This window comes from Bradyrhizobium sp. DOA9, assembly GCF_000617845.2.
Classification (GTDB): domain Bacteria; phylum Pseudomonadota; class Alphaproteobacteria; order Rhizobiales; family Xanthobacteraceae; genus Bradyrhizobium.
In genome coordinates this window covers 5,879,505-5,934,002 of the sequence record NZ_DF820425.1, presented here as the reverse complement: position 1 = coordinate 5,934,002, position 54,498 = coordinate 5,879,505, and the positions used below count along the sequence as shown (strand labels likewise).

Annotated in this window: 58 protein-coding genes and 2 tRNA genes (2 of these 60 running past the window's edge); 35 read left to right on the top strand and 25 right to left on the bottom strand. The window is 65.3% G+C overall.

What is annotated here, in order from left to right:
• On the bottom strand, positions 1–220 hold the beginning of the coding sequence (locus BDOA9_RS28005) for a PAS domain S-box protein (protein WP_152033504.1). It extends 2,606 nt beyond the left edge of the window; the window shows 220 of its 2,826 coding nt (coding positions 1–220); its start codon is at positions 218–220; the stop codon falls past the left edge of the window.
• Between the two features lie 234 nt (positions 221–454).
• On the opposite strand from BDOA9_RS28005, the gene BDOA9_RS28000 reads away from it, so the two are divergent.
• On the top strand, positions 455–841 hold the full coding sequence (locus BDOA9_RS28000) for a response regulator (RefSeq protein WP_025037255.1): 387 nt from the start codon (positions 455–457) through the stop codon (positions 839–841).
• A gap of 111 nt (positions 842–952) precedes the next feature.
• On the opposite strand, the gene BDOA9_RS27995 is transcribed toward BDOA9_RS28000, so the two are convergent.
• The 5 genes from BDOA9_RS27995 to BDOA9_RS27975 form a co-directional block, all read right to left on the bottom strand.
• Positions 953–2,071 carry a branched-chain amino acid ABC transporter substrate-binding protein gene (locus tag BDOA9_RS27995; protein WP_025037254.1) on the bottom strand — a complete coding sequence of 373 codons (1,119 nt, stop codon included), beginning with the start codon at positions 2,069–2,071 and terminating at the stop codon, positions 953–955.
• Positions 2,072–2,222: 151 nt separating this feature from the next.
• Complete coding sequence (locus BDOA9_RS27990) at positions 2,223–2,960, bottom strand: ABC transporter ATP-binding protein (RefSeq protein ID WP_025037253.1); 738 nt, start codon at positions 2,958–2,960, stop codon at positions 2,223–2,225.
• The gene (locus tag BDOA9_RS27985) at positions 2,957–3,790 is read right to left on the bottom strand and encodes an ABC transporter ATP-binding protein (protein WP_025037252.1); all 834 of its coding nucleotides are present in this window, start codon (positions 3,788–3,790) and stop codon (positions 2,957–2,959) included. Before BDOA9_RS27985 ends, BDOA9_RS27990 begins: the two co-directional genes overlap by 4 nt.
• Entirely contained in the window at positions 3,787–5,106 is a 1,320-nt protein-coding gene (gene livM, locus BDOA9_RS27980; RefSeq protein ID WP_025037251.1) for a high-affinity branched-chain amino acid ABC transporter permease LivM, read from the bottom strand. The genes BDOA9_RS27985 and livM overlap by 4 nt, the downstream gene beginning before the upstream one ends.
• Before the next feature lie 12 nt (positions 5,107–5,118).
• Positions 5,119–6,036: an ABC transporter permease subunit gene (locus tag BDOA9_RS27975; protein ID WP_025037250.1), complete on the bottom strand. Its 918-nt coding sequence runs from the start codon at positions 6,034–6,036 to the stop codon at positions 5,119–5,121.
• Positions 6,037–6,297: 261 nt separating this feature from the next.
• Between BDOA9_RS27975 and BDOA9_RS39075 the strand changes: the two genes are divergently transcribed.
• Both BDOA9_RS39075 and BDOA9_RS27965 read left to right on the top strand, forming a co-directional pair.
• Complete coding sequence (locus tag BDOA9_RS39075) at positions 6,298–6,459, top strand: hypothetical protein (RefSeq protein ID WP_167361691.1); 162 nt, start codon at positions 6,298–6,300, stop codon at positions 6,457–6,459.
• A 228-nt stretch (positions 6,460–6,687) separates the two neighbouring features.
• Entirely contained in the window at positions 6,688–7,227 is a 540-nt protein-coding gene (locus tag BDOA9_RS27965) for a hypothetical protein (protein ID WP_025037248.1), read from the top strand.
• Here BDOA9_RS27965 and BDOA9_RS27960 read toward each other — a convergent pair.
• From BDOA9_RS27960 to BDOA9_RS27950, 3 genes are all read right to left on the bottom strand, one after another.
• Complete coding sequence (locus BDOA9_RS27960; protein WP_025037247.1) at positions 7,189–7,581, bottom strand: carboxymuconolactone decarboxylase family protein; 393 nt, start codon at positions 7,579–7,581, stop codon at positions 7,189–7,191. The genes BDOA9_RS27965 and BDOA9_RS27960 overlap by 39 nt on opposite strands.
• Before the next feature lie 105 nt (positions 7,582–7,686).
• Positions 7,687–8,469 (bottom strand): 3-oxoadipate enol-lactonase, encoded by a 783-nt coding sequence (pcaD, locus tag BDOA9_RS27955; protein WP_025037246.1) that lies wholly within the window; start codon positions 8,467–8,469, stop codon positions 7,687–7,689.
• A 28-nt stretch (positions 8,470–8,497) separates the two neighbouring features.
• Complete coding sequence (locus tag BDOA9_RS27950; protein ID WP_025037245.1) at positions 8,498–9,853, bottom strand: 3-carboxy-cis,cis-muconate cycloisomerase; 1,356 nt, start codon at positions 9,851–9,853, stop codon at positions 8,498–8,500.
• Positions 9,854–10,025: 172 nt separating this feature from the next.
• Between BDOA9_RS27950 and BDOA9_RS27945 the strand changes: the two genes are divergently transcribed.
• From BDOA9_RS27945 to adhP, 12 genes are all read left to right on the top strand, one after another.
• Positions 10,026–10,472 carry an SRPBCC family protein gene (locus BDOA9_RS27945; protein WP_025037244.1) on the top strand — a complete coding sequence of 149 codons (447 nt, stop codon included), beginning with the start codon at positions 10,026–10,028 and terminating at the stop codon, positions 10,470–10,472.
• 150 nt (positions 10,473–10,622) lie between these two features.
• A complete protein-coding gene (locus BDOA9_RS27940; RefSeq protein WP_014494194.1) occupies positions 10,623–11,108 on the top strand; it encodes a (2Fe-2S)-binding protein in 486 nt (161 codons plus the stop codon).
• 27 nt (positions 11,109–11,135) lie between these two features.
• A complete protein-coding gene (locus BDOA9_RS27935) occupies positions 11,136–11,942 on the top strand; it encodes an FAD binding domain-containing protein (protein WP_025037243.1) in 807 nt (268 codons plus the stop codon).
• Positions 11,943–12,003: 61 nt separating this feature from the next.
• Positions 12,004–12,942 (top strand): AAA family ATPase, encoded by a 939-nt coding sequence (locus BDOA9_RS27930; RefSeq protein WP_025037242.1) that lies wholly within the window; start codon positions 12,004–12,006, stop codon positions 12,940–12,942.
• A gap of 128 nt (positions 12,943–13,070) precedes the next feature.
• Positions 13,071–14,273 carry a vWA domain-containing protein gene (locus tag BDOA9_RS27925; protein WP_025037241.1) on the top strand — a complete coding sequence of 401 codons (1,203 nt, stop codon included), beginning with the start codon at positions 13,071–13,073 and terminating at the stop codon, positions 14,271–14,273.
• A 10-nt stretch (positions 14,274–14,283) separates the two neighbouring features.
• Positions 14,284–14,607, top strand: coding sequence for an XdhC family protein (locus BDOA9_RS27920; RefSeq protein ID WP_025037240.1), 324 nt, complete (start codon positions 14,284–14,286; stop codon positions 14,605–14,607).
• Between the two features lie 2 nt (positions 14,608–14,609).
• Entirely contained in the window at positions 14,610–15,311 is a 702-nt protein-coding gene (locus BDOA9_RS27915; RefSeq protein ID WP_025037239.1) for an XdhC family protein, read from the top strand.
• A complete protein-coding gene (locus BDOA9_RS27910; protein WP_025037238.1) occupies positions 15,308–16,912 on the top strand; it encodes an NTP transferase domain-containing protein in 1,605 nt (534 codons plus the stop codon). The genes BDOA9_RS27915 and BDOA9_RS27910 overlap by 4 nt, the downstream gene beginning before the upstream one ends.
• Before the next feature lie 112 nt (positions 16,913–17,024).
• Complete coding sequence (locus BDOA9_RS27905) at positions 17,025–18,308, top strand: IS701 family transposase (RefSeq protein ID WP_025037237.1); 1,284 nt, start codon at positions 17,025–17,027, stop codon at positions 18,306–18,308.
• Between the two features lie 305 nt (positions 18,309–18,613).
• A complete protein-coding gene (locus tag BDOA9_RS27900; protein WP_025037236.1) occupies positions 18,614–19,003 on the top strand; it encodes a DUF4189 domain-containing protein in 390 nt (129 codons plus the stop codon).
• 66 nt (positions 19,004–19,069) lie between these two features.
• Entirely contained in the window at positions 19,070–19,480 is a 411-nt protein-coding gene (locus BDOA9_RS27895) for a DUF2000 family protein (RefSeq protein ID WP_025037235.1), read from the top strand.
• Positions 19,481–19,624: 144 nt separating this feature from the next.
• Positions 19,625–20,650, top strand: a complete 1,026-nt coding sequence (gene adhP / locus BDOA9_RS27890) for an alcohol dehydrogenase AdhP (RefSeq protein WP_025037234.1) — start codon at positions 19,625–19,627, stop codon at positions 20,648–20,650.
• A gap of 10 nt (positions 20,651–20,660) precedes the next feature.
• Here the strand turns inward: adhP and BDOA9_RS27885 are convergent, their stop codons facing one another.
• Genes BDOA9_RS27885 through BDOA9_RS27875 form a run of 3 tightly spaced genes read right to left on the bottom strand, consistent with a single transcriptional unit; the run spans position 20,661 to position 21,880 of the window.
• Positions 20,661–21,074 (bottom strand): GFA family protein, encoded by a 414-nt coding sequence (locus BDOA9_RS27885; protein ID WP_025037233.1) that lies wholly within the window; start codon positions 21,072–21,074, stop codon positions 20,661–20,663.
• A gap of 12 nt (positions 21,075–21,086) precedes the next feature.
• Positions 21,087–21,548 (bottom strand): SRPBCC family protein, encoded by a 462-nt coding sequence (locus tag BDOA9_RS27880; RefSeq protein WP_025037232.1) that lies wholly within the window; start codon positions 21,546–21,548, stop codon positions 21,087–21,089.
• A complete protein-coding gene (locus tag BDOA9_RS27875; protein WP_025037231.1) occupies positions 21,545–21,880 on the bottom strand; it encodes an ArsR/SmtB family transcription factor in 336 nt (111 codons plus the stop codon). Before BDOA9_RS27875 ends, BDOA9_RS27880 begins: the two co-directional genes overlap by 4 nt.
• Before the next feature lie 108 nt (positions 21,881–21,988).
• Between BDOA9_RS27875 and BDOA9_RS27870 the strand changes: the two genes are divergently transcribed.
• From BDOA9_RS27870 to BDOA9_RS27845, 6 genes are all read left to right on the top strand, one after another.
• The gene (locus tag BDOA9_RS27870; RefSeq protein WP_025037230.1) at positions 21,989–22,684 is read left to right on the top strand and encodes a TetR/AcrR family transcriptional regulator; all 696 of its coding nucleotides are present in this window, start codon (positions 21,989–21,991) and stop codon (positions 22,682–22,684) included.
• Positions 22,681–23,469 (top strand): HlyD family secretion protein, encoded by a 789-nt coding sequence (locus BDOA9_RS27865; protein ID WP_025037229.1) that lies wholly within the window; start codon positions 22,681–22,683, stop codon positions 23,467–23,469. The genes BDOA9_RS27870 and BDOA9_RS27865 overlap by 4 nt, the downstream gene beginning before the upstream one ends.
• Positions 23,466–24,398, top strand: a complete 933-nt coding sequence (locus BDOA9_RS27860) for an ABC transporter ATP-binding protein (protein ID WP_025037228.1) — start codon at positions 23,466–23,468, stop codon at positions 24,396–24,398. Before BDOA9_RS27865 ends, BDOA9_RS27860 begins: the two co-directional genes overlap by 4 nt.
• Positions 24,395–25,558: an ABC transporter permease gene (locus BDOA9_RS27855; RefSeq protein ID WP_025037227.1), complete on the top strand. Its 1,164-nt coding sequence runs from the start codon at positions 24,395–24,397 to the stop codon at positions 25,556–25,558. The genes BDOA9_RS27860 and BDOA9_RS27855 overlap by 4 nt, the downstream gene beginning before the upstream one ends.
• Before the next feature lie 29 nt (positions 25,559–25,587).
• The gene (locus tag BDOA9_RS27850) at positions 25,588–26,895 is read left to right on the top strand and encodes an adenylate/guanylate cyclase domain-containing protein (RefSeq protein ID WP_025037226.1); all 1,308 of its coding nucleotides are present in this window, start codon (positions 25,588–25,590) and stop codon (positions 26,893–26,895) included.
• A gap of 120 nt (positions 26,896–27,015) precedes the next feature.
• Positions 27,016–27,930, top strand: a complete 915-nt coding sequence (locus tag BDOA9_RS27845; protein WP_025037225.1) for a PhzF family phenazine biosynthesis protein — start codon at positions 27,016–27,018, stop codon at positions 27,928–27,930.
• Between the two features lie 109 nt (positions 27,931–28,039).
• Here the strand turns inward: BDOA9_RS27845 and BDOA9_RS27840 are convergent, their stop codons facing one another.
• Both BDOA9_RS27840 and BDOA9_RS27835 read right to left on the bottom strand, forming a co-directional pair.
• Complete coding sequence (locus BDOA9_RS27840; protein ID WP_025037224.1) at positions 28,040–28,501, bottom strand: DUF488 domain-containing protein; 462 nt, start codon at positions 28,499–28,501, stop codon at positions 28,040–28,042.
• 7 nt (positions 28,502–28,508) lie between these two features.
• Positions 28,509–29,345, bottom strand: a complete 837-nt coding sequence (locus BDOA9_RS27835; RefSeq protein ID WP_152033502.1) for a DUF72 domain-containing protein — start codon at positions 29,343–29,345, stop codon at positions 28,509–28,511.
• Positions 29,346–29,443: 98 nt separating this feature from the next.
• On the opposite strand from BDOA9_RS27835, the gene BDOA9_RS27830 reads away from it, so the two are divergent.
• The 4 genes from BDOA9_RS27830 to BDOA9_RS27815 all read left to right on the top strand — a co-directional run bounded on the left by BDOA9_RS27830 (position 29,444) and on the right by BDOA9_RS27815 (position 33,034).
• Complete coding sequence (locus BDOA9_RS27830; protein WP_025037222.1) at positions 29,444–29,824, top strand: hypothetical protein; 381 nt, start codon at positions 29,444–29,446, stop codon at positions 29,822–29,824.
• Positions 29,825–29,950: 126 nt separating this feature from the next.
• Positions 29,951–30,154 carry a hypothetical protein gene (locus tag BDOA9_RS27825; RefSeq protein WP_025037221.1) on the top strand — a complete coding sequence of 68 codons (204 nt, stop codon included), beginning with the start codon at positions 29,951–29,953 and terminating at the stop codon, positions 30,152–30,154.
• A gap of 243 nt (positions 30,155–30,397) precedes the next feature.
• Positions 30,398–31,525: a glycosyltransferase family 2 protein gene (locus tag BDOA9_RS27820; RefSeq protein ID WP_025037220.1), complete on the top strand. Its 1,128-nt coding sequence runs from the start codon at positions 30,398–30,400 to the stop codon at positions 31,523–31,525.
• Between the two features lie 6 nt (positions 31,526–31,531).
• Positions 31,532–33,034, top strand: coding sequence for a glycosyltransferase family 39 protein (locus BDOA9_RS27815; RefSeq protein ID WP_025037219.1), 1,503 nt, complete (start codon positions 31,532–31,534; stop codon positions 33,032–33,034).
• A gap of 72 nt (positions 33,035–33,106) precedes the next feature.
• Here BDOA9_RS27815 and BDOA9_RS27810 read toward each other — a convergent pair whose 3' ends face one another.
• Positions 33,107–34,999, bottom strand: coding sequence for a CHASE2 domain-containing protein (locus BDOA9_RS27810; protein WP_025037218.1), 1,893 nt, complete (start codon positions 34,997–34,999; stop codon positions 33,107–33,109).
• 72 nt (positions 35,000–35,071) lie between these two features.
• On the bottom strand, positions 35,072–35,596 hold the full coding sequence (locus BDOA9_RS27805; RefSeq protein WP_025037217.1) for a FecR domain-containing protein: 525 nt from the start codon (positions 35,594–35,596) through the stop codon (positions 35,072–35,074).
• A gap of 679 nt (positions 35,597–36,275) precedes the next feature.
• On the opposite strand from BDOA9_RS27805, the gene BDOA9_RS27800 reads away from it, so the two are divergent.
• A complete protein-coding gene (locus BDOA9_RS27800; protein WP_025037216.1) occupies positions 36,276–37,352 on the top strand; it encodes a DUF2778 domain-containing protein in 1,077 nt (358 codons plus the stop codon).
• A gap of 119 nt (positions 37,353–37,471) precedes the next feature.
• On the opposite strand, the gene BDOA9_RS27795 is transcribed toward BDOA9_RS27800, so the two are convergent.
• Entirely contained in the window at positions 37,472–38,338 is an 867-nt protein-coding gene (locus tag BDOA9_RS27795; RefSeq protein ID WP_244521534.1) for a dienelactone hydrolase family protein, read from the bottom strand.
• Between the two features lie 5 nt (positions 38,339–38,343).
• On the opposite strand from BDOA9_RS27795, the gene BDOA9_RS27790 reads away from it, so the two are divergent.
• Positions 38,344–39,453 carry a GlxA family transcriptional regulator gene (locus BDOA9_RS27790; RefSeq protein ID WP_082847879.1) on the top strand — a complete coding sequence of 370 codons (1,110 nt, stop codon included), beginning with the start codon at positions 38,344–38,346 and terminating at the stop codon, positions 39,451–39,453.
• A gap of 105 nt (positions 39,454–39,558) precedes the next feature.
• Here the strand turns inward: BDOA9_RS27790 and BDOA9_RS27785 are convergent, their stop codons facing one another.
• Entirely contained in the window at positions 39,559–40,152 is a 594-nt protein-coding gene (locus BDOA9_RS27785) for a cysteine hydrolase family protein (protein ID WP_025037213.1), read from the bottom strand.
• 127 nt (positions 40,153–40,279) lie between these two features.
• Between BDOA9_RS27785 and BDOA9_RS27780 the strand changes: the two genes are divergently transcribed.
• From BDOA9_RS27780 to lepB, 5 genes are all read left to right on the top strand, one after another.
• Positions 40,280–41,119, top strand: coding sequence for a LysR family transcriptional regulator (locus BDOA9_RS27780; RefSeq protein WP_025037212.1), 840 nt, complete (start codon positions 40,280–40,282; stop codon positions 41,117–41,119).
• Positions 41,120–41,314: 195 nt separating this feature from the next.
• Positions 41,315–41,384: transfer RNA gene (locus BDOA9_RS27775), tRNA-Phe, on the top strand.
• Positions 41,385–41,388: 4 nt separating this feature from the next.
• Positions 41,389–41,454, top strand: a tRNA-His gene (locus tag BDOA9_RS27770).
• Positions 41,455–41,790: 336 nt separating this feature from the next.
• Entirely contained in the window at positions 41,791–42,954 is a 1,164-nt protein-coding gene (locus BDOA9_RS27765) for a slipin family protein (RefSeq protein ID WP_042336796.1), read from the top strand.
• A 159-nt stretch (positions 42,955–43,113) separates the two neighbouring features.
• Positions 43,114–43,857, top strand: coding sequence for a signal peptidase I (lepB, locus tag BDOA9_RS27760; protein WP_025037210.1), 744 nt, complete (start codon positions 43,114–43,116; stop codon positions 43,855–43,857).
• A gap of 114 nt (positions 43,858–43,971) precedes the next feature.
• Here lepB and groL (BDOA9_RS39520) read toward each other — a convergent pair whose 3' ends face one another.
• From groL (BDOA9_RS39520) to BDOA9_RS27735, 5 genes are all read right to left on the bottom strand, one after another.
• Complete coding sequence (gene groL, locus BDOA9_RS39520) at positions 43,972–45,924, bottom strand: chaperonin GroEL (RefSeq protein WP_025037209.1); 1,953 nt, start codon at positions 45,922–45,924, stop codon at positions 43,972–43,974.
• A gap of 16 nt (positions 45,925–45,940) precedes the next feature.
• Positions 45,941–46,384 carry a hypothetical protein gene (locus BDOA9_RS27750; RefSeq protein WP_042336795.1) on the bottom strand — a complete coding sequence of 148 codons (444 nt, stop codon included), beginning with the start codon at positions 46,382–46,384 and terminating at the stop codon, positions 45,941–45,943.
• Positions 46,385–46,466: 82 nt separating this feature from the next.
• Entirely contained in the window at positions 46,467–47,213 is a 747-nt protein-coding gene (locus BDOA9_RS27745) for a hypothetical protein (protein WP_025037207.1), read from the bottom strand.
• Between the two features lie 123 nt (positions 47,214–47,336).
• Positions 47,337–48,977, bottom strand: a complete 1,641-nt coding sequence (gene groL, locus BDOA9_RS27740; RefSeq protein WP_025037206.1) for a chaperonin GroEL — start codon at positions 48,975–48,977, stop codon at positions 47,337–47,339.
• A gap of 47 nt (positions 48,978–49,024) precedes the next feature.
• Positions 49,025–49,339, bottom strand: a complete 315-nt coding sequence (locus tag BDOA9_RS27735) for a co-chaperone GroES (protein ID WP_025037205.1) — start codon at positions 49,337–49,339, stop codon at positions 49,025–49,027.
• 375 nt (positions 49,340–49,714) lie between these two features.
• Between BDOA9_RS27735 and BDOA9_RS27730 the strand changes: the two genes are divergently transcribed.
• Positions 49,715–50,002, top strand: a complete 288-nt coding sequence (locus BDOA9_RS27730) for an usg protein (protein ID WP_025037204.1) — start codon at positions 49,715–49,717, stop codon at positions 50,000–50,002.
• A 7-nt stretch (positions 50,003–50,009) separates the two neighbouring features.
• Here the strand turns inward: BDOA9_RS27730 and BDOA9_RS27725 are convergent, their stop codons facing one another.
• Positions 50,010–52,139 carry an O-linked N-acetylglucosamine transferase, SPINDLY family protein gene (locus tag BDOA9_RS27725; protein ID WP_025037203.1) on the bottom strand — a complete coding sequence of 710 codons (2,130 nt, stop codon included), beginning with the start codon at positions 52,137–52,139 and terminating at the stop codon, positions 50,010–50,012.
• 219 nt (positions 52,140–52,358) lie between these two features.
• Between BDOA9_RS27725 and BDOA9_RS27720 the strand changes: the two genes are divergently transcribed.
• The gene (locus BDOA9_RS27720) at positions 52,359–52,886 is read left to right on the top strand and encodes a cupin domain-containing protein (RefSeq protein ID WP_025037202.1); all 528 of its coding nucleotides are present in this window, start codon (positions 52,359–52,361) and stop codon (positions 52,884–52,886) included.
• A gap of 110 nt (positions 52,887–52,996) precedes the next feature.
• On the opposite strand, the gene BDOA9_RS27715 is transcribed toward BDOA9_RS27720, so the two are convergent.
• Positions 52,997–54,265 carry a NupC/NupG family nucleoside CNT transporter gene (locus tag BDOA9_RS27715; RefSeq protein WP_025037201.1) on the bottom strand — a complete coding sequence of 423 codons (1,269 nt, stop codon included), beginning with the start codon at positions 54,263–54,265 and terminating at the stop codon, positions 52,997–52,999.
• A 161-nt stretch (positions 54,266–54,426) separates the two neighbouring features.
• On the opposite strand from BDOA9_RS27715, the gene BDOA9_RS27710 reads away from it, so the two are divergent.
• Positions 54,427–54,498 carry the beginning of an MFS transporter gene (locus BDOA9_RS27710; RefSeq protein ID WP_042336794.1) on the top strand. 1,167 nt of this gene lie beyond the right edge of the window, so only the first 72 of its 1,239 coding nucleotides appear in the window; it begins with the start codon at positions 54,427–54,429; the stop codon falls past the right edge of the window.

The window sequence follows — 54,498 nt, the reverse complement described above, 5'->3', positions numbered from 1 at the left end:
CGGATTGATAGCTGGCGACGAAGGCGGGGACCGGCAGGAGCGGGGTACCGGCAAATGGCACGGCCGCGGCGAACAGGAGGGCGGACACACCGACAATCGTCAATGCTGCAGTGCGGTCGGCCGAGGTGGCCGGCAGGGTCGACAGAAAGGTGGCCCGGTCGATCGTCGCAGGCACGTCCAGTCCGCGCGAGTCGGTGTTGAGCAGGTCGGGTTTGAGCATCTCCGCTAGTCTCATTCGCCGGCAATCCGTTCATCGTAGCGGTTTTTGGGCGCGGGTCGTGACGGAACCGGTTTACGACTCAACCGAAGGTTACAGCTTACCTAATTTCGGTGAGAGCACGGAACAGAGATTGGTAAGGTGCGCTTTACGGGGCGGTGTCATAATGCCCATCCGCTGCGCCGGGTTCCAGGTTTGAAACAGGCGATTTTGGTTTCGAGATCGAGAGTTGCACCCATGCCGCGCGTTCTCATCATCGACGACCAGAAGGACGTCCGTGCGATGGTCGCGATCGTGCTCCGGGTCAATCGTTTCGAGGTCGTGGAGGCCGAAAGCGGAGCGGCGGGGCTGAAGGCGTTTTTGGAAAGCCACTTTGACGCGGCGATCGTCGACATCTTCCTCGGCGATACCAGCGGCGTCGATGTCATCACCGCCTTGCGCGAACGCGCGCCGGCGCTGCCCGTGGTCGCGGTATCCGGGATGACGGCGCTCGATTTCATCGACCAATCGCCCCATCTCGCCAACGTCGCCTGCCTGCAAAAGCCGTTTCGGCCGAACGATCTGCTGCAGGCCCTGCGCAAGGCCCAGGCGGTGGCCGGCGGCGAGATCTCGGCCGCGGTCTGACCGGGTAAAAGAACGCCCCGGCAAGCCGGGGCGTGGTCGCGATGGCGGGAGCCTTTTCGGGGGATCGCTGATCGGGATACTCGAAGAGCATCCGGGATCAGGAACGCTCGATCAGGAACCCTTGGCGCCGAGCTCGGCGTAATTGCCCTTGGCGTCCCACTTGTAGACGACATAGTCGATCTGCTTGAGGTCGCCCTTGGCGTCGATTTCGATCGGGCCGAGCACCGTGTCCCACTTGCCGGCCTTGATGGTCTCCATGACCTTCTTGGCATCGGTGGTGCCGGCCTTCTTGACCGCCTGCGTCCAGACCTGCAACGCAGCGTAGGTATAGAGCGTATAGCCTTCCGGATCGATGCCCTTGGCCTTGAACGCCTCGACGATCTTCTTCGCGGTCGGCTTGTTGCGCGGGTCGGGACCGAAGGTGAACAGCGTGCCTTCGCCGGCAGGACCGGTGATGGAGGCGTACTCCTTGTCGGCGAGCGCATCGCCCGACATCAGCACCGTCTTCATGCCCTGATCGCGCATCTGGCGCAGGATGAGGCCGGCTTCCTGATGGTAACCGCCGACATAGACGAGCTCGACGTTCTCCTTCTTCAGGCGCGAGACGATCGCGTTGAAGTCCTTGTCGCCCTTGTTGTAGGATTCGTACATCTTCTCGGTGATGCCGGCCTTGTTGAGCGCCTTCTTGGTCTCGTCGGCAAGACCCTTGCCGTAGGTGGTCTTGTCGTTGAGGATCGCGATGTTCTTGCCCTTGTAGTTCTTGGCGATGTACTGCGCGGCGATCAGGCCCTGCTGGTCGTCGCGGCCGCACACCCGCGCCACGTTCCACAGCTTGCGCTCGGTGAAGAGCGGGTTGGTCGAAGCCGGGGTGATTTGCAGGACGTTACCGTCCGCATAGGCTTCAGAGGCCGGGATCGAAGACGACGAGCAGAAATGGCCGGCGACGAACGGGATCTTGGCGCCGGCGATCTTTTCCGCCACCGAGCGGGCCTGTTTCGGATCGCACGCGTCGTCCTCGGCGTTGAGCGCGAGCTTCTTGCCGTTGACGCCACCGGCGGCGTTGATGTCGGCGACGGCCATCTCGGCGCCGTTCTTCATCTGGCGGCCGAAGGCGGACTCGCCGCCGGTCATCGGGCCTGCGACTGCGACGGTGACATCCTGCGCGAATGCCGCGCTCGACAGCGCGAGCGATGCGCCGAATGCCAGACCGATGAGCTTCAGTGATTTCATGAGATACCTCGCGGGTGGTCGCCTGTGGAAGTTGCCGGGCAGGCCCGGTTCAAACCGGCGCCATTCTTGAATGAATTCGAGGAGAAGTCACCGGCAAAATACGGGCATAGGCCAAGATATCTAGCCGCATTCTCGCGCAGGGCGGGGGCGGTCAGTGCCGGCCGCCCTCCAGATAAGCGGCGCGGATTTCGGGGCGCTGCAGCAATTCGGCGCCGCTGCCGGCCAGCGTGATCAGGCCGTTGACCATGACATAGCCGCGATGGGCGAGCTTGAGGGCATGATTGGCGTTCTGCTCGACGATCAGCACGGTCAGGCCATCCTGCCGGTTCAGTGTGCGGATGGCGTCGAAAATCTGCCGCGCGATGAGCGGGGCGAGCCCCAGCGAGGGTTCATCGAGCAGGAGCAGGCGAGGGCGGCTCATCAAGGCGCGGCCGATGGCCAGCATCTGCTGCTCGCCGCCGGACAGTGTTCCGCCGCGCTGGGCGAAACGTTCCTTCAGGCGGGGAAACAGGGCGAACACGCGCTCGAGCGTGCTCTCCCGTTCCGCCGGCGTGCTCTCGGTGACGTCGGCCCCCATCTGGAGGTTCTCGGCGACGCTCATGCGCGGGAAGATGCGGCGACCTTCGGGCGACTGCGCGATGCGCAAATGGGCGATCTCGTGGGTCGGGACGGCCGTGATGTCCTTGCCCTCGTACAGGATCTGCCCGGCGCGGGCGCGCGGCTTGCCGAAGATCGTCATCATGAGCGTCGACTTGCCGGCGCCGTTGGCGCCGATCAGCGCCACGATCTCGCCGGAATTGATGTCGACGTCGACGCCCTTCAAGGCCTCGATCTTGCCGTAGGCCGCGCGCAGGCCTCGGATCGCGAGCAGGGGGGATGCCGCCGTCACGATCCGCTCTCCATCACGGCCACGGCCTCTTCCTCGTCGGTGCCGAGATAGGCGGCGATCACCTTGGGATCGTCGCGCACCTCGCGCGGCGTGCCTTCTGCGATCTTCACGCCGTGATCCATCACCACGATGTGGTCGGAGATCTCCATCACGACCGACATGTCATGCTCGATCAGGAGGATCGACGTTCCCAGGTCGTTGCGGATCGAAAGCAGGAGCTCGTTCAGGGCAGCGCTCTCTCGCGCGTTGAGGCCGGCAGCCGGCTCGTCAAGGCACAGCAGTGCGGGCTCGGTGCACATCGCGCGCGCGATCTCGAGGCGGCGCTGATCGCCATAGGCGAGATTGCCGGCCGCATCGTCTGCCCGGTCGAGCAGATTGACCCGCTTCAGCCAGTCGGAGGCGAGATCTATCGCGCGCTTTTCGGCTTCGCGATAGGCAGGCGCGCCGACAAGGCCGAGCAAGGTGAAGCCCGAGGCGCGCATCAGCATGTTGTGCTGCGCCACCATCAGGTTTTCGAGCACGGTCATCCCGGGAAACAGGCGGATATTCTGGAAAGTGCGCGCGACCTTGGCCTGCTTGGCGATACGGAAGTCATTGAGCCGCTCGAGCGCGATTTCCCTGCCGCCGTCATGGCTCAGGCGAATGGACCCGCCGGTCGGCTTGTAGAAGCCGGTGATGCAGTTGAAGACCGTGGTCTTGCCGGCGCCGTTCGGCCCGATCAGCGCCGTGATCTTCTTCCGCTCGGCGGCGAACGAGAGATCTTGCACGGCGACGATGCCGCCGAAGCGCATGGTCAGCCGGTCGACGCCGAGGATCTTGTCGCCGCTCATCCGTGACCTTCCTTGACGAGGTCGGAGGAGATGGCCTGCGCCTTCTTCAGATAGACTGTCGGCGCGCGATGGCCGACCAGGCCGCGTGGCCGCCAGATCATGATCAGCACCATGGCCCAGCCGAACACCAGCATGCGATAGGTCTCGAGGCCGCGGAACAGCTCGAACCCGCCGATCATCGCCAGCGCGGCAAGCGCGACGCCCAGCTGCGAGCCCATGCCGCCGAGCACGACGATGGCGAGCACCAGCGCAGATTCCTGGAAGGTGAAGGATTCCGGGCTGATGAAGCCCTGGCGGGTGGCGAAGAACGCGCCGGCGAAGCCGCCGAACATGGCGCCGGTCGCAAATGCCGTGAGCTTGGTCGTCGTGGTGTTGATGCCGAGGGCGCGGCAGGCGACCTCGTCCTCGCGCAAGGCTTCCCAGGCGCGCCCGATCGGCAGCCGGCGCAGGCGGATCGTCGCCCAATTGGTGAGCAGCGCCAGCGCCAGGATCAGATAGAACAGGAAGACGATGCGGTGGGTCGGCGAATACTCGATGTGGAGCATGGCGGCCAGCCCATCGTCGGTGTTGCTCAGCGGAATGCCGAACAGGGTCGGACGCGGAATACCGGATACGCCGTTCGGTCCGCCGGTCAGACTCTGCCAGTTGATCAGGACGAGGCGGATGATCTCGCCGAAGGCGAGCGTCACGATGGCGAGATAGTCGCCGCGCAGGCGCAGCACGGGGAAGCCGAGCAGCACGCCCCAGAATGCGGCGAGGATGCCGGCGAGCGGCAGGCAGATCCAGAACGACCAGCCGAAATTGGTGGCGAGCAGCGCGTAGGAATAGGCGCCGACCGCATAGAACGCGACGTAGCCGAGATCGAGCAGGCCGGCGAGCCCGACCACGACGTTGAGGCCCCAGCCCAGCATGACGTAGGTGAGCACGAGGATGGCGAGGTCGAGGATATAGCGCTGGTTATAGAAGATGACGGGCACAAGCAGCGTGAAGATCAGCAGCGCGGGCGCCAGATAGCGGCCGACCAGCGACATGCCCGTCTGCAACGCTGGCGGCACCAGCTTCGCGGTGCCGGCCGGGCCGATCCATTGCCTGAGCAGCTCGATCACGATCGAGCCGCCGAACACGGCGGCGACGAGGGAGGCGAGCTCGCCGAATCGCGTCCAGTAGGTGAGCTGGCCGTCGGAGCCCGCCTCGGTGCGGACGCCGACCATCAGCGAGAACAGCACCAGCGCGATGAAGGCGTTGATGAAGGCGGTCTTGAGGAGGGCGGCGGTGCCCGTCGAAGGTTTGGTCGTGTGGGTGGAGGGAGCTGTCACGCGGCCGGTCCGTCAGACTTTTTCGACTTCGGGACGGCCGAGCAGGCCGGTCGGCATGAAGATCAGCACGACGATCAGGATCGAGAATGCCGCAACGTCCTTGTACTCGACCGAGAAATAGGCCGACCAGAACGTCTCGATCAGGCCGATCGCGAGCCCGCCGAGCATGGCGCCGGGCAGCGAGCCGATGCCGCCGAGCACCGCGGCGGTGAAGGCCTTGATGCCCGCGACGAAGCCCATGAAGAAGTCGACCAGGCCGTAATAGAGCAGGTACATCAGGCCCGCGACGGCGGCGAGCGCGGCGCCGATCACGAAGGTCATGGAGATGGTGCGGTCGACGTTGACGCCGAGCAGCGCCGCCATGGTCTGGTCCTGCTCGCAGGCGCGCATGTCGCGCCCGAGCCGGGTGCTCGACACCAGCCAGGTGAAGATCGCCAGCAGCACGATGGTGGTGACGACCACCATGATCTGGATGTTGGAGAGCTGGATCACGAAGCCGTCCGCGCTCTCGTGCAGCGTGTAGCCGCCGGTGATGAAGGGCGGGATCGGCTTGACGCGGGCGCCTTGCGCCACTTGCGAATAATTCGTCAGCACGAACGACATGCCGATCGCCGACAGCATCGGGGCGAGGCGGAAGGAATGGCGCAGCGGCCGGTAGGCGATGCGCTCGATGGTCCAGCCGTAGAGCGCGGTGATCGCCATCGAGACGAGGAGCACGATCAGCAGGATGACGGGGATCGCGGTCAGGCCGAACGAGATCAGGATCAGGAAGGTGATGAGGGCGATGAAGCCGCCGATCATGAAGACGTCGCCATGGGCGAAGTTGATCATGCCGACGATGCCGTAGACCATCGTGTAGCCGATCGCGATCAGGCCGTAGATGGAGCCGAGCACGAGGCCGTTGATGAGCTGCTGGGCGAAATAATCCATAAGCTGCCGTACCCAAACTTGACGCGGCTCAAAGGGAGCTCTTGCAGAGAGTTCTTGGGCCCCGGCAGCCCTTGAGCGTTTGGGTTTTGTAACAGGAGGGAACTGGCGGCTGCAACTGGCCCGGTCTCCGCCTAAAGGCTTGTACAGAGATCATTTCGCCGCCGGGTTCCCGGGAGCTGCGAGGAACCCGGTTCCCGAGGCAACCAAAGTGGATGCCGGCCGTTATCTTGGTTCTGACGTCCAACAAGGGAGTTTCCCCGAATGACGAAGCAGCAGAACCAGAATCCGGGTCAGCAAAGTCAGAATCCCGGCCAGCGCAACCCGCAGCAGGGTGGTGGCCAGAAACCCGGACAGCAGCAGCAGGACCCGCGCCAGGGCGATCGCCCAGGCCAGCAGCAGGGCGGCCAGCGCGATCAGGAATAGCGAGTTTGGGAGCCCAGGAGTGAGGAGAGGCCCCGCCGGAAGGTGGGGCCTTTTCTTTGCGGAAGAGTCATTCCGGGTCTGGTGCTGCGCACCATCCGGAATGACGCCGCGCGAGGGGGCAGTTAAGGTAAACAAAGGGTTTAAATTGCCGCCACAGTCTGATGCGAGTTAGCTCCGGCATGGCTGCCGCCTTCCATCGAAGGCTCGGCAAACCAGGCGGGAAGCGGCATGTTCAGGAATTGGCGGATCGGCTCGGTCAACGGCGCGCTGCTGGCGGCCTATTTCATTCCCGTCTGGAGCGTCGTCGCTTTCAACATCATTGTTGCGCCCGTGCACGGGCTTTACGAGCGGCCGAGCGTCGCGGTGGCGCTGTACCTGAGCGACCATCTGCAGATGGCGGGCATGGACACGGTGCGTGCCGCCTGGCTGCTGGCGCTCGGGCGGCTGACCGTGGTGGCGTTCTTCTCGATCTACCTGGTGCTGCTCTGCATTCCCCGCACCCGCAAGGGCGGCGGCAGTGACGAGGCGCTCGGTATTGCGCTCGCGATCGGCAGCCTGATCTCCTTCGCCAGCATGGTGATGGCTTCGAAGGTCGGCGAGCTGGCCGCGCTTCGGCTGCACGCCACCGAGCTTTTGCTCCTGCTCGGTGCGGCCATCGTGGTCGTGATCGAGAAGCCGGCGGCTGCGCCGAAGGCGGCCGAGGTCGCCGCGCCGCCGAATATTGAGGCTTTAGGTCTTGAGCAGGCCGAGCTCCTGCACAATCGCTGAGGCCTCCTTGACGGCGTGATTCGCCGCCGGCACGCCGCAATAGATCGCCTGCTGCAGCAGGATCTCCTTGATGTCATCGGGCGTGAAGCCGCCCTCGGCCAGCGCCGCACGCACGTGCAGGCGGAATTCGTCCCATTGCCCGAGCGCGACCATGGTGCCGATTACGAGCACGCGCCGCGTGCGCTCGTCGAAATGCGGGCGCGTCCAGATCTCGCCCCAGGCGTAGCGGGTGATCAGGTCCTGGAAGTCGGTGTTGAAGGCATTGCGGTTCGCGATCGACTTGTCGACCCAGGCATTGCCCAGCACCTTGCGGCGTACGTTCGTGCCGGCATCGCGGCGCTTCTGGTCGTCCATGGTGTGTCCTCCTTCGTCATTGCGAGCGCAGCGAAACAATCCAGTCTGTCATCGCGGAGGGAATTCTGGATTGCTTAGCTGCGCTCGCAATGACGCGTTGTGAGATCAGCGCTGCGTCAGGAATCCCACCACCGCATCCGTGAACGCATGCGGCTGCTCGACGTTGGAAATGTGCGCGGCGTCGATGATGGTCATGCTGGCGCCGGGAATGCTGGAGCGGATCAATTCGGCCGCCGAGATCGGCGTCGCCACGTCGTGGCGGCCGGCGATCACCAGCGTCGGGCTCTTGATCTTCGGCAGCAGCGCGCGCTGGTCGAGCGTCGACAGCGCCTCGCAGCAGGCGAGGTAGCCCTCGACGGGCGAGGCGAGCAGCATCGACTTCATTTTTGCGGTGATCGCAGGCTCACGCTCGCGAAAATCCTGGGTGAGCCAGCCCGCGATGACGGCATCGGCGACGGCGGCGATGCCGCCCTCCTTTACCGCCTTGATGCGGTTGTGCCAGTTTGTTGGATCGGGATAGTAGCAGGACGTGTTGGCAAGGATGAGCTTGCCGAACCTTTCGGGCGCATTGGCGCCGAGCCATTGCCCGACCATGCCGCCCATCGACAGGCCGCACCAATGCACCTTCTCGATGTTGAGATCGTCGAGGATCGCGAGCACGTCGCGGCCGAAGCGCTCCATCGAGTAGGGGCCGGGCGGCACCTGGGACTTGCCGTGGCCGCGCCGGTCGTAGCGGATGACGCGGAACACCTGCGTCAGCGCCTTCATCTGCGGCTCCCACATCTGCAGCGTGCAGCCGAGCGAGTTCGACAGCATCAAGGTCGGCCCGCCGTCGCGACCCTCGACGGAGACGTTGAGCAGGCATCCGTCGGCATCGATCATGGGCATGCGGCGTCTCCGTCGTATCTTGCGATTCTTATTCGCGGTCGAGGCTGTCGAGCAACCGGTCGATCAGCGCCTGTGACGCCCCTTGATAGGCCATCGGCTCGAACAATGCCGCAATTTTTTCCGGCGAAAGGTGCGCGGTGACGTGCGAATCGCCCGACAGCACCTCGCGCAGATGCTTCTTCTCGGCGAGGGCGCGCTTGCTCGCGGCTTCGACGAGATGGTGTGCATCGCTCTTGCCGATGGCTTCGGCGAGCGCGAAGGTGACGGCCTCGGCCATGATCAGCCCGTGCGTCGCATCGAGATTGCGGCGCATGCGCGCCGCATCGACCTCGAGACCCTCGGCGATGTCGACGACGGCAGCCAGCGCGCCGGAGGCGACCAGCATCAATTGCGGCAGCGTCGGCCATTCTGCGTGCCAGGGGCCGGCGCTGCGCTCGTGGTCCTGCACTTGGGCGGCGAAGATCGTCGCGGCGAGCTGCGGGGCCATGGTCGCAGCGCCGAGCGCGCTCGCGGCGGCGACCGGGTTGCGCTTGTGCGGCATGGTCGAGGAGCCGCCGCGGCCTTGGCCGGCCGGCTCGAACGCTTCGGCGACGTCGGTCTGCATCAGCAGCGAGATGTCGCGCGCGATCTTGCCGCAGCTGCCGGCGAGAATGGCGAAGCAGGATGCGGCCTCGGCAATGCGGTCGCGATGGGTGTGCCAGGGCGCTTCCGGCAGCGGCAGATCGAGCTCCTGCGCCAGCCGTTCCGATACCGCGAGCCCCTTGTCGCCGAGCGCAGCGAGCGTGCCGGCGGCGCCGCCGAATTGCAGCGCGAGGCCCTCGCGGGAGAGCCGCCGCAGCCGGCAGCGGGCGCGGGCAAGGTTTGATGCGTATTCGGCTGCTTTCAGCCCGAACGGCATCGGCAGCGCGTGCTGAAGCCAGGTCCGCGCCACCATCGCGGTGTTGCGGTGGCTGCGCGCCAGCGCGGCAAAGCCCTTGATGGCGCGGCTGAGGTCGGCGTCCAGTGCGGCGATGCCGGCGCGCAGCATCAGCATGGTCGCGGTGTCGATGACGTCCTGGCTGGTCGCGCCCCAATGCACGTAGCGTGCGGCCTCCGCGTCAATCTTGCCGACACGGGCCGTCAGCATCTTGACCAGGGGAATCGCGAGATTGCCCGATCGCGTCGCGGCCTCCGCCAGTGCGGCCAGGTCGAAGCCATCGGCCTTGCACGCAGCCTCGATCGGTCCGAAGGCAGATGCGGGAATCACGGCGGTCGCCGCCTCCGCGCGTGCCAAGGCTGCCTCGAAATCGAGCATGTTCTGCAAGGTCGACCGGTCCTCGCAGACCGCGCGCATGGCGGCGCTCGACAGCATCGGTGCGAGCAGGGGGGAGATGGATGTGCTCATGTTGCGCGCGACCTAATCATCATGGCCCGGCCCTGCCAATCCCCCACCGTCCACACACGTCATTTTGCAGTTGCGAATATGCATTGCACGTGACCGAGCGTCGGCCTTTTCTTTGCCGCGTCGCTGCGTTACTTGATCAGCACTATAGTTGCGCGATCCGGGAGGCACCCTTATGGCCATGACGATGAACGGCGAAGTCCAGCTTGCGGCGCCGCGCGAGGCCGTATGGGCCAAGCTCAACGATCCCGAGGTGCTGAAGGCCTGCATCCCCGGCTGCGAGGAGCTGGAGAAGACCGACGACGGCGGCTTCCGCGCGACGGCGAAAATGAAAGTCGGCCCGGTGTCGGCGCGCTTCAAGGGCAAGGTCACGCTGTCCGATCTCGACCCGCCGAACGGCTACAAGATTTCCGGTGAGGGCGAGGGCGGGGTGGCCGGATTCGCCAAGGGCGGCGCGGCGGTCAGGCTCGCGGAGAAGGACGGCGGCACGCTGCTCTCCTACGACGTCGAGGCGCAGATCGGCGGCAAGTTGGCGCAGCTCGGCCAGCGCCTCATCAACGGCGCCGCCAAGAAGCTGGCCGATGAGTTTTTCTCGAACTTCGCCAAAGCCGTACAGAGCTGAAGGTCCAAGTACCTTCAGCATAGCGCCTTCGGCATGGCTCCTTGCGCCCCGGGCGATGTTGCCCCGGGGCATAATGGCCCATATGATGGGTTGGAATAACTATAAGAACCGCTTCGACGGGACCCGTCGGGGCGCTGACAGAGAGTGCTTATGGCAAAAATCTCCCTCATCGTGAACGGCAATCCAGTGACGGCCAACGTCGATCCCCGCACGCTTCTGGTGCAATTCCTGCGCGAGAATCTGCGGCTGACGGGCACCCATGTCGGCTGCGACACCTCGCAGTGCGGCGCCTGCGTCGTGCATCTCGACGGCAAGGCCGTGAAGTCCTGCACCACGCTTGCGGTGATGGCCGACGGCCACGAGGTGAAGACGATCGAGGGGCTGGCTGCCGACGGCGCGCCGCTGCATCCGATGCAGGAGGCCTTCCGCGAGCACCACGGCCTGCAGTGCGGCTTCTGCACGCCCGGCATGATCATGACCGCGATCGACATCGTGCACCGCAAGGGCCACGAGCTCGACGACCACACTATTCGCGAGGAGCTCGAAGGCAATCTCTGCCGCTGCACGGGCTACCAGAACATCGTCGCCTCGATCTCCGCCGGCGCCAAGGCGATGGCGAAATCCGATCTCGCGTAACGCGCATCCCGCGATCAGGACATACAGATGTACGAATTCAAATATCATCGCCCTGGGACCGTTCGCCAGGCGGCCAACCTCCTGGTGAAGAACGAGGACGCCAAGGTGATCGCCGGCGGCCACACGCTGATTCCGGTCATGAAGCAGCGCCTGGCGAGCCCGCCGCATCTGGTCGACCTCTCCCATATCGAGGGGCTCAACGCGATCGAGATGAAGGGCCGCTCGCTGGTGATCGGCGCCACCGCCAAGCACGCCGAGGTGGCGAACTCCGCCATCGTCGGCGAGGCGATCCCGGCGCTGGCGAATCTGGCCGGCGGAATCGGCGATCCCGCCGTGCGCCACAAGGGCACGATCGGCGGCTCGCTCGCCAACAACGATCCCACCGCCGACTATCCCGCCGCGGTGCTCGCGCTCGGCGCCACCATCGTCACCAACAAGCGCCGGCTCAAGGCGGAAGAGTTCTTTCAGGGCCTGTTCACGACCGCGCTCGAAGCGGATGAGATCATCACCAAGGTGATGTTCCCGCTGCCGAAGAAGGCCGCCTACATCAAGTTCCGTAACCAGGCCTCGCGCTATGCGCTGGTCGGCGTGTTCGTGGCGCGGCGTCCGTCGGATGTGCGCGTTGCCGTCACCGGTGCCGGCTCCGAAGGCGTGTTCCGCGTCACCGCGTTCGAGGAAGCGCTGAAGAAGCGCTTCGCCGCGAAGGCGCTGGAGGGCATCGCGGTACCGGCGGAAGGCCTCAACAGCGACATCCACGGCAGCGCCGAATACCGCGCGCATCTCATCGGCGTGCTGGCGCGGCGCGCCGTCGACGCCGCCAATGCCAAGGAATGAGCTGAGCTCATTCCTCGGTCCACACCTGTCCCCGGCGAGGGCGTAGCGAGACTGGCTTTTCATGACTTCAGCGGCCAATCCTTCCGGTGCCAATACTTCAGTTGTATTGCCGGCATCGGTCGACGCGATGCTCGAACTCCTGACCTCGCGCGGCTATCTGGCCGAGCGCTCGCTGGCGACTGTGACCTTTCTGTCGCTGCGCATGGGCCGGCCGCTGTTCCTGGAAGGGGAGGCTGGCGTCGGCAAGACCGAGATTGCCAAAGTGCTCTCGGCAGCGCTGGGGCGGAAGCTGATCCGCCTGCAATGCTATGAAGGCCTCGACGTCTCCTCCGCGGTCTACGAGTGGAACAGCGCGGCGCAGATGATCGCGATCCGGATGGCGGAAGCCGCCGGCGACACTGACCGCGACCAATTGTCGAGCGACATCTTCGCCGACCGCTACATGATCAAGCGGCCGCTGCTCCAGGCGCTGGAGCCTGATGTCGCGGGACCGCCGGTGCTGCTGATCGACGAGCTCGACCGCGCCGACGAGGCGTTCGAGGCGTACCTGCTCGAGATCCTCAGTGACTTCCAGGTGACCATTCCCGAATTCGGCACCGTGAGGGCGCCGCACCCGCCGATCGTCATCATCACCTCCAACCGCACCCGCGAGATCCACGACGCGCTGAAGCGGCGCTGCCTTTATCATTGGGTCGATTATCCCGCCGCCGAGCGCGAGCTTGCGATCGTCAAGACGCGCGTGCCCGGCATCTCCGCCAAGCTATCGCAGCAGGTCGTGCGTTTCGTGCAGGCGCTGCGCAACCAGGACTTCTACAAGTCGCCGGGCGTCGCCGAGACCATCGACTGGGCCACCGCGCTGTCCGAGCTCGATGCCCGCTCGCTGACCCCGCAAGTGGTCGGCGATACGCTGGGCGCGCTGCTCAAGTACCAGGACGACATCACCCGCATGCAGGGCGACACCCTGCAGAAGGTGCTGAAGGACGCGACGAGCGAGAATTGATCCACCCGTCATTCCGGGGCGCGCGTAGCGCGAGCCCGGAATCCATCGGGCCGCAGCGTTGGTGGATGAATGGATTCCGGGCTCGCGCCAAGAGGCGCGCCCCGGAATGACGGAGCGAGGATAGACCCATGGCCATCAACCACCTTGCCCCGGAGCAAACCGAGCAATTCGCCGACAACATCGTCGGCTTCGCCCGCGCATTGCGCTCCGCCGGCATGCCGGTCGGGCCGGGCGCCGTCATCGATGCCATGAGCGCCCTGCAGGTGATCGACATCGGCAACCGATCCGACGTCTTCACCACGCTGGAGGCGATCTTTGTCAAGCGCCACGAGCATGCGCTGATCTTCAAGCAAGCCTTCAACCTGTTCTTCCGCGCCTCGGAAGAATGGAAGCACATGCTGGATTCGGTACCGCTGCCGGATGAGGCCAAGAAGAAGCCGCAGGCCGGCGCCCGCCGCGTTCAGGAGGCGATGTCGCAGCCGCGCATGACCGAGACGCAGCAGCACCAGGAGCAGGACCTGCGCCTGTCGGTCTCCGACAAGGAGATCCTGCAGAAGAAGGATTTTGCGCAGATGAGCGCGGCGGAGATCGCCGAGGCGCTCCGCGCCATCGAGCGGATGCATCTGCCGCAGGCCGAGCTCTTGACGCGCCGGCGCCGCCCCGACGCCCGCGGCCTGCGCCTCGACCTCCGCCGCACGCTGCGCGCATCGCTGCGCACCGGCGGCGACATCATCGACATCCATCGCCTCGGGCGGATCGAAAAGCCGGCGCCGATCGTGGCGCTGCTCGACATCTCCGGCTCGATGAGCGAATACACCCGCCTGTTCCTGCATTTTCTGCATGCCATCACGGATGCGCGAAAGCGCGTCTCGGTGTTCCTGTTCGGCACGCGCCTCACCAATGTCAGCCGCGCGCTGCGCCAGCGCGACCCGGACGAGGCGCTGGCGAGCTGCTCGGCCTCGGTCGAGGACTGGGCCGGCGGCACCCGCATCTCGGCCTCGCTGCACAACTTCAACAAATTGTGGGCGCGGCGGGTGCTGAGCCAGGGCGCCATCGTGCTCCTGATCTCGGACGGACTGGAACGGGAGGCCGACTCCAAGCTCGCCTTCGAGATGGACCGGCTGCACCGGTCCTGCCGGCGGCTGATCTGGCTCAACCCGCTGCTGCGGTTTGGCGGTTTCGAGGCCAAGGCGCAGGGCATCAAAATGATGCTTCCCCACGTTGACGAATTCCGGCCCGTGCATAATTTGAGTTCGATCCAGGAGCTGATCACGACGCTCTCCCAGCCGCTGCCGCCGCATCACCGCAGCCTGATCCGCTCCGCAGCTTGAGAGGTAGGCCATGCTCGATCGCGACGAGGATATCCTGAAGGCGGCGGAGGACTGGCAGAAGGCCGGTCGCGGCGTTGCGCTGGCAACGGTCGTTGAGACCTGGGGCTCGGCCCCGCGCCCGGCGGGCTCCAGCCTCGTCATCAACGACGAAGGCACCTTCCTGGGGTCCGTCTCCGGCGGCTGCGTCGAGGGCGCCGTGGTCACCGAGGCCATGGACGTGATCCAGAGCGGCAAGCCGAAGATGCTGGAGTTCGGCGTCGCCGACGAGACCGCTTGGAACGTCGGGCTGTCCTGCGGCGGCACCATCCGCGTTTTCGTCGAGAAGGTCGGCTAGCCGTGAAGCTCGATATCCTGCACGAACTCAATGCCGAACGCGCCGCGCGCCGGCCGGTCATTCTGGTGACGGACACCGAGAGCGGCGAGCAGCGCCTGGTGAAGGCGAAGGATTTCGCCAGGGATCCGCTGCGCGCCGAGCTGGACAAGCAGCTTCGCATGGGCAAGAGCGCCAGTGTCGAGGCCGGCGGCAAAAAGCTGTTCCTCAACGTCTACGCGCCGACGGCAAAGCTCGTCATCATCGGCGCGGTCCATATCAGCCAGGCCTTGGCGCCGCTGGCGCGCTCGCTCGGCTACGACGTCACCGTGGTCGATCCCCGCACGGCCTTTGCCAGCCCGGAGCGCTTTCCCGACATTCCGCTGATCGCCGAATGGCCCGACACCGCGCTGCCGCCGCTCAACGTCGATGCCTATACGGCGTTCGTCGCGGTGACGCACGATCCCAAGATCGACGACCCCGCGCTGCTGCATGCCTTCGAGCGCAACTGCTTCTACATCGGCGCGCTCGGCTCGCGAAAGACGCATGCCAAGCGTGGCGACCGGCTGCGGGCGCAGGGCGCCAAGGAAAGCGACATCGCGCGCATCCACGCGCCCATTGGGCTGGCGATCGGCGCGGTCTCGCCGTCCGAGATCGCCGTGGCAATCATGGCCGAGATCACGGCCGTGCTTCGGCTGCCGCCCAAAGAAAGAGAAGAAGCGGCATGAAGTTCGGCCCGGCGAGCCCGAGGGATGCGATCGGCGGGGTGACCGTGCACACCCTGCGCCAGGGCTCGCTGGTGCTGAAGAAGGGCACGACGATCGGACCTGCCGAGGTCGAGCAGCTCGAGCGCGCCGGCATCAAGGACATCGTCGTGGTGCGCATGGAGGCGGGCGACGTCTCCGAGGACGTTGCGGCCGCCAGCATCGCGCTTGCCGTCGGCGGCGAGGGCATCCATGTCGAGCGCGCTTTCACCGGCCGCGCCAATCTGTTCGCCGCGCGCGCCGGCGTGCTGGTGATCGACCGCGCCGCGGTCGACCGCATCAACAACATCGACGAAGCCATCACCTTTGCGACGCTCACCGCCTACAAGCCGGTGGTCGAGGGCGAGATGGTCGGCACCGTCAAGATCATCCCGTTCGGCGTCGAGGCGAGCTTGCGCGATGCCGCGGTGAAGGCGGCGGGCAAGGACGTGTTGAAGGTCGCCCCTTACGTGATCAAGCAGGTCGGCGTTGTCTCGACGCTGCTGCCGGGCCTGTCTTCGAAGGTGATCGACAAGACCTTGCGCGTCACCGCCGAACGGCTGGCGCCGGCCGGCGCCGGCATCATCGCCGAGCGGCGGGTCCCGCATGAGGAGCAGGCGCTGTCGGCCGCGATCAAGGAATTGCTTGGCCTCGGCGCCGAGCTCGTGATCGTGTTCGGCGCTTCGGCGATTGCCGACCGCCGCGACGTCATTCCGGCAGCGGTGACCGGAATCGGCGGCGAGATCGAGCATTTCGGCATGCCGGTCGATCCCGGCAATCTCCTGCTGATCGCCCGCGCCGGCGACGTGCCGGTGCTGGGCGCGCCGGGCTGCGCGCGCTCGCCGGTCGAGAACGGGTTTGACTGGGTCTTGATGCGGCTTCTCGCCGGCATCGAGGTGACGCGGTCCGAGCTGATGGGCATGGGCGTCGGCGGCCTCTTGATGGAGATCGTGACGCGACCGCAGCCGCGCGCCAAGCCGGAGACCGAAGGCAACAGCCAGGTCGCCGCCATCGTGCTCGCGGCGGGCCGCTCGACCCGGATGGGCGGGCCGAACAAGCTGCTCGCCGAGCTCGACGGCAAGAAGCTGGTGCGCCTCGCGACCGAGCAGGCGCTGGCCTCCAGGGCATCCGAGGTGATCGTCGTCACCGGCCATCAGGCCGAGCTGGTCGAGCAGGCGCTGCAAGGCCTGAAGGTGACATTCGTCCGCAATCCGGACTTCGCCGGCGGCATCGCAAGTTCCGTCAAGGCCGGTATCGCCGCCGTGCCCGAGACCTGCGACGGCGCCGTCGTGTGTCTCGGCGACATGCCGCTGATCGACTCAGGCCTGATCGACCGGCTCATCGACAGTTTCGCGCCCGACCGCGGCAATCTCATCGTCGTGCCCGTCAGCGAGGGCCGCCGCGGCAACCCCGTGCTGTGGTCGCGCCGCTTCTTCAAGGAGCTGATGACGCTCGACGGCGACATCGGCGCGCGGCATCTGATTGCCAAGCACACCGAGGCCGTCGCCGAAGTGCCGGTGGATGGCGAGAGCGCCTTCCTCGACATCGATACGCCGCAGGCATTGGAAGCGGCGCGGCGGGGGTGACAGCGTCGTAGTGCGTAGGGTGGGTTAGTACTACTGAGTCATTCGGTCGCGCCCGCTGGGGCGGAGAATCAAATATTTGAAGAGATTCACAGTTTGGCACGTGGAGGGCCAGATGGATCTCAATCAGGGTGAAGGCAGCGAGGCACGGTTTGCGGCGTATGTAGCGGGGCTCGGAAGCGTGATCGGTCAGGCGGTGCGGATGAGGCCACTGCGCGACTATTGCACCGGTCTGATGTTGCCGGGTGAACGCAAGAGCGTCGAGCCGATGGCGGCGCGGACGGCTCCGGCGCGAACGGCAGCACAGCACCAGTCGCTTTTGCATTTTGTCGCCAACGCGGACTGGTCTGACGAGGAGGTGCTGGCCAAGGTCCGCGAGATAGTGCTGCCGGCGATCGAGAAGAATGGACCGATCGAGGTGTGGATCATCGACGACACGTCGTTCCCCAAGCAAGGCAAGCACTCGGTCGGTGTGCACCACCAATATTGCGGGCAACTCGGCAAGCAGGCCAATTGCCAGGTCGCAGTGTCGCTGTCGATCGCCAATCACTCTGCCAGCCTGCCGGTCGCCTACCGGCTGTATCTGCCACAGGAGTGGAGCAAGGACCGTGTCCGACGGAAGAAGGTGGGCGTTCCGAAGGAGATCAAGTTCAAGACCAAGTCGGAGATCGCGCTGGAGCAGATACGATGGGCCTGCGAGGCCGGTCTGCCGCGCGGCGCCGCGTTGCTGGATGCGGCCTATGGCAGAGACTCTCAGCTGCGTGCTGGCATGACGGAGTTGGGCGTGCCTTACGTGGCCGGCATCGTGCCGACCATCTTGATGTGGGCTCCAGGCCACGGCCCACGGCGGATGGACAAGCCGATGAACAACACGGGCCGACGCGACGAGCCCGATCTGATCTCGGCCAAGAAAGTGGCGCTCGCTCTACCGAAGCAGGCTTGGCGCACGGTGACGTGGCGCGAAGGCTCGGCTGAAAAGCTGTCCTCGCGCTTCGCGCGCGTGCGCGTCCGCGTCGGGTACAACAAGCTGATCCCCAAGACATCGTCGCCCGAGTGGTTGTTGATCGAATGGCCGGAGGGTGAAGCCGAGCCGACCAAATACTGGCTCTCCACGCTGCCGGAGAACGTCCGCTTCCAGCAACTCGTCGATTTGGCCAAGCTGCGCTGGCGTATCGAGCGCGACTATCAGGAACTCAAGCAGGAGGTCGGGCTCGGGCACTACGAAGGACGCGGCTGGCGCGGCTTCCATCACCATGCAACGCTGTGCATCGCGGCCTACGGCTTCCTGATCGCCGAGCAGGCGACGATTTCCCCCTCAGGAGCACGTTCCGCCACGCCGTTCCAGGCACCTCGCTTACCCGATAATTATCGACCCAGAGGCTCCGCCCGCGCGGCCTGAGCGCCACGTCCCGAACTCGATTGCGACCATGCACGCCCGCTTGATCCGCGCGCTGATCAAAACCCTGCCGCGATGTCCATGCTGCGGCGCCGCCGCAGCATCGAATGGACGTCGACGCCCATGACGCAGTAAGATTAGCCCTGCGGACGCGCGAAGCGCAGTCCGAGGGCGTAACCCACCATGTCGCCGCGGAAAAGCTAACCCACCCTACGACGCCGCGTTCGATTTCAACCCCCCGTTCACCATCTGGAAACGACCGCCGCTTAGAGTTGCCGCCACCTGCCTTGGGGGTGAGGGGTTTTTCCATGGCTTCGAACGTCGTCGCGCGCCGTTGCGCGATGTTTTTCTTTGCGCTGTCCGTTTGCGTCGCCGGCGCTCGCCACATCACGGATGCGCATGCGGCCGGCGCGTTTGCGGTCGGCAAATGCGGCGCCTATGGCCAAGCCTTCGACTATGGCCACGAGCACGAGGCGCGTGCCGCCGCCCAGAAGCAGTGCATGGGTGATTGCACGACCGTGACGATGAAGCGCGCCTGTGCTGCGATGTCGGTCGATCTCGCCAATCCGTGCGGCGCCTATGGCTACGCCGTCAAACCGAAGATCTCGGCCTCGCTCAATGCCGCTACGCGCGAGTGCTATAAATATGGCGGCAAGGAATGCGTGATCCGCGCCTGGGCCTGCGACGCCAAGGGCTGAATTTCTCTTGCTGTCGCGATCGGGCGTTGCGTAGCATCGCCTCGGGAATGACAGTGGAAGGCTTCCATGCAGTTCGACACCAAGATCGCGGTCGTGATCCGTACCGATCTCCAAGCCTGGCAGAAGCTCAACGTCGCCTCCTTCCTCACCAGCGGCATTGCCGCGGCCTTTCCGGAATGCATCGGCGAAGCCTATGAGGACGCCTCGGGCACGAAATATCATGCGCTGATCGGCCAGCCGATCCTGATCTACGGCGCCGATGGTCCTGCATTGTCGCGCGCGCTGGACCGCGCGCTCACCCGCAACGTCAAGGCGGCGGTCTACACCGAGGACATGTTCAAGACCACGCACGATGCCGCCAATCGCGAGGCGGTGAGGGCGGTTGCGCGTAGCGATCTCAATCTCGTCGGCATTGCGATGCGCGCCGAGCGGAAGGTGATCGACAAGATCGTCGACGGCCTGAAGTTCCATAGCTGACGCCACGCTGCGCTTCGCGCCGGTCGTCATCGCATTGTCATGACGAGGTGCCCAGCTTGCGCAAACTTTGTGCTGTTTGATGCCCATCAAAGGCGAGCTGCGCCGCATCGCTAGTCTGCCCCGCATATGCAAGGGAGCAGACCGATGCCGACCATGAAAGCCGCAATCGTCAAGCAATTCGGCAAGCCGCTGGTGATCGAGGATGTGCCGGTGCCGCAGCCCGGTCCGGGCGAGGTTCTGGTCAAGGTCAAGGCCTGCGGCGTCTGTCACACCGATCTGCATGCCGCCTCCGGCGACTGGCCGGTGAAGCCGGTGCCGCCATTCATCCCCGGCCATGAAGCCGCCGGCATCGTCGCCGCGCTCGGGCCCGGCGTGAAGAATCTGAAAGTCGGCGATGCCGTCGGCGTCGCCTGGCTGCACGACGCCTGCATGTCGTGCGAATATTGCGAGACCGGCTGGGAGACGCTGTGCGAGCACCAGCACAACACCGGCTACAGCGTGAACGGCGGCTTCGCCGAATATGTCATCGCCTCGGCCGCCTTCGCCGCCAAGCTGCCGGCGACGATCGATTTCGCGGCCATCGCGCCGATCCTCTGCGCCGGGGTCACCACCTACAAGGGATTGAAGGAAACCGAGGCAAGGCCCGGCGAGTGGGTCGTGATCTCCGGAATCGGCGGGCTCGGCCATGTCGCGATCCAATACGCCAAGGCGATGGGGCTGAAGGTTGCAGGCATCGACATCGCCGAAGACAAGCTCGCGCTCGCGCGCGAGACCGGCGCCGATCTCGCCGTGAACGCGCTTGCGGCCGGTGCGGCGGACAAGGTGCTGGCGGCGACCGGAGGCGGCGCCCATGGCGTGCTGGTGACCGCGGTCTCGACGCCGGCCTTCGCCCAGGCGCTCAAGATGGTCCGCCGCAAGGGCACCGTCAGCCTGGTCGGCCTGCCGCCGGGCGAATTCCCGACGCCGATCTTCGACGTCGTGCTCAAGCGGATCACCATGCGCGGCTCCATCGTCGGCACCCGCCGCGACCTCGACGAAGCCATCGCGTTTGCCGCCGACGGCAAGGTCAAGGCCGAGGTGACGAAAGTGCCGCTCGCAGCGATCAACGACGTCTTCGACCGCATGAAGGCCGGCAAGATCGACGGCCGCATGGTGCTGGATTTTGGCTAGCGCCGGTACCTTACGCCGGCGGCATGCCTTCGAACTTCGGCAAGTCCGGGTCGAGATGATCCCAGTTGTGCCCGCGCGCTCCGTAGGTCACCGCCTGCGGCCTGTAGCGGGCGGGCTCGTCGAGGCTCGCGGCGCGGATGGTGAAGATGTCCGGCATCGCGGCGAAGGTCAGGTACACAGGCACGCCGCACTGCGGACAGAAGCCGCGCGTCTTCACGTTGCCGCTGTTGCCGACCATGTCCCAGAGCTTCGCCTCGCCGCTCAGCGTGACGCCGGCGCGTGCGAAGGTCGCATACGAGCCGTGGCCGCTGCCGCTTTCCCGCTGGCAGTCCCGGCACTGGCAATGATTGCTGAAGAGGGGCTCCCCTTCGATCGAATAGCGGATCGCGCCGCAGGCGCAGCCGCCGGCATAGGGCTTTGTCATCGAAACATCTCCTCAACCTTCGCCACTGATCTCATCGAGCTGGCGGACGACCTTCTTCCAGCCGCCGCTCATCACCGTGTAGGCCGACTCGTTCCTGGGCAGGACGAAGCCTGCATGGACGAGCCGGATCCGCGTGCCGGCCTCGACCGGGGTGAGAGACCAGGTCACGACGGTGTCGAGCGGGGCGCCATAGCCGGTGTTGCGCTCGTCGCCGCCCTTCCAGGCGTAGACGAGGCGCCTGAATGCCACGACCTCAAGAACCCGGCAATGGATCACGCCGTCCCAGTGGCCGCCCGGTTTGGTCTGGAAGGTGAAGGCCTTGCCTTCGACGGCCTCAAACCCGGTCGGCTGCATCAGCCAGCGCCCGATCAGCTGCGCGCTGGTCAGCGCCTTCCAGATCGTCTCGGCGGTATGAGGGAAGACCTCGTCGATGACGATGTCTTTTGTGTCGGCGTTCAACGCGGCAGCACTCACGGGTCGATCTCCTTCAAGAGGTCACGCAGGTTCTCAAAACGCTCGCGCCAGAAGACGCCGTAATGGTCCATCCAGGTGACCAGCGGCTCGAGTCCCTGCGGCGCGGCGTGGTAATAGACGTTGCGGCCCTCGGCGCGCTCGGCGACGAGGCCTGCCTGCTTCAGCGACTTCAGGTGCTGCGAGACGGCGCCTTGCGTGACGCCGCTGCCGCGCGTCAGCTCGGCGACGCTGATCTCCTTGCTCTCGAACACGCGCTCGAACACGGCGCGGCGGGTCGGATCGGCGAGGGCGCGCATCACGGTGGTGACGGGGTTGGGAGCGGGTTCGATCATGGATTCAAATTAGTGTGCGCTAATACATTAGTCAATACTAATTCGTTTGCGGCGCGCGCCTCCTTGGAAGCTCTTGACTATGACTGACTGGTCAGTCATATATATCGAATGACGAAGAAGCCGACCAAAGCCGCCTCCCCCTCTGCCGCTCCCACCGGCGCGAGCGACCCTGCGGCTGCTGGCCCCGATGCAGCGCCTGCCTCGAACCGCGCCGCGCGCGCGGCGGAGCGGCGTGCGGCGATCGTGGAGGCAGCGATGGAAGAGTTCATCGCGCGCGGCTTTGCCGCCACCAGGCTCGACGACATCGCCAAGCGCGCCGGCGTCGCCAAGGGCACGATCTACCTGCACTTCAAGGACAAGGAATCGATGTTCGAGGAGCTGGTGCGCATCGTCATCGTTCCCGTGGTCGCGCGTCTCGCTACGCTGCCGCCGCCGGCGGGCTCGGTGCGCGACCTCATCGAGACGTTCGCCGGCAACTTCCTGAAGGAGGTGATCGGCACGAGGCGCGGCGATCTGGTGCGCCTGATCGTGGCGGAGGGGCCGCGCTTTCCGTCCGTCGCCGACTTCTACTACCGCGAGGTGGTCTCGCGCGGGATCGCGGCCATGCGCGCGCTGATCGAGCTCGGCATCGCCCGCGGCGAGATCCGGCAGAAGGACCTCGCGCGCTATCCGCAGATCCTGGTCGCGCCGGCGATGATCGCCGTGATCTGGCAGAGCCTGTTTGCGCGGCATGCGCCGCTCGATGCGCAGGAGATGCTGCGCGTTCATCTCGATTTGATTTTTGGCGAACGGAGGACGACATGAGGTCGTCGCAAGCAATTTCTGTCCTGGCATTGCTCGCTGTGCTCGCAACCGGGCTTGCCGGGTGCAAGGAGAAGCGCGATCCCGGCTTCCAGGGCTGGGTCGAGGCCGACATGATCTTCGTCAGCCCGGACGAAGCCGGGCGGGTCACCAAGCTCAACGTCCGTGAAGGCGACGAGGTCAAGGTCGGCGATCCCCTCTATTCCGTCGATGACGATCTCCAGCTTGCCGACCTCAACCAGCAGAAGGCGACGCTCGCGAACGCGCAGCAGACCTACGACCGTGCGGCTTCGCTGAACAAGACCGGTTCGGGCACGCAGGCCAATCTCGATGCCGCCGTGTCCGCCTTGCGCGTCGCCGAGGCGCGGGTGGCGACCTCGGAGACGCGGATGGCACGGCGCAAGGGCTTTGCGCCGGTCGCCGGCACCATCCAGCAGATTTATTTCCGCGAGGGCGAGATGGTGGCGGCGCAGCGGCCGGTGCTCTCGATCATGCCCCCCGGCAACATGAAGCTGCGCTTCTTCGTGCCGGAGACCGAATTGCCGAAGCTCGCGATCGGCGACACGGTGCGTGTCTCCTGTGACAATTGCGCGGCCGATCTCACCGCGAAGATCTATTTCATCGCCACCTCGGCCGAATACACGCCGCCGGTCATCTACAGCCTCGATGAACGCAACAAGCTGGTCTATCTGATCCAGGCGCGACCCTCGCGGCCCGATGCCTTGCGCGTCGGACAGCCGATCGACGTCTACCTCCATCCGAAGACACCGGTGGCGGACAAGCGATGAACGGCGGCAACGGCATCGCGATCGACGTCAAGGGCCTGACGAAGTCGTTCGGCGGGCGCGAGGTCGTGCACGATCTGTCGATGCAGGTGAAGCGCGGCTCGATCTACGGCTTCCTCGGGCCCAACGGCTCGGGCAAGACCACCACCATCCGCATCCTCTGCGGCCTGCTCACGCCCGATAGCGGCGAGGGCACCTGCCTCGGCTACGACATCCGCCGCGATGCCGAGAAGATCAAGCGTCAGGTCGGCTACATGACCCAGCGCTTCAGCCTGTACCAGGATCTCTCCGTGCGCGAGAACCTCGAATTCGTGGCGCGGCTCTATGGCCTGCCTGATGCGCGCGGTGCCGCGCGCGACATGATCAAGCGGCTCGGGCTCTCGGGGCGCGAGGAGCAGCTCGCCGGCGAGCTCTCCGGCGGCTGGAAGCAGCGGCTGGCGCTCGGGGCCTGCACGCTGCCCAATCCACAATTGTTGCTGCTGGACGAGCCGACCGCCGGCGTCGACCCCAAGGCGCGGCGCGATTTCTGGAACGAGATCCATGCGCTCGCCGCCGAGGGCCTCACGGTGCTGGTCTCGACCCATTACATGGACGAGGCCGAGCGCTGCCACGAGATCGCCTACATCGCCTACGGCTACCTGCTGGCGCACGGCACGGTGGAGGAGGTGATCGCGAAATCCGCGCTGACGACCTACACCGTCACGGGCGAAGACCTGAACGAGCTCGGCGCCGCGCTCACGGGCAAGCCCGGCATCGACATGGTCGCACCATTCGGCACCTCGCTGCATGTTTCCGGCCGCGACGTGCCGGCGCTCGAAGCCAGCATCGCGCCCTGGCGCGAGAGGAGCGGGCTGCACTGGCAGAAGTCGTCGCCGTCGCTGGAGGACGTGTTCATCGAGCTGATGGGCCGCTCCAAGGACAATTTCCAATGAGCGCAGTCGACCATCCCGCACCACGGCGCGACATCCGCGAGCGCTTCGGTTTCCTGCGGCGTTCCTACGCCATGCTGGTCAAGGAATTCATCCAGCTGAGGCGCGACCGTGTTTCGTTTGCGATGATCGTGATGCTGCCCGTGATGCAGCTGATGCTGTTCGGCTATGCCATCAACACCACGCCGCACCATCTGCCGAGCGCGGTGCTGCTCCAGGAGGAGTCCGATCTCGCCCGCTCGGTGCTGAAGGCGCTGGAGAACACCAAATATTTCCGCTTCCTCTACGAGGTTCACGACGTCGACGATTTCGACAACCTCCTGAAGTCAGGCAAGGTGCTGTTCGGCGTCGAGATCCCGCGCGGCTTCGAGCGGGCGGTGCGGCGCGGCGACAGGCCGGCGCTGCTGGTTGCGGCCGATGCCACCGATCCCGTCGCCGCAAGCGCGGCGCTCGGCTCGCTCGGCATGGTGGTCCAGACCGCGCTCGCGCACGATCTCTATATCGGCGAGCGCCCGGAGATGCCGTTCGAGATCCGCGCCCATGCCCGCTACAATCCGGCCGCGAATTCCAGCCTCAACATCGTGCCGGGCCTCGTCGGCACCATCCTCACCATGACCATGCTGATCTTCACCGCGCTCTCGGTCACGCGCGAGGTCGAGCGCGGCACCATGGAGAGCCTGTTGTCGATGCCGATCAAGCCGGTCGAGGTGATGTTCGGCAAGATCATCCCTTACGTGCTGGTCGGCTTCGTCCAGGCCTTCCTGATCATCGGCATCGGCGTTGGCCTGTTCGGCGTGCCCGTGCTCGGCAATCTCGTCCTGCTGGCGCTGCTCTCGACCCTGTTCATCACCACCAACCTGTCGATCGGCTACACCATCTCGACCCTGGTGCAGAACCAGCTCCAGGCCATGCAGATGTCGATGATGTTCTTCCTGCCGAGCATTCTGCTCTCCGGCTTCATGTTCCCGTTCGCAGGCATGCCGGCCTGGGCGCAATATCTCGGCGAATGCCTGCCGCTGACTCACTATTTGCGGATCGTCCGCGCCATCATGCTGAAGGGCGCGACCATGGAGAATTTGCGCTTCGATACGCTGGCGCTGGCGGGCCTGATGCTGGTTGCCATGACCATCGCCGTGACGCGCTTCCGCCGCACGCTGGATTGAGGCACAATACCCCGGAATCGAGGGGCGGAATGGCCAAGTTTGCGAGCAGGAAAGCGCGGCAGCATGCCGTCATGTCGGAGAATTTCGAGCGAGAGCTGACGCGGGAGGTGCTGCGCACCGAGCTGTTGCGGGTCCGGGCGCTGATCGCGACGGGTTGCGTCATGCTGCTGCTGCTCACCGCGATCTATCTGATCGACCCCAGCGTGGTGAACCGGGTGTGGCGCGGAACGGAGGGGATTGTCGAGGTCTACGGCCTCCTCGGCGGCTTCATCCTCTTCGAGGTCTGGGTCCACACCCAGATCAGGAAGAATCTGCGGCTCGATCGCGATCTGCCGGTGATCAGGCGCTATATCGGCACGTTGATCGAGACGTCACTGCCCACCGTGATCCTGATCCTGCAAACCCGGACCATGGGTCCAAGCCAGGCGCTCGGCTTTGCCGTGCCGCTGATGTACTTCATCTTCGTCATCCTCTCGACCTTGCGGCTCGATTTCTGGCTCTCCGCATTCACAGGCCTGGTGGCCGCGGCCGGGCTTCTGTCGGTCGCGCTGCACTACAACGCGACTGATGAAGCCGGCGATCCCCTGATCTATTTTCATGCGGTGCGCAGCGTCGTCATCCTGATCTGCGGCGTGCTGGCGGGCGCGGTCGGAGCTCAGCTGCGCCGCCAGTTCGCCGCGAGCATCGCGGCCGCGACCGCGCGCGACAGGGTGACGAACCTGTTCGGCCAGCACGTGTCCCCACAGGTGGTGGAGCGGCTGATGACGGCAGGCACCGGCGGAGGCGGGGACGTCCGCCGCGTCGCGGTGATGTTCGTTGATTTCCGCGGCTTCACCGCCGGCGCGCAATCGCGCAGCCCGCAGGAAGTGGTCGACCGGCTCGACGGCGCCTTTGCCGTGCTGGTGGATATCCTCGACAGGCACGGCGGCATCGTCAACAAGTTCCTGGGGGATGGCTTTCTCGCCCTGTTCGGCGCGCCGCTGGAGGCCTCCGACGCCGCGCAGCGTGCAGTTGCCGCAGGGCGCGAGATGCTGACCGCGATGGACCGCATCAACGCGAAGACGAGCTGGCCATTGCGGATCGGCATCGGCATCCATTTCGGCGAGGTCGTCGCCGGCAATATCGGCTCGCCCCGGCGGAAGGAATACACCGTCATTGGCGACACCGTGAACTTCGCCTCCCGGCTCGAGGCGCTGAACAAGGAGTTCGGCACGCAGCTCCTGATCTCCGCATCCGTGCGCGAGGCGCTTGGCGATGACGGCAGCGATGCCATCGCGCTCGGCGAGGTCGAGGTGCGCGGCTACGAGCAGAAAGTGCCGGTGTTTCAGCTGGGTTAGCGAATCGGCTCTGATTGCTCCGATTGCACTCAATTTTGGGGCATGACGAGCGATATTTTCGCCTTGTAGAGTGCTGCGCGATGCGGCCGGTCGTGGTCGCGATTGCATGAGGAAGTAACGATGCAGCGCCGCTACGTCACCGTCGACGTGTTCACCGACCGCGCCTTCGGCGGCAACCAGCTCGCCGTGGTGCTCGATGCCGGCGGGCTGACGACGCAGCAGATGCAGGCGATCGCCACCGAGTTCAATTATTCCGAGACCACCTTCGTGCTGCCGCCGCGCGACGAGGCCAACGACGCCGAGGTGCGGATCTTCACGCCGGTGCAGGAGATCGCCTTTGCGGGCCATCCCAATGTCGGCACCGCCTTCGTGCTGGCCGCGCTGGCGAAAGAGCCGAAGCCGCGCCTCTTGTTCGAGGAGAAGGCCGGATTGGTCCCGGTCGAGATCGTCCGAGAGCAGGGCAGAGTGACCAGAACCGAGCTCACCGCGCCGCAGCAGCTAGCGCGGCTCTCGAAGCTGCCCGCTGCGGAAGCCGCGAGCTGCATCTCGCTCGTTGCCGACGACATCAAGACCGACAATCACGAGCCTGAGGTCGTCACCGTCGGAAACGCGTTTCTGGTGCTGGAGCTGCATTCGCGCGAGGCGCTGAAGCGGGCCCGGCCCGATGCTGCGGCCTTCGGCAGGATCTTGCCGCGCGACGGTGCCCGATCGGTGTGGTTCTATACGCGCGACGTGCCCCCGGCGGAGGCGCCTTGCGAGCGGCAGGCGCGCATGTTCATGCGCGGTGCCAGCGGTCTCGTCGAGGATCCCGCCACCGGCAGCGCCACGGTTGCCGCCGCCGCGCTGTTCGCCGACCTCGATCCCGCGCGCGACGGTGAGCTCAAGCTCACACTCGGCCAGGGCTTTGACATGGGTCGCCCCAGCATCCTCTCGACCCGGGTGCGCAAGCAGGACGGCAAGATCGTGTCCGCTCACGTCGGCGGCGCTTGCGTGCAGATGATGGAGGGAACGTTTCGGCTGGCGGGGGAGGGTTGACGCTCCCTCCGTCGTCATGCCCTGGCTTGTCCCGGGCATCCACGTCTTGACCACTGGGAAGAGCAACGTGGATGACGGGACAAGCCCGGCCATGAACGGAGAAAGTTGTTCAGGCCTGCCGCCCCGCCAAATTCTTCACCGTCACCCCGTCGCGCTCCTCGATGATCTCCGCGATCATCTGGCGGTGGCAGTGGGTGTGGTCGCGCTCGTAGCAGAGCAGGCACACCGGGCCGGCCTTTTTCACCAGCGCCGAAAGCTCGTCCATCTCTTCTTTCGCCTGCGGCGTCTTCAGGTGCTTGGAGAAGATCTTCTCCAGCACGTCGTACTGCCCGCTGCGGGCGGCGAGGCGGCCTTCCTTCGGCGTGCCGAGCGCGGCGAGATGGACGTAGCCGATGCCGCGCTCGTCGAGGCCCGCCGACAACTGCTTCTTGGAAAAGCCCGGCCGGCGCGACGACGTCACCGCGCGCACGTCGACCACGAGCTTGACCCCGGCCTGCTCCAGCTCGTCAAGCACGGCCTTGGGCGGTGTCTGCTCATAGCCGATGGTGAACAGCTTCTTCGCCTTTGCCATGTGGCCCTCAGCTCACCCGCGCGATCAGTTCCATGGCGCCGTGGGGCGCGCGCACCTTGCCCTCGTGGATGACATAGGCGAACACGTCGCGCGGCTCCTTCTTCGGCTTGGCCTTGTCGACCTTCGGCAGGTCGTCGGGTTCGCCGCCCGAAGCCCAGGCCTGGAAGCGCTCGGCCCAGGCATCGAGCTGCTTCGGCGGATAGCAGGTCTTGATCTCGTCATTGCCCTTCTGCAGACGCGCATAGACGAAATCGCTGGCGACATCGGCGATGGCCGGATATTTGCCGTGCTCGGCGAACACCACCGGCGTCTCGAACTCGCGGATCAGCGCCACGAAGTCCGGCGTGCAGAAGCTGTCGTGGCGGACCTCGACGACATGGCGCAGCGCGCGCCCCTCGAGCTTGCGCGGCAACAGCTCCAGGAACTTGCCGAAATCGGCGCCGTCGAACTTCTTGGTCGGCGCGAACTGCCACAGCACCGGCCCGAGATGGTCGCCGAGTTCCAGCACGCCGGAATCGTAGAACCGCTTGATGGAATCGCCGGCCTCCGCGAGCACACGGCGGTTGGTCGCGAAGCGCGGTCCCTTCACCGAGAACACGAAGCCCTCAGGCACCTCGCTCGCCCATTTGCGAAAGCTCTCCGGCTTCTGCGAGCCGTAATAGGTGCCGTTGATCTCGATCGAGGTCAGCTTCGAGGCGGCATAGGACAACTCCTTCGCCTGCGCCAGCTTCTCCGGATAGAACACGCCGCGCCAGGGCTCGAAGGTCCAGCCGCCGATGCCGATGAAGATGTTGCCGGATTTTTTGGACGCAGTTTTTGCTTTGGCCACGGGAGGATCTCGCATCGACGGGAGGGAGCTCATCCTAATCAAACCGGATGTGATTGGCCAGTTGGCCCGTCCTGTCTAAGCTTGCGACCGGACCCGCGAAGAAGGAGAACAAGATGCGGATGCTGCTGGTGGGAATAGCGCTCGTCATGATGACATCTGCTGCCATGACGAGTTCTGCCGTGGCGGATGACGACGACGCGAAGGGCGCGCAGAAGCTCGCCCTGCAGGGCCGCGACGATTACTGGCATTGCCTGGCGCGGGAATATTCGCGCGACTCCAATCAAGGCCTGTCGGAGCAGGATTTCGGCCGCTCGGTTGCGGGCGCGTGTCCGTCGGAGCGGCAATATTACCGGGTGGCGCTGCTCGACTATCTCACCACGCAATATCCTGGCATCGATGCCGGCGCCCATCTCGCCACCGCGAACAGGGCGGTGGAGGCGGCGCAGAAGGACATCGTGACGGCCTTCGTCAAGCAACGGCCGCCGGCGAAGTAGGGGAGCGGCGGTAGCGAGTAGGGCAGAAGCCCCGGTTGCCGCATTCGCATTCGCAATTCGCCCCGGGCTCTTCCTGCGCCGCGTTCATTCGTGATATCACTCGCCGCATCTGGAGCAGGAACTTGCATGTCGTCTGAGTCGGTGGGTGGCATTCTGGGGGCGATCGTCGCGGCGGTCGTGCTTGCGGTTGCCGTCGTGTTCGGGCCGATCGGCCAATACGGCAAGCCGCCCAAGCCGGCGAAGGTCGAGCCCGCCCCGGCGGCTGCACCCGCGGCCCCCGCCGCGCCCGCGCCGCGCGGGCCGATCATCCGGGAAGTGCCCAACCAATAGGGCGTGAGATTCGGGCTTCCGGCCCCCCTTGCGGAACGGCTTTGCCATCCCCATCTAGCTCGTAACGGCGACGTTGAGCGTAAAAATCTCCGTCGCTGGGACGACCTTGGAATAGCTTAAGGCTTGCGCCGGATGTACGCGCGGCCCGCCGTTCCGGGGTCGTTGGCATTTTAGGGCCCTTTTCGGCCATTCCCCAGAACCCCGGCTTGGCAGCGCAGGATGCGGCGGATATACGCTGCCGTCATGAACGAAGCGATCAGACCGGGCATCGACAATCAGGCTCAAGAGGGGCCGGAACTGTCGGTCATCGTCCCGACCTTCAACGAGCGCGACAACGTCACCGTGCTGTACCGGCGGCTGGAGGCGACGCTCGCCAACGTCGCCTGGGAAGTCGTGTTCGTCGACGACAATTCGCCCGACGGCACCTGGGACGTCGTGCGCGAATTGGCGCAGCGCGACAGCCGCGTGCGCTGCGTCCGCCGCATCGGCCGCCGCGGCCTGTCGGGCGCCTGCATCGAGGGCATCCTCGCTTCCAGCGCGCCCTTTGTGGCCGTGATCGATGCCGACCTCCAGCACGACGAGACGCAGCTGCCCAAGATGCTGTTGCTGCTCGCAAGCGATCAGGCCGACCTCGTTGTCGGCAGCCGCTACATCGAGGGCTACAAGAGCGAAGGCTTCAACAAGCAGCGCGCCGGCGCCAGCGCGCTCGCGACCGAGGTCGCCAGGAAGATGCTTCGGGTCGAGATTGCCGATCCCATGAGCGGCTTCTTCATGATCCGCCGCGACCGCTTCGAGCAGCTCGCACCGAAACTCTCCGTGCATGGCTTCAAGATCCTGCTCGACATCGTCGCGACGGCGCACGGCAGCTTGCGGGCGGTCGAGATTCCCTACACTTTCGGCGCCCGCCAGCACGGCGAGAGCAAGCTCGATTCCATGGTCGCGCTCGACTTCCTCGGTCTCGTCTTCGCCAAGCTGACCAACGACGTCGTCTCGCTGCGCTTCATCCTGTTCGCGATGGTCGGCGGCATCGGCCTCGTGGTGCATTTGACCACGCTGTTCATCGCGCTTCGCCTCTTCAACGCGCCGTTCGCGGAGGCGCAGGCCGCCGGCGCCATCGTCGCCATGACCAGCAATTTCATCCTGAACAACTTCCTCACCTATCGCGACCAGCGGCTGAAGGGCTTTGCGCTGCTGCGCGGCCTGATCGCCTTCTACATCGTGTGCAGCGTCGGCCTGCTCGCCAATGTCGGCGTGGCCTTCTCGGTCTACGACCAGGAGCCGATCTGGTGGCTGGCCGGCATGGCCGGTGCGCTGATGGGCGTGGTGTGGAACTATGCGATGTCCGGCCTGTTCGTCTGGCGCAAGAAATAACCCGACATGGGCGGAGCCGACGCGCGGATCGTCCGCAACACCGCTCTGCTGATTCTGGCGCTGGTGGCCCTGCGTCTCGTCGCGGCCGCGGTCACGCCGATCACGTTCGACGAAGCCTATTACTGGATGTGGTCGAAGAGCCTCGCCGGGGGCTACTACGACCACCCGCCGATGGTCGCTTATGTGATCCGTGCCGGCACCATGATCGCCGGCGATACCGAGCTCGGCGTCCGCCTCGTCTCGATCCTGCTGGCGCTGCCGATGAGCTATGCGGTCTACCGCTCCGCCGCGATCCTGTTCGGCGGCGCGCGCGTGGCCGCGACCAGCGCCATCCTGCTCAACGTGACGCTGCTGGCCTCCGTCGGCACGCTGATCGTCACGCCCGATGCGCCCTTGCTGGCTGCCTCCAGCTTCGTGCTGTTCTTCCTCGCCAAGGTGCTGGAGACCGGCCGTGGCGTCTGGTGGCTTGCGGTCGGGGTGGCGGTCGGCGCGGCGCTGCTGTCGAAATACACCGCGATGTTCTTCGGGCCGGCGATCCTGATCTGGCTCGCGTCCGTGCCGAAGCTGCGGCGCTGGTTTCTCTCGCCCTGGCCCTATCTCGGCGGCCTCGTCGCCCTGGCGCTGTTCTCGCCGGTGATCCTCTGGAATGCGGACCATCAATGGGTCTCGTTCACAAAGCAGCTCGGCCGCGCCAGGATCGAGGATTTCCGTCCCGTCTTCATCGCCGAGCTGGTCCCGACCCAGATCGCGTTCGCAACGCCGCTGGTCTTCATCCTCGGCGCGATGGGCCTGCACGCGCTGACCTGGCAGCGCACCGGCGCGCTGGCCTCGCGCGTCCTGATCGAGGCGATGTTCTGGACCATCGTCGCCTATTTCGTCTGGCATTCGCTGCATGCGCGCGTCGAGGCCAATTGGTTCGCGCCGGTTTATCCGCCCTTCGTCATTGCTGCGGCAGTCGCCGCCAACCTCGCGGAGTGGAAGCCGCGCCAGCGGCGCCTCGTCGACTTCTGCCTGCGCTGGGCCGCGCCCGTGGGCATCGTCATGTTCGCAGCCCTGATCGTGCAGGCCAATACCGGCTGGTTGTCCGGATATCGCCGCGATGCCACCGTGCGCAGTGTCGGTGTCGGCTGGCGCGAGCTTGCGGCGGAGATCGAAGCGGTGCGCGCGCGCAGTGGCGCGACTTGTGTGCTCGCGCAGGATTACGGCACCACGAGCTGGCTGGCATTCTATCTGCCGCGCGGCACCTGCGTCGCGCAGCAAAATCAGCGCATCCGCTGGGTCAACATGGCCGAGCCCGATCCCAAGCTGCTCGCCGGCAAGCTGCTCTATGTCGACGAGCTGCGCGCCGACGGACATCCCGCCCTCAATGCTCTCTTCGCGAAGGTGACGCAGGTGGCGCAGTTGCAGCGCAAGCGCGGGCCGCTCGTGGTCGAGACCTACGGCATCGATCTGCTCGAGGGCGCCAAAGGCGAGGTGCTGGATCGCTCGCCGCCGCCGGAAGCGCGGTAGCGGGCCCACACTCCGCCGTCGTCCCCGCGTTCGCGAGGACGACGATGAAGAGTTGGGGACAGCAATGGCTACTCAGCCGATCATCTCGGCCTTGGCCGCATCCTGGTCCGTCCCGTCGCGATCGCGCCAGAACCAGACGGTCACGACGCCGGAGCGGCCGCGAACCCGGGCGAGCAGGGGGCCGGACAGAACGCCGCCGGGAGCGCCCTGGAAGCCGGCGGCTTCCAGCAGCGTATCGCTCAGCGCGAGCCGCGCACCGTGCTGGGCGGCAACCTCCATCAGCCGGCTCGCCACGTTGACGGTGTCGCCGGTCGCGGTGATGTGCTGATGGCTTTCGCCGAGCCGGGAGGCGACGATCTCGCCGCAATGCGCGCCGATCTTGAAGCCGAGTTGTCCTGCGATCGCCGGCGGCAGCGAGGCGATCCAGCGCTCGGCGCCACGATGCAGTTCGATCGCGCATGTCAGCGCGCGCGTCGCGTCATCGGGCATGGCGCGCGGAAGCCCGAACAGGATCATGGCGCCGTCGCCGAGAAAGCCGGTGATCATGCCGCCGCAATCGACCGCCGTCTTGTCGATCAGTGCGTGAAATGCCTTCAGAAGATCCCTGAGCTCGTCCGGATCAATCCGCTCGCTCAGACCGGTAAAGCCCGAGAGATCGATGAAGACCACGGCGGCATCCTGCCGGACCGGCCTCGACAGGAAGTCCGGGTCGCGCGCCAGCCACTCCTGCACCGCCGGCGCCTGGAATTGCGCAAGCGACCTGCTCTTGGCGGCGAAATATTGCGTGCGGCGGCTTCCGGCCCATAGCTGCACGCCGGCAAAGACGGCGACCGGCGGCACCGCCGCGGCAAGCGTGGTCGCAGCGTTCAGCCAGACGCCGTGCGTGAACGCAAGCAGGTTGAGCCCGGCCCAGGCCATCATCACTGCGGCCGCCGCCATGATGCCGAGCGCGCTACGCCGCCAGGCGAGCAGGCCGACCAGCAGCATCGGCAGCAGGATCGCAGTGAGCGCCTCGGTGATGCGGACCCTGCGGTCGCGCAGGATGCCGTCGCCGGCGACGAGATGGGTGATCGCGGTCGAGATCACCTCGACACCGGGCATAAGGGAGTCGAACGGCGTGGGAAAGAAATCGCCGCCGCCGGCGACCGAGGCGCCGATCACGACGATCCGGTTCTCGATCGCGGCGCGATCGAGCGTGCCGTCGAAGATGCTCTGCGCGCTGACGGTGCGGATCGTACGGCGCGGGCCGTAATAGGTGATCGGCAGTGCGAAATCGCTGTCGGTCGGCACCACGCGCTCACCCAGTCTCAGATGGTCCGGGGCGACCGTCAGCGGCTCGTCGAGGGCGCGGGCGGCCACGCGCAAGGGGAACGACAACTCGACCTTGTCGCGCGTCCGGAACAGCATCGGCACCGAGAGCGGCGAGCCGGATTGTCCTGTCGCGACGTTGACGACACCGACCTCGGCGTGATCGGCGAATGCGGGCAGGGGCTGCAGGAAGCGTTCGGCCTGCGGCAGAACGGCGAGGGGGCCGTCTTCACTGCCGGGTGTCACGGTTTCGCTGTCGGAGGGGAAGATCGCCGCGGCGGCAAGCACCATGGGGCCGGTGGCCAGCGTATTCGCCAGCGTGGCATCCCCGATCGCAGCGCTGCGGTCGACCAGCAGGAGATCGATTGCGACGACCTTCGGCTTGAACTGCACGATGGTGTCGACGACGCGGGCGAGGTCGGCGCGCGGCAGCGGATAACTGCCGCCGCGCTTCACGACGGTGTCGTCGATCGCGACGATGGTGACGAGATCGGGCGGGCGCTGCACGCCGCGGATCTGCGTCCGCCAGTCCGTCAGCGTGGCTTCGAGGCGGTCGAGAAAGCGCAAACGGCCGTTGGCGTGCGCGGCATAGATGCCCGCGCCCCACAGCGCGGTGAGGACGAGTGCCACCAGGATCTGAACGCGTCGGCTGCGCATGCGGTCGTCTTGCAATCCTGTTGTCCAAATTTCACGGGCCGGCCTTGTCGACCCGGGCTCATTGCCCAAGCCTTATTGCCCAAGCCTTGCCATCAGCGCATCGACGCGCGGCTGGCCCCATGTCTTGACGGTCAGAGGGCCGGTTGCCTCGACATCGACGCCTTCGCCGGGGCCGAGCACGACGGCGCGTCCACGAGCCCTGCGGCTCACGCCCACCCGGCCGTCTGCGACGAACACCGAGGTCTTGGCCTCGGCGACATCGACCGCCCATTTCGTGCCGCGCACTGCGGCGATGGCTTGCGGCGTCAGCACCTTGAAGGGATTGCCGCGCGGTTTCTTGGGCACCTCGATCAGCAGCGCTTTGCTGCTCAACTCGACGGAGTCTATATGTCCGTCGCGGTTGGCGTCCTTTAGTTCAAATCTGGCGCCATTTTCCGCAACGATGGTGATGCCGCTGTCGCAGCGCCAGACCTGGGTGCCCGCGGCCGCCGGCGATGCCGTGCAGCCGGCATTGGCAGCAGGCTGTGCGCTCGCAAACCCGATCGACAAAGATGACCACACCAGGGCGCAAAGCCCGGCGCGCGAAAAGCCCCTCATGCCAGCCTCCGTTAAAATGCTCGGCAGCGTTCAAGGCGAAGCGATACGGTGCCGTATCACAGGCAGAGACTGCTGAAAAGTGCCGAGGTAGGGAGCTACTTTCTCGTGACGGCGATTTCCAGACCGGGGCGATCAACTTTCGATCACGGCGCCGTGGCGCATGACCGCTCTGTGCGCGATGTGTGATGTGGGCGGCTCGGCCGCCATGGCACCGACAGCCGCGCTGCCGCTTGGGCGGAGCGGGCGCAGCACACCAGCCCCGTGCAATGCTTCCCCGTTATCCTTCGGGCATCGAGGGCCACGAAAACGACTTGGTTGGATGGCCTTGGAGAGGTCGCTCAAGGCGCCCTCCGAAGGCGCCGATCCGGCCGAGAAAGATGGTTAACAGATGCGACTAAGTCCGTAATTATGCGGCCTTTTTCCCAGAATGAGACAGCGTTAACGAGTTGCCTCATATCGGCCTGAACTTAATCCGCATTTAACTAAAAGTCGCCTTAATGACGCTCCGACCCTCTGCGAGATGCTGTTCCCGGATCGTGACCAGCGGCACTTTGAAGGGGGACCGAGTGACACCGTCCTGGACGCAAGGCGAATGAGTACGAGTATCGCTGCGCAGAGTAACGCGGCACGGAAGTCCAAGAATTTCTCGAAGACCAATTCGCGGAAATCTTCCCGGAAAATGGCCACGACCAACTGGCTTGGCGCCGCGGCGATCGGCTGCGTCGTGATGGGCGCCGCCTGGACCATCCACAGCAACATTTTCGGCGCGAGCGTCTATCCGACGCTCGGCAGCCGCTACGACGAGCCGGTGATCAAGCGCGCGCCCAGGGTGGCGCTGCGCGAGGCCGGCGAGGCCATCAAGGAAACTTTTGCGCTGCTGCCCGACCGGCTCCAGGTCGCAGCTCCGATCTCGCGCGAGATGTTCAACGAGCGCTTTGCGGCGGCCGCAACGCAAGGCGTGCCGTCGAATGCCGCAAGTGCCGCACCCGCAACGCAAGCTGTTGCGGTAGCCAAAGACGCTCCGAAGCAGGGCGTGATCGCCAAGGTCGCGGAGGCGCTCAAGCCGGCAGCCAAGGGCGCCGACAACACCGCGGACAAGGCCAAGCGCGCGCCGGCTGCCCAGCTGCAACTCGCCTCGGCCGACCCGGCCGAGATCGTGCCGGCGCCCGAAGCCAAGCAAAAATCCTTCGCCGACCGCGCCAAGGCCGCAGTGATGTCGATCACCGCTCCGCGCCAGTCGATGGTGGAGAAGCTCTGGGGCAAGCGCGAAGCGTCCGGCGGGCTGCTGGCCTACGCCTCGGCCGATGCCAGCATCACTGCGTCCATCGCGCCGAAGGAGCAGAACCCGATGTTCGGCGGCGCGCCGCCCTATGAGCGGGACACCGCGGTCTACGACATCACGGCCAAGATGGTGTATCTGCCCGACGGCACCAGGCTCGAGGCGCATTCCGGCCTTGGCGCCAACCGCGACGATCCGGACTCGCGCCGCCTGCGCATGCGCGGCGTGACGCCGCCGCACATCTATACGCTGAAGCCGCGCGAGGCGCTGTTCCACGGCGTGCCGGCGCTGCGCCTCACCCCGATCGGCGGCGAGAGCGCGATCTACGGCCGTGACGGCCTGCTCGCTCACACCTTCATGCTCGGGCCGAACGGGGATTCCAACGGCTGCGTGTCGTTCAAGGATTATTACGCGTTCCTCGACGCGTACCGCAACAAGGGCATCCGCAAGCTCGCGGTGCTGTCGCGGGTCGAGTGAAGCGCTCCGCGCGTCGCATCGGGCTCCCCCTTTCTGCTTCCGGCATGGCCCGGCTAGACCGCTGTCGATCCGAAATGGATTGAGGCGGTCGCCGCGCGATCCTCGGACGTCGGTCCGGGTCAGGAGCCATGTCGATCCACGGCGGGTTTCAGGCGCTTGTGGAAGAACGCGATGATCTCGTCCCGGGCGGTAAGCGTTGGCTGCCCTATCTCATCGACGAGATGGACCGTGACGACGCTGTGGGGTGTCTTGACGAACTGCTCGAAGAACGGCGGCTTGGGTCCGCTATTCGCGGCCGTGTCGGGCAGAACGCGGCCGATGAAGCGCTCGCCGAGCGCGGCTTGATAGGCAGCGAACCGTTCGGCTCGGCAGAACGAATCCCCTGCAAACCGGTAGGCGAGGACCGTCAGGTCTTCTCGTTCCAGCCTTGAACGTATCTGCGCCAGTTCGTCGGCAGAGCTCTCGATGCCGCCAGGATTGTCCAGCGGGAGCGACGGCTGGGATACAACGGGCGCCCGCAGCACCGGCTCCAGCATCATGTTGATCGCGAAGTTGCCCGTGAAGCACATGCCGATCGCGCCGACGCCGAGCCCTCCGCTTTCCTCATGCGCGAGCCTGGCGAGCGCGCGCAACCAGTTCGACACGGGGCTCGATGCTCCGCCGCCAAGCGCGCGAAATTCGGCGCTCACGCATGCGCGCCGGAAAACGCCGGCCGCGGTCTCGGCGTCGGGAACATCGCCATCCTTTCCAAACAGCGAAGGCATGTAGACCCGGAAGCCCGCATCACGAACCCAGCGAGCGAAGCGCGCGACGTGAGGGCTGATGCCCGGCATCTCGGTCATGACGATGACGGCCGGTCCGTCTCCTGCAACGTGGACCGGCTTTGTCGCCCCTTCCAAAGTGAGAACCCGCTGGTTGAAATCGGACAGGTCGTCAGGCTTCAGCAGCACATCGCTCATGTTGTCCACCGCAAAAAGATTGGACAAACGGTATGTCCCGGGCATTTACTCCGACAAGTGTCAAAAATGACATTAATCGGGTCTATTTTGCCATGCTGCGCGTTGACGTTCTCGTCCTGGAAGGGGCCTCGGCGGCCAGCGTCGCCATCACCTTCGAATTGATCGGAGTAGCCAACGGCATTCGTGCAAAGGCCGGGCGTCCGCCCTGCTTCGACGTGAGAATTTCCGGCTCCGGGGCAAGATGGGCTGCGAGGCTCGCAAGGATGTCCTCCAAGCAAGCCGCCGGCAGACCTGCGGACGTGGTGATCGTCCCCGGACTGGCATGGATAGACGAGCAACTCATTCGCGATGGATTACAGCGGCGGGACGCCGAAGCGGCCAGGAAAACTCTGCAAGTGGCCTTTCGATCCGGAGCCGAAATCGCAAGCTCATGTTCAGCCGTATTTCTGGTCGCGAGCGCCGGGCTGCTCGACGCTCGCCGCGCGACCACGACCTGGTGGCTCGCGCCGCTGTTTCGGACTCTGTTTCCGAAGGTGATGCTCGACACGGACGCGATCGTGCTGACCGACGGGCGCGTCACGACCGCCGGCGCGGCGATGGCCCAACTCGACCTCGTGCTCTCGATCATTGCGCGCCATGCCGGACCTGACCTCGCCGACAGCTGCGCACGGTTTCTGTTGCTGGACCAAAGGCAGTCGCAGTCGCGCTACATGGCGCTATCCTTTCTTGCTGCTGCAGACGAACGGGTTTCTCGCGCCGAGCGCTGGGCCCGCGCGCGGCTGCACCGGACCTTTTCAATCCCCGAGCTCGCGAAAGCCGTAGGACTGGGGGCGCGCACATTTGCGCGTCGTTGCGAGCGTGCCACCGGTCTCTCGCCGGTGAGATTCGTTCAGAAGTTGCGCCTGGACAAGGCGATGGAACTGCTGGAGACCACACGGCTCGGCTTGGACGAGATCGCGGAGAAGGTCGGGTATGCCGACCCCTCTACGCTTCGTAAGCTCCTGCATCGGGAGAATTCTGCTGGTGCGCGGGCCGCGCGCGCCAGCCGCCGGCAAGAGAATGGCGCGGTGCCCGCGAGGTCACCTGTACGGCGCCGGCGGCGTGCGGCCGACGCCGGCAGGAAAGGCTCGAGGACGGCTTGAGGTCCACGGCCTCTCACCTCGGATGAAGGCCCGGAAGCGCGTGTTCAGAGCGCAATCAATGAATCGCCATTGCGCGTCAGTCCCTGCAGCAGCGTGGCGCCCCCTTCAGGTCAGTGCGTCGCTCTGCGCGATGATCGCGAAGCGATCCGACAATTCGGCCAGCGCGACCTCGTGGATCATTCTCGCCGGGAGCGTGCCGCCGCGCCCGTCGGGAAGATCGCGCGTGGCGCAGGCGTCGGCCGCGATCGTCGTGCGCAGGCCGAGATCGAGCGCGGCGCGGGCGGTCGAAGACACGCACATATGCGTCATGAACCCCGCAAGCACGATGTTCTTGCGCGCCGTCGCGGCCAAGCGGGTCTGCAGATCCGTGCCGGCGAAGGCATTCGGCAGCGCCTTCTCGATCACGGGCTCGGTTGCGAGCGGCGTCAGGCGCTCGACGATCGCGCCGCGCGCCGCCTCGCGGTCGAACAGGCCGCCGGCGCGGCCCTTGTGTGCGACGTGGAAGATCGCAGCTCCGCTCTCCCGTGCGCGCGCGAGCAGGCGCGCAGCGGCGGCGATCGCCGCTTGCGCATCGGGCAAAGCGAGCGGGCCGGCGCAATATTCGTTCTGGATGTCGATCAGAACGAGGCATGTCTCGCCGAGCTTGGGCGGATCGAGATCGGCGCCGGCGAGTTCGAGCAGCGTCTTTGGAGCGGTCATGCTGTCAGGCTTTCGTGAATTCGGATGCCTCGACATTAGCGCGGCCGCAGCCTGCCATTGTGCAGGACTATTGCAGCTCCTGGCTGCAAATTTGCAGGCAGGGGCGGGGCCTGCTAGGCTCGCCCCGATGAACTGGGACGATCTGCGCATCATCGCCGCGGTCAGGGACGAGGGCACCTATGCCGGCGCCAGCGCGCGGCTGCGCATCGACGAGACCACCGTCGGCCGCAGGCTTGCGCGCATCCAGCGTGATCTCGGCGTGAAGCTGTTCGATGCGGTGGACGGCGTGCGGCGGCCGACGCGCCAGTGCGAGGCGGTGCTCGCGCATATCGGTGCGATGGCCGCGCATGCCGCGGCGATCGACCGCATCAAGGAGAGTCAGACAGGCCCGGTCGGGCGGCTGCGCATCGCCTCGACCAATGCGGTTGCCGAAGAGCTGCTGGCGCCGCATGCCAGCAGCTTCCTGCGCGATCATCCGGGGCTGACGCTGCAATTCCTCACCGCGAGCGGCAACGTCAAATTCTCGCGCTGGCAGGCCGATCTCGCCATCCGCCTGCGCAAGCCGGAGAAAGGAGACTTCACCATCTCCAAGCTCGGCGACGTCAGGCTGTACTTCTTCGAGCCTGCGGACCGTGGCGGCAGCGAGCCCCTTGCGTGCGTCTATCCGGACGAGCTCGACGCCATCCCGGAAGCGCAGTTCTTGCGAGCGAAGCGGCTGACCAACGTGCGCTGCGTCACCGACAACGTCCGCATCATCCGCACCATGATCCAGTCGCGTCAGGCCATCGGCGTGCTGCCCGAGCACAGCTGCGCAGCCCTGCTCGCCGACCGCAGCCTGCGCGCCACCCTGCTGCCGAAGCGCCGCGACGTCTGGCTGCTCGTGCAGAACCACCTCAAGCGCGATCCGGCGACACGCGTGACGATCGAATGGGTGAGGGCGTGCTTCCAGGACGTCTCGCGCGAGTGATGTCGCATATCGCCGCGATCATCGCGCGACGCCGTGCAAGCTGCGACGAAAAAACTTCAGCCGCCCCCTTGCAAGGCGGACGTGCCTGGTCTATTAGCGCCGTCCTTCGCTAGGCCATGGGTTCGGGCTCGCTGAGATCCCGACTGGCGCGGACCGGTCTTGCCGGTTTCGTGTTCCGCCGAATGAAGCAGAAACGCAGGACGTAGCTCATGGAGAGCGTCGGGCTGAACACCCGAAGGCATCGGTTCGATTCCGGTCTCTTGCACAAAGGATAGCTTAGTTTGGTAGAGCAGATGATTGTGGTTCATCCCGTCGCGGGTTCGAATCCCGCTCCAGCGCTCCGTTTCAGCCTGATAAGCTGATACCTCTGACGAGGACCGGACGCGCGCTTCAGTCGCGGTCCGGCCGTTTTGCCGCAAGGCTTTCCGTCCGAACCCAGACACTGTGAGACCGGCTTTGCGCCGCGGGTAGATACCGCTTGCGCCGATGCCGGGTGGCTCCGCACGGCCGCGCGACAGGCGTCGCGCGATCGCGCGCGTGCGCCCGTCGTCATGCAAGCTCAAGCCCCGGCCCGCCGATTTCGCGGGAAGCGTCGTCCGCGTCCTCACGTCCTTTGCGAATGAAACCTGTCGTCCGGCATCCGGCCGGGCGCAAATGTAAGGAGGCGTGCCATGACCTTGAACAAGCGCTGGCACTTGCTGATGCTGAACGTGACGGTGAAGGATGGCGAGCGGGCGTTGCTGACGCGCAACGGGCAGCTCGTGCGCGTGCTCGCGCCCGGCAAGCACCGCCTGTTCGATCCCCTGCACGAGCTGAAGGCCGAGGTGCTCGACGTAGTCCGCAGCGAATTTCCTGCGGAGCGCTACGCGGTGCTGAAGGCCGCGCGGCCCGATCTTGCCGCCGAGCTGTTCGAGGCGGTCGAGACCAGGGCGGACGAGATCGCCATCGTCAGCCTCGACGGCCGGCCCGTGCATCTGATGACGCCCTGGCAGGTGCGCGTCTATTGGAAGGTCGCGACGCGCGTCGATGTCGAGCGCATCGATGTGTCGGCTGATCCCAAGGTCAGCGCGCGGCATCTGGCCATGATCGAGCGCAACCGCTCGGCGGTGACGTCGGAGACGGTGGTCGAGAACCACGAGGCGGGCCTGCTCTATGTCGAGGGCCGGCTCGTGGAGCGGCTCGCGCCCGGCCGGCACGCCTTCTGGACCGTCGGCCGCAAGATCGAGGTGAAGCGCCTCGACCTGCGGCCCCAGGCGGTCGAGATCACCGCGCAGGAGATGCTGACGAAGGATCGCATCGCGCTGCGGGTGACGCTGACGGCGTTCCGCAAGGTGGTCGATCCCGAGCGCACGGTTGCGACCGTGCCCGACGTGGATGCGTGGCTGTACCGCCTGGTGCAGTTCGCGATCCGCGAGGCGGTCGCCGGCCGGACGCTGGACGAGGTGCTGTCGGCGAAGGCGGCGCTGGATGCGGAGCTGCGCGACTATGTACGTGCGCGTGTCGCAGAGTCCGGTGTCGAGGTGACCGAGCTCGGCGTCAAGGACGTGATCCTGCCCGGCGAGATCCGGGAGCTGGTGAACAAGGTGGTGGAGGCGGAGCGGGTCGCGAAGGCGAATCTGATCCGCCGGCAGGAGGAGACCGCGGCGACGCGCTCGCTCCTGAACACCGCCCGCCTGATGGAGGAGAACCCCCTGCTGCTGCGGCTCAAGGAGCTGGAGTCGCTGGAGCGGCTGGTCGAGAAGGTCGGCCGCATCGACCTCCATGCCGGCCACAGTGAGGGCCTCGATGCCCTCCTGACCCGGCTCGTGCGCCTGAAGGCGCCCGAGAGTGCATGAACCGAAGGGCCGCCCACGGGCGGCCCTTCACATCGGCGTTGCCGCCGTCTGCGATGAACGCGATCGGCGCGCGGCGCGACCAATTTGAGCTCGTCAGGGATTGAGCGCGCTCGCAGGTTGCGTCATCCTGGGGCCGCAACGTCTTGATCAGGAAGGCCCATGACCGTTCTTCAGGAATCGATCCGCGACTCGGCGCGACCCAGCGACTGGAAGGCGATCGTCGTCCTGATCCTCATGATCCCGGTGCTGTGGTCGCCGGTGATCCTGCTTCGCTTCGTCCTGTATCAGCCCTTCAACATTCCGTCCGGTTCGATGACACCGGCGCTGATGGTCGGCGACTACGTCTTGGCCGCGAAATATCCTTACGGGTATGGCCGCTATTCACTCCCTTTCGCATCGTCCTGGATCTCGGGCCGCATCCTCGCCGCCGATCCCGAATACGGGGATATCGTCGTGTTCCGGACGGCGAAGGACGTTTCGACGGACTACGTCAAGCGCGTCGTCGGCCTGCCCGGGGACCGCATCCAGATGCGGCAGGGCCGGCTCATCATCAACGACCGTCCGGTGACCCGCGTCGCGCTGGAGGCGATACCGGCCGGCGAGGCCTGCGGCGTCGACGACCGCGCGACCGTCAAGCGCTGGCGCGAGACGCTGCCGAGCGGCGCGTCCCATGTGACCTATGACTGCCTCGACAACGGCTATCTCGACAACACAGACGTCTTCACGGTGCCGCCGGGCCACCTCTTCGTGCTCGGCGACAACCGCGACAATTCCACCGACAGCCGCATGCCGACGTTCGGCTTCGTGCCGATGGACAATCTCATCGGCAAGGTGACGCGGATCTACTGGTCCCTCGACGAAGACGGCGAGCCGCGCTTCGAGCGGATCGGCAAGGTGGAGTGAGCCAAGGCCGTCATTCCGGGGCGCGCCCCGGAATGACGAGTGGAAAGAGCCTGTCCCAAAACAAAAACCCCGGCATCGCTGCCGGGGTTTCGTCGTTCTTGATGTGGCTCGACCTTAGAAATCCATGCCGCCCATGCCGCCGCCCGGGGGCATCGCGGGGCCGGCGCCGCCCTTCTTGGGCAGTTCGGCGACCATGGCTTCCGTGGTGATCAGGAGCGCGGCCACCGAGGCTGCGTTCTGGATCGCGGTGCGGACCACCTTGGTCGGGTCGATGATGCCCTTTTTGACGAGGTCGGCATATTCGCCGGTCTGGGAGTCGAAGCCGTAATTGTAGGCCTTGTTCTCCAGGATCTTGCCGACGATCACCGAGCCGTCTTCACCGGCATTCATTGCGATCTGGCGGGCTGGCTCCGCCAAAGCCCGCATCACGATGCCAAAGCCCGCCCTGACGTCGGCATTGTGTAGGTCGGATCTGCGCCGCGGCGGGCGCTTGCGTTCGGATTGCCGCGCCTTTCGAAAGTTCAGGATCATGTCCGTCAGTAGCTCGATCAATTCTGACTCGAGGCTCCCCGGAAGTTTCAGTTGGCGGATATGGTGAAAGAAGAAGTCCGGATAGATGAACGGGCTGTCGGAGTTCAGCAATTGCTCGATCGATTCGAATATCTCGATCAAGAGGTCGTTGTTCAGCAGGTCCTGCCTGCGGAGTAACTTTCCAAGCTCGTGTCTGCCCGACATCGCCGCGTCAGACAGGCTTTCCGGTTCTTTTTCCGCGACGTCCAGGTTGCGGATTACCGCCTGTCGCGCCCGGAGCAGGGCGACGCCGCCGCCCGGGACGATGCCTTCTTCCACGGCCGCGCGGGTCGCATGCATTGCGTCATCAACGCGATCCTTGCGCTCCTTCACCTCGACCTCGGTCGCACCGCCGACGCGGATCACCGCGACGCCGCCGGCGAGCTTGGCGAGACGCTCCTGGAGCTTCTCACGGTCGTAGTCCGAGGTGGTCTCCTCGATCTGTGCCTTGATCTGGGCCACGCGCGCCTCGATGTCGGCCTTCTTGCCGGCGCCGTTGACGATCGTGGTGTTCTCCTTGTCGATCATCACCTTCTTGGCGCGACCGAGCATGTTGAGCGTGACGTTCTCGAGCTTGATGCCCAGATCTTCCGAGATCGCCTGGCCGCCGGTCAGGATCGCGATGTCCTGCAGCATGGCCTTGCGACGGTCGCCGAAGCCCGGAGCCTTGACGGCCGCGACCTTCAGGCCGCCGCGCAGGCGGTTCACGACCAGGGTCGCAAGCGCCTCGCCTTCGACGTCCTCGGCGACGATGACCAGCGGCTTGCCGGTCTGCACCACGGCCTCGAGCAGCGGCAGCAGCTCGTTCAGCGAGGAGAGCTTCTTCTCGTTGATGAGGATGTAGGCGTCATCCATCTCGACGCGCATCTTGTCGGCGTTGGTGACGAAGTAGGGCGAGATGTAGCCGCGGTCGAACTGCATGCCCTCGACCACGTCGAGCTCGGTCTCGAGCGACTTGGCTTCCTCGACGGTGATGACGCCCTCGTTGCCGACCTTCTTCATGGCGTCGGCGAGGAACTTGCCGATCTCGGCATCGCCGTTGGCCGAGATGGTGCCGACCTGGGCGATCTCGTCGTTCGAGGTGACCTTCTTCGAGTTCTTCTCGAGGTCGGCAACGACGGCTTCGACCGCGAGGTCGATACCGCGCTTGAGGTCCATCGGGTTCATGCCGGCGGCGACCGACTTGGCGCCTTCCTTCACTATCGCCTGGGCGAGCACGGTGGCGGTGGTGGTGCCGTCGCCGGCCGCATCAGCGGACTTGGAGGCGACTTCGCGCACCATCTGCGCGCCCATGTTCTCGAACTTGTCGTCGAGCTCGATCTCCTTGGCGACGGTGACGCCGTCCTTGGTGATGCGGGGAGCGCCGAACGACTTGTCGAGCACGACGTTGCGGCCCTTCGGACCGAGCGTGACCTTCACCGCGTTGGCGAGAATGTCGACGCCGCGCAGCATGCGTGCACGGGCGTCGCTGCCAAATCTGATATCTTTTGCGGACATTCGATTACCGTGAAATTCAAGCCGGCAAGGTCACTGCCGCGCGGGTATATGCAATGTTCATCAGGCGCAGCCTCGATATGGAGGAGAGCCTCGCCTGATCGCAAACGATGTCGACGCGTACCAGTCGCTCGTCGATACCGGTGCGGACGAGTCTGTCCTTCAAGGCCATCGCTTTTACGAGCGTTTCCTGCATGGCTGCATTCTGGGCAACGACGAATATCTCGAAGCCCAAGGCTGGCAGGACCTTGGTATTCAGCGCCATCAGCCTGTTGCTGAAATTGCGAAACTGTTCGGAGAAATATCGTTCATGCTGCGGATTCAGATACTCGCTTGACACGAGGCAGCCCACACATTGCGAGATGGCTTGATCGGCAACTTGGTCGTGGTTCTGACAGACGATCGATACGGAAAATTGCTTCTTGGAGAAGTCCGAATTCAGTAGCTCTTTCTTCGTGGACATTCCTACGTCCAGCAACAACGTTCCGAAAGGAGACCACTTGCAGGGATCTTCTCCATCCAGTGTCAGATAGTAGAATGGAATGCTAGGAGCCATCGTATCTCCGTCCGTCGATCTGTTTGAGCGCTTGGACCAGGGAGTCTTTGCCTTCGTTCAGGTCCTGCACGAAGTCGTCGTGGCTGACCACGTCACTCCGCGCCAGAAAGTCCTGCAGCGATTTGATCGCCTTCTCCGCGGAAGTTTGATTGACAATCTCCGGAGCGGCCTTCTTCAATTCGTCAGCAAGCTTCCTCACGTCGTCAACGAGCTCTTTCCGCGGTGTCGCGAACGAACTGTCGGCGACGGGGGTCTGGAGACATAATTGGATCTTGCGTTCTATCCTGCGCCGGATCGCCCCGAGAGCTCCGAGATCGACGCCTCCCGATTGAACAACGCGCCCTACGAACATCAGCGAACCGAGTGTGCCCGCGGCCGCCTGGAATAGCGATTTCTTGTCGAGCTTGCCGGAACCAAAATAAAGGGAAAGCGCGACGATCACCGCGGTCGTCACGAGGCAGGGCAGCAATGCTGCATAGACGGACATGTAGTCCTGGCGCGCGGAATAGATGCAAAAGATCAGGCAAAGCAAGAGGAGGACTATGTTCATCCAGGACGCCAAGTTTTCGGCATTCTTTGCGGCGACGTTCGAGTTTATTAGGCCGAACAGGTCTATGGCGTTGACCGCGCCGGTGGCGCCTACCGCGATCAACAGCAGCAGGAGGAGCGGGCCGATGACCGTCCTCTCGGGTCGGTAGGGAAACCAGATGATCTCGTGAATACGGGTTTTATACACTTCAAAATAAGTCCCGCCTGCAATAGAGCACGAAGGTAGCGCAACTTGCACGCGAGTTCAACAAAAGCAAAGAGGCTCGCTTTCGCGAGCCTCTTCAAGTTGGATCGGCCGATTTGGCCGGACTCAGAAGTCCATGCCGCCCATGCCGCCGCCGGGGGGCATCGCCGGGCCGGCGCCGCCCTTCTTGGGCAGCTCGGCGACCATGGCTTCCGTGGTGATCAGGAGCGCGGCCACGGAGGCAGCGTTCTGGATCGCGGTGCGGACCACCTTGGTCGGGTCGATGATGCCCTTCTTGACGAGGTCGCCGTATTCGCCGGTCTGGGAGTCGAAGCCGTAGGCGTACGACTTGTTCTCCAGCACCTTGCCGACGATCACCGAGCCGTCTTCACCGGCGTTGATCGCGATCTGGCGAGCGGGGGCCGACAGCGCCTTGCGCACGATCTCGACGCCGGTCTTCTGGTCGTCGTTCTTGGTGCGCAGGCCCTTGAGCTGCTCGGAAGCACGGAGCAGGGCGACGCCGCCGCCCGGGACGATGCCTTCTTCCACAGCCGCGCGGGTCGCATGCATCGCGTCATCAACGCGATCCTTGCGCTCCTTCACCTCGACCTCGGTCGCGCCACCGACGCGGATCACCGCGACGCCGCCCGCGAGCTTGGCGAGACGCTCCTGGAGCTTCTCACGGTCGTAGTCCGAGGTGGTCTCCTCGATCTGCGCCTTGATCTGGGCCACGCGCGCCTCGATGTCGGCCTTCTTGCCGGCGCCGTTGACGATCGTGGTGTTCTCCTTGTCGATCATCACCTTCTTGGCGCGACCGAGCATGTTGAGCGTGACGTTCTCGAGCTTGATGCCCAGATCTTCCGAGATCGCCTGGCCGCCGGTCAGGATCGCGATGTCCTGCAGCATGGCCTTGCGGCGATCGCCGAAGCCCGGAGCCTTGACGGCCGCGACCTTCAGGCCGCCGCGCAGGCGGTTCACGACCAGGGTCGCAAGCGCCTCGCCTTCGACGTCCTCGGCGACGATGACCAGCGGCTTGCCGGTCTGCACCACGGCCTCGAGCAGCGGCAGCAGCTCGTTCAGCGAGGAGAGCTTCTTCTCGTTGATGAGGATGTAGACGTCATCCATCTCGACGCGCATCTTGTCGGCGTTGGTGACGAAGTAGGGCGAGATGTAGCCGCGGTCGAACTGCATGCCCTCGACCACGTCGAGCTCGGTCTCGAGCGACTTGGCTTCCTCGACGGTGATGACGCCCTCGTTGCCGACCTTCTTCATGGCGTCGGCGAGGAACTTGCCGATCTCGGCATCGCCGTTGGCCGAGATGGTGCCGACCTGGGCGATCTCGTCGTTCGAGGTGACCTTCTTCGAGTTCTTCTCGAGGTCGGCCACGACGGCTTCGACCGCGAGGTCGATACCGCGCTTGAGGTCCATCGGGTTCATGCCGGCGGCAACCGACTTGGCGCCTTCCTTCACGATCGCCTGGGCGAGCACGGTGGCGGTGGTGGTGCCGTCGCCGGCCGCGTCAGCGGACTTGGAGGCGACTTCGCGCACCATCTGCGCGCCCATGTTCTCGAACTTGTCGTCGAGCTCGATCTCCTTGGCGACGGTGACGCCGTCCTTGGTGATGCGGGGAGCGCCGAACGACTTGTCGAGCACGACGTTGCGGCCCTTCGGACCGAGCGTGACCTTCACCGCGTTGGCGAGGACGTCGACGCCGCGCAGCATCTTGTCGCGCGCTTCAACCGAGAATTTGACTTCTTTGGCTGCCATCTGGAGTTTTCCTTAGGTGGGTTTGACTGGAGGGAGGAGAGGGGCTCTTAAGCCGCCTTCTTCTTGGACTCGCTGACTTCGAGGACGCCCATCACGTCGCTCTCCTTCATGATCAGCAGGTCCTGGCCGTCGATCTTGACCTCGGTGCCGGACCACTTGCCGAACAGCACGCGGTCGCCGACCTTCAGGTCGATCGGGATCAGCTTGCCAGCTTCGTCGCGGCCACCGGGGCCAACGGCGACGACTTCGCCCTGGGAGGGCTTTTCCTTGGCAGTGTCGGGAATGATGATGCCGCCAGCGGTCTTCTCTTCGGCGTCGATGCGCTTGACCACGACGCGGTCGTGAAGCGGACGGAATTTCATGCAGTCCTCCTAAGCAATTGCTCGGGTTGAGGTTTTGAGATTGTTAGCAATCGTTGCCCGCGAGTGCTAGCACGGGCGACGCTGAAATAGGACAGGAAATTTGCGGAGGCAAGGGTTTGTAGCAGAAAAATTGGCAGCCGAAAGCGCGGACTGCCAGCAACCCCTTGCCATCGTTAACCAGCAGCCGGACCGTATTAGCACGGAGTCGCATCTGCTGCTAACGCATTGAATTTCAACAGCTTGTTAAACTTTTGGGCTTGAGATGGGTTGTCGGTTTGCGTCACATTTCTCGTCTGTGAGCGCATCGTTTCCGGGTGGCTCCCCCGGGGCACGGACAGGCCACCCCCGAATGCGCTCCTGCAAAGGAGGTTTGGCATGGGACTGCGCGTTGGGGGCGTTTCCGAGGACTTCCGGAAACAGGTGCTGGGTTACGGGCTGACGACGGCGCAAATTCTCTACCGGATGCCGGATCATCCCTCCCTGCTTCAGACCTATGTCTGGCAGAACTACGATATTTTTCCGAGATTCCCGGTGCTGAGCGATTTCCTGGCGTTCTGGCAGGAGAGGCTGGACGGCCCCCTCCATTCAGTCACGGTGGCGCATTCCAAGCTGATCAAGCCGACCGAGCTGCGCGCCGTTGATGGCGTATTTCGGCTGCATTGAGCAGAGGTCAGACGCCGCCGCGACAATAGCGCGTCCACATCGCGCGATAGGCCTCGTCCACCGCCTGCGCATATGAGACGGGGTTGCCCGCGGCTGCGGCGTTGATCCGCTCGGGCAGTTCGCGGCGCAATTCGTCGAGCTCGCCGATCTCCGCCGCACGGCTGGCCGCGATCTCCACATAGGCCTCCTCGCTGTCGGCGACCCAGTCCGGCAGGCCAAGCGCGGTGAGGATGGCGCCGGCCGCGCGGCCGGGCAGGCTGTTGCCGAGCTTCGCCACCACGGGCACGCCCATCTGCAGGGCTTCCCACGTGCTGACGCCGCCGTTCTGCGGGAACGGATCGAGGGCGATATCGACACGATTGAACGCTGCCAGATGCTCGTCCCGCAAGGTGGCGCCGAGCAGATCGATGCGTTCGGCCGGCAATCGGCAGGCCGCAAATCGCGCCAGCAGATTGTCCCGGACCAGTTGATCGTCGAGCGCAACGTCCTTGATCAGCAGCCGCGAGCCCGGCACCCGCTCGAGGATCCTGGACCAGACAGCCGCCGCCTCGTCCGAGATCTTGCTGATGCGGTTGAAGACACCGAACGTGACGAAGCCGTTCGAGAGCGCCGGCGTTGCGGCCCGCGCAATCCCGGCCGGCAGCGGCGCCAGCGTCACGAAGCACGGCAGGTCGACGACGGTCTCTGCAAACAGGTGCCGAACCTCGTGCGGAATCCCGACCGGATCCGAGAACAGATAGTCGATCGTCGGCAGCCCGGTGCCGGTGCCGTGGCCCCAGCCGTGCGCCTGGATCGGTGCCGGCTTGCGCGCAAAGACGCCAAGGCGGTTTCCTTTGGTATGGCCGGACAGATCGATCAGGATATCGATGCGATCGGCGCGAATCTGGGCGGCGAGGCGATCGTCGCTCCATTGCGAGGCGTCGCGCCAGCGATCGGCGATGGCTTGAAATTCGCGTGTCGTCGCGTCCACTTTCGATGAGCACGAATAGCACGCGATCTCGAACTTGGCCCGATCATGGTGTTGCAGGACGGGCTTGAAAATGAACGCAGCCGAATGCGCGTTGAAGTCCGACGAGACGTAGCCGAGCACGAGGCGGCGGTCCGGATCGCGGCTGTTGTCATGCGGTGCCGCCGCTTCCGAGGCGATCTTCGCGCCGATCCGCTCCCACCATACGCGTCGCGCCTGCTGATGCCGCTCGACGCTGGCGTCCGGCACGAAATCGAGCGTGAAGATCTTGCCGGAGATCGCGCTCTCGAGGCCGGGCCTGATGTCGAGGGCTCTGTCGAAACTGGCGAGGGCTTCGTCGACCCGGCCGAGCCCGGCAAGACAGAGGCCCAGCACCAGGTGAGCTTGATCGGAATCGGGCGCGATCGCGAGCGCTTTCTCGCAATCGGATAACGCCTCGGCCATCTGCCGGGTCTGGAGCAAGACATTGGCGCGCCAGAGCCATCCGTTCACGTCGTCAGGGGCCAGCGCAATGGCCCGGTTGCAATCCGCCATGGCCTCGTCAAACCGCTGCAGCTCCCGGAGTGCAACGGCGCGGTTCGCCAGCGCCGCCGCATAGTCGGGCTTGATCGCGAGCGCGCGGTTCAGGCTGGCGAGCGCCTCGTCGTAATTGCGCAGACGGCAAAGCGCGGAGCCGCGGCCGTTGTGGGCTTCGGCAAGGTTTCCGTCGATGGCGAGCGCCCGATCGTAGCTCTCGAGCGCTTCCTGGTGGCGATCAAGGGCTGCGCTCGCGTTCCCCAGGTTGGACAGGGCCAGGGCGTAGCTCGGCCGCAAGGCGAGAGCCTTGCGATAGCTATCGCGGGCCTCGGCGTGACGTTTCAGTCCGTTCAGCGCGACGCCCAGGCTCATGTGAGCTTCGGCCGATCGCGGATCCACGGCAACTGCCCGGCTCAGCAGGATTTCGGCCTGCTGATAATTCCCGGCATCGGACTCCAGGGCGCCTAGCATATGCAGCGCGATGAATTGATTGGGCGCGATCTGCAAGAGTTGGCGGTAGGCAACCTTGGCCTCGGGCAGGCGCCCCTTCTTGTGCAATTCGAGCGCTTGCCCGAGCAAGGGCAGCAGGTCGGCCTTTTGCCGTTTCTGAAGCCGGGCATTTTGAAATGCACGCTGACCGACATTGCTGCCCATGAATCATTCCCCCGGATGTCGCGGGCGAGACTAGTTCAGCGCGAGAACGAAGACGAGACGCGCCCCGCTCGCCACGCCAGCTTGGGGCAAGCTACGATCAATGCGGTGACCGCGTGACTGGCCTTGAGCTCCGCAATTGCTGCCTCGCCCGGGACTGGATAAGCTGACCTTCGGGCCACACCGGTGCGACGGGCGCGGCTCAGAACAGGGAGGCAGACAATGGCCAAGCAAAAGGCATCAAGGCCCGCATTGAAGACCGCGGTGAAGAAGCGGAGCGGCGCCAAGGCGGCGGCGCGATCCTCCGCACGCAAGGCTGTGAAGGCGAAGGCGCGCACCGCCGCGCCGAAGAAGCCCGCACGTCCGAAGCAGCGCATCGCCGTCAGCCATCACCGCGAGGAAGACTTCAAGGCCGATGGCCTGCGCGCCTATGCGAAGTACCGCGATCTCGGCATCGCCGAGGCGACCCATGGCCTTGCGCAGGCGCATGTGATCCGCTTGCAGGGCCCCTGCAACCCGGCCGAGGTCTCCAAGCTCCACTATCACGACGTCGAATTCCAGATGGTCTACGTGCTCAAGGGCTGGGTGAAGACCTATATGGACGGGCAGGGCGAGACCTTGATGAAGCAAGGCAGCGCCTGGACCCAGCCCCCGAAGATCCGGCACATGATCCTGGACTATTCGGACGACGTGGAGCTGCTGGAGGTGATCCTCCCCGCTGAGTTCAAGACGGTGGAGTTGAAGGCGTAGACTCTCTCCACGTCATTGCGAGGAGCTCTTGCGACGAAGCAATCCGGACTATCTCCGCGGATGCATTTCTGGATTGCTTCGCTTCGCTCGCGATGACGGTGGGGAGATATCTACGCCAGCACCCCCACGACCGCGCCCATCAGACACGTCGTCAGCGTCCCCGACACGATCGACTTCAGCCCCAGCGCGTTGATCTCCTCGCGCCGCTCCGGCGCCATCACGCCCAAGCCGCCGATCATGATGCCGAGGCTGGCGAAATTGGCGAAGCCGCACATCGCATAGAGCATGATCAGGCGCGAGCGCGGATCGAGCGTATCCGGCGGTAGCTTCGAGAAGTCGACATAGGCGATCAACTCGTTCAGCACGGTCTTGGTGCCCATCAGGCTGCCGGCAATGATCGCCTGGTCCCACGGCAGTCCCATCAGCCAGCACACCGGCGCCATGACGAGGCCGAGCAGCCGCTGCAGCGAAATCGCTGCGCCGCCGATCTGCGGGAGCAGGCCGAGGATTGCATTGAGGAGATAGACCAGCGCCACCAGCACCAGCAGCATCGCGACGATGTTGATCAAGAGCTCGATCCCCGCGCCGGTGCCTTTCACGATCGCGTCCATCGTGCTGGCGACCTCCATCCCGGGATCGCTCGCGACCCAGGGATCCTCCAGCGCGCCGCCGGTGCGCTTGTCGGAGGTTTCAGGGACCATGATCAGGCTGACCAGGATCGCCGCCGGCGCGCCCAGCACGGAGGCGATGACGAAATGCGCGGCTGCGTCGGGAATGAGCGGGGCCAGCAGCGTCGCATAGAGCACCAGCACGGTGCCGGCGATGCCGGCCATGCCGCCGGTCATCACCAGGAACAACTCGCTGCGCGTCATCTGTGCCAGATACGGCCGCACGAACAGCGGCGCCTCGACCATGCCGAGGAAGATGTTGGCGGCGGTCGAGAGCCCGACCGCGCCGCCGACGCCGAGCGTGCGCTCCAAGAGCCAGGCCATGCCGCGCACGATCGGCGGCAGCACGCGCCAGTAGAACAACAGCGTCGTCAGCACGCTCATGACCAGCACGATCGGCAGCGCCTGGAACGCCAGGATGAAGTCCGCGCCCGGCGCCTTCAGGTCGAAGGGCAGGGGTCCGCCGCCGACATAGCCGAACACGAAGGCGGAGCCGGCCCGCGAGGCCGCCGAGATCGCGCCGACCGCGTCGTTGATGGCACCGAAGGCATGGGCGACGACCGGCAGCTTCAACAGCACGAGGGCGGTGACGAAGGTCGCGGCGAGTCCGATCGCCGCCTGGCGCAGCGACACGGCGCGCCGATTCTCCGCCAGCGCGAAGGCGATCAACAGCAATGCGAAAATGCCGAGTGCCGATTGCAAGCGCAGCATGGTGTCCCCAAACCCTCAATGATTATGGCCGTGCCTGCGCTGCAAAGGCAATGCCGGGAGCAGCCGGAAACGCCACGGTGTTGACAAGCGGGGCCACCTCGGCCACGCGGGGGCCTTCGACATCGAGGGGAAAGAGCGGTCCGAGGGTGACCCGACAGGCGATGCCAGAGCAGTCAATATCCGGACATCCGCCGGTCAGCGCTCGCGCGCTTCTCGCCCACCGCGCCTTCCTG

Excerpts from the sequence above, each read along its gene's own strand:
- BDOA9_RS27855 (WP_025037227.1), top strand. The coding sequence starts at position 24,395 with ATGAGCGCAGTCGACCATCCCGCACCACGGCGCGACATCCGCGAGCGC.
- BDOA9_RS27785 (WP_025037213.1), bottom strand. The coding sequence starts at position 40,152 with ATGACCGCTCCAAAGACGCTGCTCGAACTCGCCGGCGCCGATCTCGAT.
- BDOA9_RS27845 (WP_025037225.1), top strand. The coding sequence starts at position 27,016 with ATGCAGCGCCGCTACGTCACCGTCGACGTGTTCACCGACCGCGCCTTC.
- groL (WP_025037206.1), bottom strand. The coding sequence starts at position 48,977 with ATGGCAGCCAAAGAAGTCAAATTCTCGGTTGAAGCGCGCGACAAGATG.
- BDOA9_RS27875 (WP_025037231.1), bottom strand. The coding sequence starts at position 21,880 with ATGATCGAACCCGCTCCCAACCCCGTCACCACCGTGATGCGCGCCCTC.
- BDOA9_RS27925 (WP_025037241.1), top strand. The coding sequence starts at position 13,071 with ATGGCCATCAACCACCTTGCCCCGGAGCAAACCGAGCAATTCGCCGAC.
- BDOA9_RS27885 (WP_025037233.1), bottom strand. The coding sequence starts at position 21,074 with ATGACAAAGCCCTATGCCGGCGGCTGCGCCTGCGGCGCGATCCGCTAT.
- BDOA9_RS28000 (WP_025037255.1), top strand. The coding sequence starts at position 455 with ATGCCGCGCGTTCTCATCATCGACGACCAGAAGGACGTCCGTGCGATG.
- BDOA9_RS27730 (WP_025037204.1), top strand. The coding sequence starts at position 49,715 with ATGGGACTGCGCGTTGGGGGCGTTTCCGAGGACTTCCGGAAACAGGTG.
- BDOA9_RS27715 (WP_025037201.1), bottom strand. The coding sequence starts at position 54,265 with ATGCTGCGCTTGCAATCGGCACTCGGCATTTTCGCATTGCTGTTGATC.
- BDOA9_RS27840 (WP_025037224.1), bottom strand. The coding sequence starts at position 28,501 with ATGGCAAAGGCGAAGAAGCTGTTCACCATCGGCTATGAGCAGACACCG.
- BDOA9_RS27975 (WP_025037250.1), bottom strand. The coding sequence starts at position 6,036 with ATGGATTATTTCGCCCAGCAGCTCATCAACGGCCTCGTGCTCGGCTCC.
- BDOA9_RS27825 (WP_025037221.1), top strand. The coding sequence starts at position 29,951 with ATGTCGTCTGAGTCGGTGGGTGGCATTCTGGGGGCGATCGTCGCGGCG.
- BDOA9_RS27920 (WP_025037240.1), top strand. The coding sequence starts at position 14,284 with ATGCTCGATCGCGACGAGGATATCCTGAAGGCGGCGGAGGACTGGCAG.
- BDOA9_RS27805 (WP_025037217.1), bottom strand. The coding sequence starts at position 35,596 with ATGAGGGGCTTTTCGCGCGCCGGGCTTTGCGCCCTGGTGTGGTCATCT.
- BDOA9_RS27905 (WP_025037237.1), top strand. The coding sequence starts at position 17,025 with ATGGATCTCAATCAGGGTGAAGGCAGCGAGGCACGGTTTGCGGCGTAT.
- BDOA9_RS27935 (WP_025037243.1), top strand. The coding sequence starts at position 11,136 with ATGTACGAATTCAAATATCATCGCCCTGGGACCGTTCGCCAGGCGGCC.
- BDOA9_RS27780 (WP_025037212.1), top strand. The coding sequence starts at position 40,280 with ATGAACTGGGACGATCTGCGCATCATCGCCGCGGTCAGGGACGAGGGC.
- BDOA9_RS27960 (WP_025037247.1), bottom strand. The coding sequence starts at position 7,581 with ATGGACGACCAGAAGCGCCGCGATGCCGGCACGAACGTACGCCGCAAG.
- BDOA9_RS27835 (WP_152033502.1), bottom strand. The coding sequence starts at position 29,345 with ATGCGAGATCCTCCCGTGGCCAAAGCAAAAACTGCGTCCAAAAAATCC.
- groL (WP_025037209.1), bottom strand. The coding sequence starts at position 45,924 with ATGTCCGCAAAAGATATCAGATTTGGCAGCGACGCCCGTGCACGCATG.
- BDOA9_RS27830 (WP_025037222.1), top strand. The coding sequence starts at position 29,444 with ATGCGGATGCTGCTGGTGGGAATAGCGCTCGTCATGATGACATCTGCT.
- BDOA9_RS27865 (WP_025037229.1), top strand. The coding sequence starts at position 22,681 with ATGAGGTCGTCGCAAGCAATTTCTGTCCTGGCATTGCTCGCTGTGCTC.
- BDOA9_RS27765 (WP_042336796.1), top strand. The coding sequence starts at position 41,791 with ATGACCTTGAACAAGCGCTGGCACTTGCTGATGCTGAACGTGACGGTG.
- pcaD (WP_025037246.1), bottom strand. The coding sequence starts at position 8,469 with ATGCCCATGATCGATGCCGACGGATGCCTGCTCAACGTCTCCGTCGAG.
- BDOA9_RS27800 (WP_025037216.1), top strand. The coding sequence starts at position 36,276 with ATGGCCACGACCAACTGGCTTGGCGCCGCGGCGATCGGCTGCGTCGTG.
- BDOA9_RS27995 (WP_025037254.1), bottom strand. The coding sequence starts at position 2,071 with ATGAAATCACTGAAGCTCATCGGTCTGGCATTCGGCGCATCGCTCGCG.
- BDOA9_RS27900 (WP_025037236.1), top strand. The coding sequence starts at position 18,614 with ATGGCTTCGAACGTCGTCGCGCGCCGTTGCGCGATGTTTTTCTTTGCG.
- BDOA9_RS27815 (WP_025037219.1), top strand. The coding sequence starts at position 31,532 with ATGGGCGGAGCCGACGCGCGGATCGTCCGCAACACCGCTCTGCTGATT.
- BDOA9_RS27750 (WP_042336795.1), bottom strand. The coding sequence starts at position 46,384 with ATGTCCACGAAGAAAGAGCTACTGAATTCGGACTTCTCCAAGAAGCAA.
- BDOA9_RS39075 (WP_167361691.1), top strand. The coding sequence starts at position 6,298 with ATGACGAAGCAGCAGAACCAGAATCCGGGTCAGCAAAGTCAGAATCCC.
- BDOA9_RS27720 (WP_025037202.1), top strand. The coding sequence starts at position 52,359 with ATGGCCAAGCAAAAGGCATCAAGGCCCGCATTGAAGACCGCGGTGAAG.
- BDOA9_RS27945 (WP_025037244.1), top strand. The coding sequence starts at position 10,026 with ATGGCCATGACGATGAACGGCGAAGTCCAGCTTGCGGCGCCGCGCGAG.
- BDOA9_RS27820 (WP_025037220.1), top strand. The coding sequence starts at position 30,398 with ATGAACGAAGCGATCAGACCGGGCATCGACAATCAGGCTCAAGAGGGG.
- BDOA9_RS27850 (WP_025037226.1), top strand. The coding sequence starts at position 25,588 with ATGGCCAAGTTTGCGAGCAGGAAAGCGCGGCAGCATGCCGTCATGTCG.
- BDOA9_RS27810 (WP_025037218.1), bottom strand. The coding sequence starts at position 34,999 with ATGCGCAGCCGACGCGTTCAGATCCTGGTGGCACTCGTCCTCACCGCG.
- BDOA9_RS27895 (WP_025037235.1), top strand. The coding sequence starts at position 19,070 with ATGCAGTTCGACACCAAGATCGCGGTCGTGATCCGTACCGATCTCCAA.
- BDOA9_RS27950 (WP_025037245.1), bottom strand. The coding sequence starts at position 9,853 with ATGAGCACATCCATCTCCCCCCTGCTCGCACCGATGCTGTCGAGCGCC.
- BDOA9_RS27930 (WP_025037242.1), top strand. The coding sequence starts at position 12,004 with ATGACTTCAGCGGCCAATCCTTCCGGTGCCAATACTTCAGTTGTATTG.
- BDOA9_RS27985 (WP_025037252.1), bottom strand. The coding sequence starts at position 3,790 with ATGAGCGGCGACAAGATCCTCGGCGTCGACCGGCTGACCATGCGCTTC.
- BDOA9_RS27965 (WP_025037248.1), top strand. The coding sequence starts at position 6,688 with ATGTTCAGGAATTGGCGGATCGGCTCGGTCAACGGCGCGCTGCTGGCG.
- BDOA9_RS27860 (WP_025037228.1), top strand. The coding sequence starts at position 23,466 with ATGAACGGCGGCAACGGCATCGCGATCGACGTCAAGGGCCTGACGAAG.
- BDOA9_RS27725 (WP_025037203.1), bottom strand. The coding sequence starts at position 52,139 with ATGGGCAGCAATGTCGGTCAGCGTGCATTTCAAAATGCCCGGCTTCAG.
- BDOA9_RS27940 (WP_014494194.1), top strand. The coding sequence starts at position 10,623 with ATGGCAAAAATCTCCCTCATCGTGAACGGCAATCCAGTGACGGCCAAC.
- BDOA9_RS27735 (WP_025037205.1), bottom strand. The coding sequence starts at position 49,339 with ATGAAATTCCGTCCGCTTCACGACCGCGTCGTGGTCAAGCGCATCGAC.
- lepB (WP_025037210.1), top strand. The coding sequence starts at position 43,114 with ATGACCGTTCTTCAGGAATCGATCCGCGACTCGGCGCGACCCAGCGAC.
- adhP (WP_025037234.1), top strand. The coding sequence starts at position 19,625 with ATGCCGACCATGAAAGCCGCAATCGTCAAGCAATTCGGCAAGCCGCTG.
- BDOA9_RS27870 (WP_025037230.1), top strand. The coding sequence starts at position 21,989 with ATGACGAAGAAGCCGACCAAAGCCGCCTCCCCCTCTGCCGCTCCCACC.
- BDOA9_RS27790 (WP_082847879.1), top strand. The coding sequence starts at position 38,344 with ATGTCCCGGGCATTTACTCCGACAAGTGTCAAAAATGACATTAATCGG.
- BDOA9_RS27910 (WP_025037238.1), top strand. The coding sequence starts at position 15,308 with ATGAAGTTCGGCCCGGCGAGCCCGAGGGATGCGATCGGCGGGGTGACC.